The sequence below is a fragment of the Mesorhizobium sp. M1078 genome, from assembly GCF_040318615.1.
Lineage (GTDB): Bacteria > Pseudomonadota > Alphaproteobacteria > Rhizobiales > Rhizobiaceae > Mesorhizobium.
Map to the genome: position 1 here is coordinate 1 of NZ_JAMYMP010000007.1, position 56,132 is coordinate 56,132.

Annotated in this window: 56 protein-coding genes (1 of these 56 running past the window's edge); 32 read left to right on the forward strand and 24 right to left on the reverse strand. The window is 63.2% G+C overall.

Annotated elements, in window-relative coordinates; genetic code table 11:
- Positions 1-189: 189 nt before the first annotated feature.
- Positions 190-1,293, forward strand: coding sequence for a flavin-containing monooxygenase (locus tag NKH38_RS11795; RefSeq protein WP_352760261.1), 1,104 nt, complete (start codon positions 190-192; stop codon positions 1,291-1,293).
- Between the two features lie 57 nt (positions 1,294-1,350).
- Here NKH38_RS11795 and gcvA read toward each other — a convergent pair whose 3' ends face one another.
- Positions 1,351-2,250, reverse strand: a complete 900-nt coding sequence (gene gcvA, locus NKH38_RS11800) for a transcriptional regulator GcvA (protein ID WP_023712525.1) — start codon at positions 2,248-2,250, stop codon at positions 1,351-1,353.
- Positions 2,251-2,381: 131 nt separating this feature from the next.
- Here gcvA and NKH38_RS11805 point away from each other — a divergent pair, with 131 nt between their 5' ends.
- Positions 2,382-3,086, forward strand: a complete 705-nt coding sequence (locus tag NKH38_RS11805; protein ID WP_023712526.1) for an SDR family oxidoreductase — start codon at positions 2,382-2,384, stop codon at positions 3,084-3,086.
- Positions 3,087-3,117: 31 nt separating this feature from the next.
- Here the strand turns inward: NKH38_RS11805 and NKH38_RS11810 are convergent, their stop codons facing one another.
- From NKH38_RS11810 to NKH38_RS11840, 7 genes are all read right to left on the reverse strand, one after another.
- Positions 3,118-4,020, reverse strand: a complete 903-nt coding sequence (locus tag NKH38_RS11810) for a carbohydrate ABC transporter permease (RefSeq protein WP_023673469.1) — start codon at positions 4,018-4,020, stop codon at positions 3,118-3,120.
- A 1-nt stretch (position 4,021) separates the two neighbouring features.
- The gene (locus NKH38_RS11815; protein ID WP_460221873.1) at positions 4,022-4,921 is read right to left on the reverse strand and encodes a carbohydrate ABC transporter permease; all 900 of its coding nucleotides are present in this window, start codon (positions 4,919-4,921) and stop codon (positions 4,022-4,024) included.
- 141 nt (positions 4,922-5,062) lie between these two features.
- Entirely contained in the window at positions 5,063-6,388 is a 1,326-nt protein-coding gene (locus NKH38_RS11820) for an ABC transporter substrate-binding protein (RefSeq protein ID WP_352760267.1), read from the reverse strand.
- A gap of 39 nt (positions 6,389-6,427) precedes the next feature.
- Entirely contained in the window at positions 6,428-7,513 is a 1,086-nt protein-coding gene (locus NKH38_RS11825) for an ABC transporter ATP-binding protein (RefSeq protein ID WP_352760269.1), read from the reverse strand.
- Between the two features lie 194 nt (positions 7,514-7,707).
- Positions 7,708-8,286 carry a DUF922 domain-containing Zn-dependent protease gene (locus tag NKH38_RS11830; RefSeq protein ID WP_352760271.1) on the reverse strand — a complete coding sequence of 193 codons (579 nt, stop codon included), beginning with the start codon at positions 8,284-8,286 and terminating at the stop codon, positions 7,708-7,710.
- A gap of 64 nt (positions 8,287-8,350) precedes the next feature.
- Positions 8,351-9,628 carry a D-tagatose-bisphosphate aldolase, class II, non-catalytic subunit gene (locus NKH38_RS11835; protein WP_352760273.1) on the reverse strand — a complete coding sequence of 426 codons (1,278 nt, stop codon included), beginning with the start codon at positions 9,626-9,628 and terminating at the stop codon, positions 8,351-8,353.
- Positions 9,625-10,611, reverse strand: coding sequence for a tagatose kinase (locus NKH38_RS11840; RefSeq protein ID WP_352760276.1), 987 nt, complete (start codon positions 10,609-10,611; stop codon positions 9,625-9,627). The genes NKH38_RS11835 and NKH38_RS11840 overlap by 4 nt, the downstream gene beginning before the upstream one ends.
- Before the next feature lie 210 nt (positions 10,612-10,821).
- Between NKH38_RS11840 and NKH38_RS11845 the strand changes: the two genes are divergently transcribed.
- Both NKH38_RS11845 and NKH38_RS11850 read left to right on the forward strand, forming a co-directional pair.
- Positions 10,822-11,451 (forward strand): glutathione S-transferase family protein, encoded by a 630-nt coding sequence (locus NKH38_RS11845; protein WP_352760278.1) that lies wholly within the window; start codon positions 10,822-10,824, stop codon positions 11,449-11,451.
- Between the two features lie 145 nt (positions 11,452-11,596).
- Positions 11,597-11,845 (forward strand): hypothetical protein, encoded by a 249-nt coding sequence (locus NKH38_RS11850; protein ID WP_031201948.1) that lies wholly within the window; start codon positions 11,597-11,599, stop codon positions 11,843-11,845.
- A gap of 30 nt (positions 11,846-11,875) precedes the next feature.
- Here the strand turns inward: NKH38_RS11850 and NKH38_RS11855 are convergent, their stop codons facing one another.
- The 9 genes from NKH38_RS11855 to NKH38_RS11895 all read right to left on the reverse strand — a co-directional run bounded on the left by NKH38_RS11855 (position 11,876) and on the right by NKH38_RS11895 (position 18,791).
- Positions 11,876-12,010 carry a GNAT family protein gene (locus NKH38_RS11855; RefSeq protein ID WP_352760281.1) on the reverse strand — a complete coding sequence of 45 codons (135 nt, stop codon included), beginning with the start codon at positions 12,008-12,010 and terminating at the stop codon, positions 11,876-11,878.
- The gene (locus NKH38_RS11860) at positions 12,007-12,372 is read right to left on the reverse strand and encodes a GNAT family N-acetyltransferase (RefSeq protein ID WP_352760283.1); all 366 of its coding nucleotides are present in this window, start codon (positions 12,370-12,372) and stop codon (positions 12,007-12,009) included. The genes NKH38_RS11855 and NKH38_RS11860 overlap by 4 nt, the downstream gene beginning before the upstream one ends.
- Positions 12,373-12,405: 33 nt before the next feature.
- Positions 12,406-12,795, reverse strand: coding sequence for a helix-turn-helix domain-containing protein (locus NKH38_RS11865; RefSeq protein WP_023693789.1), 390 nt, complete (start codon positions 12,793-12,795; stop codon positions 12,406-12,408).
- Positions 12,795-13,016 carry a type II toxin-antitoxin system RelE/ParE family toxin gene (locus tag NKH38_RS11870; protein ID WP_352760286.1) on the reverse strand — a complete coding sequence of 74 codons (222 nt, stop codon included), beginning with the start codon at positions 13,014-13,016 and terminating at the stop codon, positions 12,795-12,797. Before NKH38_RS11870 ends, NKH38_RS11865 begins: the two co-directional genes overlap by 1 nt.
- 244 nt (positions 13,017-13,260) lie before the next feature.
- Entirely contained in the window at positions 13,261-14,277 is a 1,017-nt protein-coding gene (locus NKH38_RS11875) for an ABC transporter permease (protein ID WP_352760289.1), read from the reverse strand.
- Positions 14,274-15,905, reverse strand: a complete 1,632-nt coding sequence (locus NKH38_RS11880; RefSeq protein WP_502896588.1) for a sugar ABC transporter ATP-binding protein — start codon at positions 15,903-15,905, stop codon at positions 14,274-14,276. Before NKH38_RS11880 ends, NKH38_RS11875 begins: the two co-directional genes overlap by 4 nt.
- A gap of 171 nt (positions 15,906-16,076) precedes the next feature.
- On the reverse strand, positions 16,077-17,024 hold the full coding sequence (locus NKH38_RS11885) for a substrate-binding domain-containing protein (RefSeq protein ID WP_352760295.1): 948 nt from the start codon (positions 17,022-17,024) through the stop codon (positions 16,077-16,079).
- Positions 17,025-17,430: 406 nt separating this feature from the next.
- Complete coding sequence (locus NKH38_RS11890) at positions 17,431-18,438, reverse strand: aldo/keto reductase (protein WP_023827246.1); 1,008 nt, start codon at positions 18,436-18,438, stop codon at positions 17,431-17,433.
- A complete protein-coding gene (locus NKH38_RS11895; protein ID WP_352760298.1) occupies positions 18,435-18,791 on the reverse strand; it encodes a hypothetical protein in 357 nt (118 codons plus the stop codon). Before NKH38_RS11895 ends, NKH38_RS11890 begins: the two co-directional genes overlap by 4 nt.
- 45 nt (positions 18,792-18,836) lie before the next feature.
- Between NKH38_RS11895 and NKH38_RS11900 the strand changes: the two genes are divergently transcribed.
- The 17 genes from NKH38_RS11900 to NKH38_RS11980 all read left to right on the forward strand — a co-directional run bounded on the left by NKH38_RS11900 (position 18,837) and on the right by NKH38_RS11980 (position 39,601).
- Positions 18,837-19,061, forward strand: a complete 225-nt coding sequence (locus NKH38_RS11900) for a hypothetical protein (RefSeq protein ID WP_023689819.1) — start codon at positions 18,837-18,839, stop codon at positions 19,059-19,061.
- Between the two features lie 116 nt (positions 19,062-19,177).
- The gene (gene ligD / locus NKH38_RS11905; RefSeq protein WP_352760302.1) at positions 19,178-21,670 is read left to right on the forward strand and encodes a DNA ligase D; all 2,493 of its coding nucleotides are present in this window, start codon (positions 19,178-19,180) and stop codon (positions 21,668-21,670) included.
- A 448-nt stretch (positions 21,671-22,118) separates the two neighbouring features.
- The gene (gene ku / locus NKH38_RS11910; RefSeq protein ID WP_352760305.1) at positions 22,119-23,024 is read left to right on the forward strand and encodes a non-homologous end joining protein Ku; all 906 of its coding nucleotides are present in this window, start codon (positions 22,119-22,121) and stop codon (positions 23,022-23,024) included.
- Positions 23,021-24,148 carry a tetratricopeptide repeat protein gene (locus NKH38_RS11915; protein ID WP_352638960.1) on the forward strand — a complete coding sequence of 376 codons (1,128 nt, stop codon included), beginning with the start codon at positions 23,021-23,023 and terminating at the stop codon, positions 24,146-24,148. The genes ku and NKH38_RS11915 overlap by 4 nt, the downstream gene beginning before the upstream one ends.
- A 212-nt stretch (positions 24,149-24,360) precedes the next feature.
- The gene (locus NKH38_RS11920) at positions 24,361-25,005 is read left to right on the forward strand and encodes an alpha/beta hydrolase family protein (RefSeq protein WP_352710211.1); all 645 of its coding nucleotides are present in this window, start codon (positions 24,361-24,363) and stop codon (positions 25,003-25,005) included.
- Positions 25,006-25,012: 7 nt separating this feature from the next.
- A complete protein-coding gene (locus tag NKH38_RS11925) occupies positions 25,013-25,783 on the forward strand; it encodes an exodeoxyribonuclease III (RefSeq protein ID WP_352760309.1) in 771 nt (256 codons plus the stop codon).
- Positions 25,784-25,888: 105 nt separating this feature from the next.
- A complete protein-coding gene (locus NKH38_RS11930; protein WP_352760313.1) occupies positions 25,889-27,460 on the forward strand; it encodes a WD40 repeat domain-containing protein in 1,572 nt (523 codons plus the stop codon).
- 79 nt (positions 27,461-27,539) lie between these two features.
- Positions 27,540-28,922 carry an SEL1-like repeat protein gene (locus NKH38_RS11935; protein WP_352760316.1) on the forward strand — a complete coding sequence of 461 codons (1,383 nt, stop codon included), beginning with the start codon at positions 27,540-27,542 and terminating at the stop codon, positions 28,920-28,922.
- 232 nt (positions 28,923-29,154) lie between these two features.
- Positions 29,155-31,164 carry an amidase gene (locus NKH38_RS11940; RefSeq protein WP_352760319.1) on the forward strand — a complete coding sequence of 670 codons (2,010 nt, stop codon included), beginning with the start codon at positions 29,155-29,157 and terminating at the stop codon, positions 31,162-31,164.
- Between the two features lie 79 nt (positions 31,165-31,243).
- Complete coding sequence (locus NKH38_RS11945) at positions 31,244-31,780, forward strand: isochorismatase family protein (RefSeq protein WP_023685909.1); 537 nt, start codon at positions 31,244-31,246, stop codon at positions 31,778-31,780.
- Between the two features lie 31 nt (positions 31,781-31,811).
- On the forward strand, positions 31,812-32,276 hold the full coding sequence (locus tag NKH38_RS11950) for a GFA family protein (RefSeq protein ID WP_031204511.1): 465 nt from the start codon (positions 31,812-31,814) through the stop codon (positions 32,274-32,276).
- A gap of 265 nt (positions 32,277-32,541) precedes the next feature.
- Positions 32,542-33,555, forward strand: a complete 1,014-nt coding sequence (locus NKH38_RS11955) for a LacI family DNA-binding transcriptional regulator (RefSeq protein ID WP_023743918.1) — start codon at positions 32,542-32,544, stop codon at positions 33,553-33,555.
- The gene (locus tag NKH38_RS11960; protein ID WP_023730404.1) at positions 33,552-35,069 is read left to right on the forward strand and encodes a sugar ABC transporter ATP-binding protein; all 1,518 of its coding nucleotides are present in this window, start codon (positions 33,552-33,554) and stop codon (positions 35,067-35,069) included. The genes NKH38_RS11955 and NKH38_RS11960 overlap by 4 nt, the downstream gene beginning before the upstream one ends.
- Positions 35,069-36,121 (forward strand): ABC transporter permease, encoded by a 1,053-nt coding sequence (locus NKH38_RS11965; RefSeq protein WP_023705098.1) that lies wholly within the window; start codon positions 35,069-35,071, stop codon positions 36,119-36,121. The genes NKH38_RS11960 and NKH38_RS11965 overlap by 1 nt, the downstream gene beginning before the upstream one ends.
- Before the next feature lie 120 nt (positions 36,122-36,241).
- Positions 36,242-37,225: a substrate-binding domain-containing protein gene (locus NKH38_RS11970; protein WP_023689831.1), complete on the forward strand. Its 984-nt coding sequence runs from the start codon at positions 36,242-36,244 to the stop codon at positions 37,223-37,225.
- A 303-nt stretch (positions 37,226-37,528) separates the two neighbouring features.
- A complete protein-coding gene (locus tag NKH38_RS11975; protein ID WP_352760325.1) occupies positions 37,529-38,110 on the forward strand; it encodes a hypothetical protein in 582 nt (193 codons plus the stop codon).
- 24 nt (positions 38,111-38,134) lie between these two features.
- Positions 38,135-39,601 carry a hypothetical protein gene (locus NKH38_RS11980; protein WP_352760328.1) on the forward strand — a complete coding sequence of 489 codons (1,467 nt, stop codon included), beginning with the start codon at positions 38,135-38,137 and terminating at the stop codon, positions 39,599-39,601.
- A 4-nt stretch (positions 39,602-39,605) separates the two neighbouring features.
- Here the strand turns inward: NKH38_RS11980 and NKH38_RS11985 are convergent, their stop codons facing one another.
- The 4 genes from NKH38_RS11985 to NKH38_RS12000 form a co-directional block, all read right to left on the reverse strand.
- A complete protein-coding gene (locus NKH38_RS11985) occupies positions 39,606-40,292 on the reverse strand; it encodes a DUF7002 family protein (protein ID WP_352760330.1) in 687 nt (228 codons plus the stop codon).
- Positions 40,289-41,887, reverse strand: a complete 1,599-nt coding sequence (locus tag NKH38_RS11990; RefSeq protein ID WP_352760333.1) for an adenylosuccinate synthetase — start codon at positions 41,885-41,887, stop codon at positions 40,289-40,291. The genes NKH38_RS11985 and NKH38_RS11990 overlap by 4 nt, the downstream gene beginning before the upstream one ends.
- A gap of 606 nt (positions 41,888-42,493) precedes the next feature.
- Positions 42,494-43,330: an SLC5/6 family protein gene (locus NKH38_RS11995; RefSeq protein ID WP_352760336.1), complete on the reverse strand. Its 837-nt coding sequence runs from the start codon at positions 43,328-43,330 to the stop codon at positions 42,494-42,496.
- Between the two features lie 256 nt (positions 43,331-43,586).
- Positions 43,587-43,889, reverse strand: coding sequence for a hypothetical protein (locus NKH38_RS12000; protein ID WP_352760338.1), 303 nt, complete (start codon positions 43,887-43,889; stop codon positions 43,587-43,589).
- Between the two features lie 82 nt (positions 43,890-43,971).
- On the opposite strand from NKH38_RS12000, the gene NKH38_RS12005 reads away from it, so the two are divergent.
- The 3 genes from NKH38_RS12005 to NKH38_RS12015 all read left to right on the forward strand — a co-directional run bounded on the left by NKH38_RS12005 (position 43,972) and on the right by NKH38_RS12015 (position 45,788).
- Positions 43,972-44,127, forward strand: a complete 156-nt coding sequence (locus NKH38_RS12005) for a DUF1127 domain-containing protein (protein WP_352760340.1) — start codon at positions 43,972-43,974, stop codon at positions 44,125-44,127.
- Between the two features lie 484 nt (positions 44,128-44,611).
- Positions 44,612-45,316, forward strand: a complete 705-nt coding sequence (locus NKH38_RS12010) for a Crp/Fnr family transcriptional regulator (protein WP_352760341.1) — start codon at positions 44,612-44,614, stop codon at positions 45,314-45,316.
- Between the two features lie 283 nt (positions 45,317-45,599).
- On the forward strand, positions 45,600-45,788 hold the full coding sequence (locus NKH38_RS12015) for a hypothetical protein (RefSeq protein ID WP_023693767.1): 189 nt from the start codon (positions 45,600-45,602) through the stop codon (positions 45,786-45,788).
- Positions 45,789-45,810: 22 nt separating this feature from the next.
- Here the strand turns inward: NKH38_RS12015 and NKH38_RS12020 are convergent, their stop codons facing one another.
- A complete protein-coding gene (locus tag NKH38_RS12020) occupies positions 45,811-46,551 on the reverse strand; it encodes a sulfotransferase family protein (RefSeq protein ID WP_023693766.1) in 741 nt (246 codons plus the stop codon).
- A 267-nt stretch (positions 46,552-46,818) separates the two neighbouring features.
- On the opposite strand from NKH38_RS12020, the gene NKH38_RS12025 reads away from it, so the two are divergent.
- Positions 46,819-48,018, forward strand: coding sequence for an aminotransferase-like domain-containing protein (locus tag NKH38_RS12025; RefSeq protein WP_352546142.1), 1,200 nt, complete (start codon positions 46,819-46,821; stop codon positions 48,016-48,018).
- Positions 48,019-48,138: 120 nt separating this feature from the next.
- Here the strand turns inward: NKH38_RS12025 and yghU are convergent, their stop codons facing one another.
- Positions 48,139-49,008 (reverse strand): glutathione-dependent disulfide-bond oxidoreductase, encoded by an 870-nt coding sequence (gene yghU / locus NKH38_RS12030; protein ID WP_352760346.1) that lies wholly within the window; start codon positions 49,006-49,008, stop codon positions 48,139-48,141.
- A 431-nt stretch (positions 49,009-49,439) separates the two neighbouring features.
- Here yghU and NKH38_RS12035 point away from each other — a divergent pair, with 431 nt between their 5' ends.
- On the forward strand, positions 49,440-50,351 hold the full coding sequence (locus NKH38_RS12035) for a S1C family serine protease (protein ID WP_023671416.1): 912 nt from the start codon (positions 49,440-49,442) through the stop codon (positions 50,349-50,351).
- A 101-nt stretch (positions 50,352-50,452) separates the two neighbouring features.
- Here the strand turns inward: NKH38_RS12035 and NKH38_RS12040 are convergent, their stop codons facing one another.
- Positions 50,453-51,067 (reverse strand): hypothetical protein, encoded by a 615-nt coding sequence (locus NKH38_RS12040; protein WP_023715162.1) that lies wholly within the window; start codon positions 51,065-51,067, stop codon positions 50,453-50,455.
- A 171-nt stretch (positions 51,068-51,238) separates the two neighbouring features.
- On the opposite strand from NKH38_RS12040, the gene NKH38_RS12045 reads away from it, so the two are divergent.
- The 6 genes from NKH38_RS12045 to NKH38_RS12070 form a co-directional block, all read left to right on the forward strand.
- Positions 51,239-51,835, forward strand: coding sequence for a YdeI/OmpD-associated family protein (locus NKH38_RS12045; protein WP_023693762.1), 597 nt, complete (start codon positions 51,239-51,241; stop codon positions 51,833-51,835).
- Positions 51,836-52,076: 241 nt separating this feature from the next.
- Positions 52,077-53,024, forward strand: coding sequence for a GSU2403 family nucleotidyltransferase fold protein (locus NKH38_RS12050; RefSeq protein WP_352760351.1), 948 nt, complete (start codon positions 52,077-52,079; stop codon positions 53,022-53,024).
- A 202-nt stretch (positions 53,025-53,226) separates the two neighbouring features.
- Positions 53,227-54,435: an ABC transporter substrate-binding protein gene (locus tag NKH38_RS12055; RefSeq protein WP_352760354.1), complete on the forward strand. Its 1,209-nt coding sequence runs from the start codon at positions 53,227-53,229 to the stop codon at positions 54,433-54,435.
- 14 nt (positions 54,436-54,449) lie between these two features.
- Positions 54,450-55,241, forward strand: a complete 792-nt coding sequence (locus NKH38_RS12060) for an ABC transporter ATP-binding protein (RefSeq protein ID WP_352760356.1) — start codon at positions 54,450-54,452, stop codon at positions 55,239-55,241.
- The gene (locus NKH38_RS12065; protein ID WP_023697766.1) at positions 55,238-55,942 is read left to right on the forward strand and encodes an ABC transporter ATP-binding protein; all 705 of its coding nucleotides are present in this window, start codon (positions 55,238-55,240) and stop codon (positions 55,940-55,942) included. Before NKH38_RS12060 ends, NKH38_RS12065 begins: the two co-directional genes overlap by 4 nt.
- Positions 55,943-56,120: 178 nt before the next feature.
- On the forward strand, positions 56,121-56,132 hold the beginning of the coding sequence (locus NKH38_RS12070) for a branched-chain amino acid ABC transporter permease (protein ID WP_023671423.1). Its footprint extends 876 nt past the window's final position; the window shows 12 of its 888 coding nt (coding positions 1-12); it begins with the start codon at positions 56,121-56,123; the stop codon falls past the right edge of the window.

Sequence of the window (56,132 nt, forward strand, 5' to 3'; positions counted from 1 at the left end):
GGCCCTGCGCCAAAATCTCCATGCCTTGCGATATCGCTGGCGCGAACCACCACGAAAGCGCAAGTTTCAGTCCATGCCAAAGCTATCTTAGCGCCTATGCCCTTCGGGCCGGGATGCTGCGCAACGGGTGACTTGTCCCGCCTGCGCCTCTGCGCATAACCTCTGCCAACCCGGCGGGAGGAGAATCGCTTGGACACCACTGTCGTTATTGTCGGCGCCGGGCCCGCCGGCCTTGCGGTCGGTGCCTGCCTGAAGCGGGCAGGAGTGGATTTCATCCTGCTCGAAAAATCGCAGGAGATCGCGCCCGCCTGGCGGCGGCACTATCGGCGGCTGCATCTGCATACGGTCAAGTCGTTCTCGTCGCTGCCGTTCCTGCCCTTTCCCAAAAATTATCCGCGCTACGTGCCGCGCGAAATGGTGGTCCGCTATCTCGACGACTACGCGGAAAAATTCGATCTGCGCCCGCGCTTCGGTGTGACGGTGAAAGCCATTCGCCTCGGGGACGGCGGTTTTCTGGTCGAGACAGGATCGGACAGCCTCAAGGCGCGCCATGTCGTTATCGCCAGCGGTAACAATGCCGAGCCGATCATCCCCCGGCTCCCTGCCATCGAGGCTTTCAACGGCGAGGTGCTGCACAGCGCCGACTATACGCAAGCGGCGCCTTTTGCCGGCCGCTCGGTGCTGATCGTCGGCATGGGCAACACCGGCGCCGAGATCGCGCTCGACTTGGCGGAAAGTGGCGCGCGTCCGACCATTTCGGTGCGCAAGGGCGTCCACATCGTGCCGCGCCAGCTGTTTGGCGTGCCGATCCAGATGGTCGGCATCGCCAGCCGGCCAATGCCGCAGGCGCTGAACGACTGGATGTTTCCGATCATCCTCGATTTCGCGCTGGGCAAGCTCGAGAAATACGGCATCGTCAGGCCGAAGCAGGGCATCCTGCAACAGATCGACGAAGTCGGCCGCATCCCGGTCATCGACGTCGGCACGGTCGACGCCATCACCAAAGGCGCCATCAAGATCGCGCCCGACATAGCGGGCTTCACCGAGCGCAGCGCTGCGTTCACCGACGGCAGTCAGGAAAATTTCGACGCCGTCATCCTCGCCACCGGCTATCGCCCGGGCTACGAAAAGTTTCTGCCCGTGGAATTGCAGCCGGAGCGCAGTGGCGTCAACGCCCGCGCCTCGCAACTCGGCCTCTACCTCGTCGGCTTCTACAATCCGGTCACCGGTCTGCTCAGGGAAATTGGACGCGAGGCGAAGGCAGTGGCGGCCGACATTGCTCGGCGAGGCTGAAGGGGCGGCGTCGGCCAAGCTGCGGATCTCCCGCCTTGCGGGGAGATCGGCTATCCATCACAGCCGCGCCGCATCGCCCTCATCCAGCAGCCATTGCCGCACGGCTTGCGTCGGTTCTGGGTGCCGTTGCTTGCGCGGCATCACGACATAGAAATCGTGCGTCCCCCGCATCTCCGCGTTGATCGGCTGCACCAGCCGGCCGGCGGCAATGTCGGCGGATACGAGAAACCGGCTGGCCAGCGCGATGCCCTGGCCGGCAATGGCGGCGTCGATCGCGAGGCCTGTCTGGTTGAAGCGCATGCGTTTGGCCTCGGTGGCCATCCTCAGGCCGAGTACTATCTCCATGAATTCCGGCCACAGATTGTGCGAGTCGTGCAGCAGGACGTGATGCTGGATATCGGCCGCCGCGATCTCGTTCGCGCCGGTCGGCAGCAGGGCAGGGCTGCAGATGGCGATGATCTGCTGTGGAAACAAAAGATCCACCATCAGGCCGGCGCCGGAGGGCAGGCGGCCTTGCCTGACCGCAATGTCGACGCCATCGGCCTGAAAACTCGACAGGCTTTCGCTGGCCAGGATTCGCAAATCGACCAGCGGGTTGTGCGCGACGAACTCCGGCAGTTTGGGGATCAGCCATTTGGTGGCAAAGCTCGGCGTGACGCTGATCGTCAGCCGCGCCGGTTCGGGCCGCAGCAGCAAGGTGGCCTCCGAGATCAGCTCGAAGGCGCGGCGGATGTTGGGCATATAGGCGCGGCCCTCATCGGTCAGCGCCAGGCCGCGCGGCAGCCGGTCGAAGAGTTTTGTGCCGAGATCGGCCTCCAGCCCGCGTATATGCTGCGCCACCGCCCCTTGCGTCACGTTCAGCTCTTCGGCGGCGATGCGGAAGTTGAGATGACGCGCGGCGGCTTCGAAGGCACGCAGCGCATTCAATGGTGGCAGGCTCAGGAAGGCTTCAGGCATGCAGGAGTTTTTCTACAGCTTGATTTCAGGCTTTCTGGTTCGAACCAGATGGCAACACCGTTTATAGCATTGCTCGAAGGTCGGAAACATGGGCTTCAGAGTCCCGCCAACCCGTGCGAAGGAAAATCGAGATGAGTGTAGAAAAAGTAGCAGTCGTCGTCGCCGGTGGCAGCGGTATGGGCGCGGCGGCGGCCAAGCGGCTGGCGGCGGACGGGTTCAAGGTCGCGATCCTGTCGTCCTCCGGTAAGGGCGAGGCTCTGGCCAAGGAGCTTGGCGGCCTCGGCGTCACCGGCTCCAACCAGTCGAATGACGATCTGCAGCGGCTCGCCGACCTGACGCTCGAGCGCTACGGCCGCATCGACGTGCTGGTCAACAGCGGCGGCCACGGGCCACGCGCGCCGATCCTCGAGATCTCGGACGAGCAGTGGCACACCGGTCTCGACGTCTATCTGATGAACGTCATCCGGCCGGTGCGCATCGTGGCGCCGCAGATGGTCAAGCAGAAGGCCGGCGCCATCATCAACATCTCGACCGCCTGGGTGGTCGAGCCGAGCCCGATGTTCCCGACATCCGCCGTGTTCCGCGCCGGTCTTGCCGCCTACACCAAGATCTTCGCCAACACCTACGCCGCCGACAATGTGCGCATGAACAATGTGCTGCCCGGCTGGATCGACAGCCTGCCGGCCACCGAGGAGCGCCGCGACAGCGTGCCGATGCAGCGCTACGGCACCTCGGAGGAAATTGCCGCGACCATCGCCTTCCTCGCTTCCGAAGGTGCGGGCTACATTACCGGCCAGAACATCCGCGTCGACGGCGGCATCATCGGCGCGATCTGACCGCGCCGGTCGCCTTGCGTGAGCCGGCGCGTCACTCCTTCACCGCGCCGGTCATCGACGAGACATAGTGCTCGACGAAGAACGAATAGAGCACCACCACCGGAAGCGAGCCGATCAGCGCTCCCGCCATCAGCGCCCCCCATTCGTAGACGTCGGAGCGCACCAACTCGGTCAGCACACCCACCGGCACGGTCTTGTTTTCCGAGGACTGGATGAATGTCAGCGCGTAGATGAACTCGTTCCATGACAGGGTGAAGGCGAATATGCCGGCGGAGATCAGGCCCGGCACCGAGAGCGGCAGCACGATTTTGGTGAGGATCTGCCACCGGCTCGCTCCGTCTATCAGCGCGCATTCTTCCAGTTCGAACGGGATGGAGCGGAAGTAACCCATCAACAGCCACGTGCAGAACGGCACCAGGAAGGTTGGATAGGTAAGGATGAGCGCGAAGGGCGTGTCGTAGAGCCCGAGGTTGAACACCATTACCGACAGCGGAATGAACAGGATCGAGGGCGGCACCAGATAGGCGAGGAAGATGCCGAGGCCGACCTGCCGCGCCCCGGAAAACCGCAGCCGCTCGATCGCATAGGCGGCGAACACCGACGCCAGCAGCGACAGGAAAGTAGCGGCGGTCGAGATGATGATCGTGTTGAGCAGCCAGCCCGGATAGGAGGTCTCGAACAGGAGATAGCGGATATGCTCCAATGTCGGATGCACCACCCAGAACGGATTGAACTGCGCATAGTCGGTCATCTCGAGATTGGGCTTAACCGCCGTGATCGTCATCCAGTAAAACGGAAACAACAGCACGAAGACGAACACCAGCAGCGGCAGATAGACCGTCACCACGCGGCGCGGCAGGCTCTGCAGGTAGCCCATGCCGCCTTCGTCGATATCCCCACGTTTCGCCTTCCTTGTCGCGGCCGTCTTGACCATGTCAGTCTCCGCCGCCTTGTTGCCATTTGCGGCGTTGCAGGCCGAAATAGCTGAACAGGATCGCCGCCAGCAGGAACGGGATCATGGCCACCGCGATGGCCGCGCCCTCGCCAAGCTGGCCGCCGGAAATGCCGCGCTGGAAAGACAATGTCGCCATCAGATGCGTGGCATTCACCGGTCCGCCCCGGGTCAGCACGTAGATCAGCTGGAAATCGGTGAAAGTGAACAGCACCGAGAAGGTCATGGTGATGGCGATGATCGGCGTCAGCAGCGGCAGAGTCACATAACGAAACAACTGCCAGCGACTGGCGCCGTCGAGCGTGGCCGCCTCGTAGAGCGACTGCGGAATGGTCTGCAGGCCGGCGAGCAGCGTGATGGCGACGAAAGGAATGCCGCGCCAGACGTTGGCGGCGATAACCGAAGCGCGCGCATTCTCCGGATCGCCGAGGAAGTTGATGCGGTGGTCGATCAGGCCCATTTGCTGCAGCGCCCAGGACAGGATCGAGAACTGCGAATCGTAGATCCACCAGAAGGCGATGGCTGACAGTACGGTGGGCACCACCCACGGCAGCAGGACTATCGCGCGGAAGAACGATTTGAACGGCAGGTTTTCATTGAGGATGAGCGCCAGCCAGAGGCCGAGCACGAACTTCAGGATCGAGGCGCTGACCGTGTAGAGCAGCGTGTTGAAGACGGAGAGCCAGAAGACGGTGTCATTCCAAAGGTACTGATAATTCTCGACGCCGATGAAGATGCCGGGGCGGCCGATCCGGGCATCGGTGAAACCGAGCCAGACGCCCAGCCCGAGCGGATAGGTCAGGAAGACCAGCAGCAGCGCCGCCGCCGGCAGCATGAAGCCGAAGCCCAGCGCGTTGCGGCTTTCGGAGATCCGCGAAAGCATCGACGGACGCGGCTGGGCGGCAACGGACGGCACGGCCATGGAGGGCTCCTCATCGGGGAATCAGGTCACGGCGTCAACGGCCGCCATGGGATTGTGCGACGGGCCGGGCAGCGCACTAGACGCTGCCCGGCGGTGCCGTGATCAAACGCGGTAGTAGCGGTTGGCGCGCTTCTCCGCCTCCTCCATCGCCTCCTGCGGCGTCGCCTGGCCGGTCACCGCCTTGGCAAACATGTCGACCAGGACATAGTCGGCCATGGTCGCCGCCGAGGCATAGCCGAGCGGCCCGGCATAGCCGTTGGGGCGCAGCGTCGCCGAGGCCTTGGCATAGGCGGCATTGTTCGGGTCGGCCGTCCACACTGGATTGTTGTCGAAGGCCTTCAGCGTCTGGCAGCAATAGCCCGCCGAGGAGGTGATCCAGTCGGTCATCTGCGGATCCTCGAACATGAACTGCAGATAGGCCTTGGCCGCATTGGGGTAGGGCGTGTAGTTGAAGATGACGGCGGTGGTCACCTGGAACAGTTCGACCGATTTCCCTACAGGACCGATCGGCAGGTTGGTGGTGCGGATGTCCTTGGCAATCTCAGCCAGTTTCGGATCGTTGTCCTTGTTGATCTTGGCCGTGTTGTAGGCCGAAATTCCGTTTGCGATGACACCGAGTTCGCCGGCCAGGAAGGCGCGGTTATTATTGACGTCCAGCCAGCTTTCGGTCCCGGGAATGAAGGTCTTGTAGAGTTCCTGCGCGTAACCGATCGCCTTTAGCGTCTCGGGGCTGTTGATCGCCACCTTGCCGCTCTCGTCGACCATCTGGCCGCCATGGCTCCACAGCAGCCAATGCGCGTAGTTGTTGCCGTCGCCGACGCCGTGGCCGTGCGTGAAGCCGGCCGGATGTCCCTTCGCCTGCAACGCCTTGCAAAGCTCGAGGAAGCCTGCCGTGTCCTTCGGAAATTCGGAGAAGCCGGCCTCCTTCACCCAGCTTTCGCGATAGACGATGGCATTGCCGATGGTGGCCAGCGGCAGGCCGACGAACTTGCCGTCCCGCGTCGCATATTGCTTTGGTCCGTCGTGCCAGCCGCCATATTTCGAGCCCAGATAGTCGCCGAGCTCGGTCACGTCGTGCAGCTTGTCGGGATATTGATGCGGGTCGTCGAACCAGACGAACATGAGGTCCGGCCCGGAACCGACATTGGCCGCGACCGCTGCCTTGGGGCGAATGTCCTCCCAGCTTTCCTTGTCGACACGAACCTCGACACCTGTCGCCTCGGTGAAGCGCTTGGTGTTGGCCAGCCATTGATCCTCATCGCCCTTGACGAAGGGCGACCAGCGCAGCAGCCGCAGCTTTGCGCCTTCCTCGGGCTTGTATTTCAAGCCCTCCTGGGCAAAAGCCGGCGAGCCGACGAAGCGGCTTCCCAGGGCTCCCGCCGCAACACCTGCGCTCGTGCGGATTACGTCGCGTCTCGTGAACTTCATGGTCGTCTCCTCCGGTTTATCTTCCTTGCTATGCGGTCCTTACCATCCGCTACGCGTTTCAAATCGTGTTCCGGTCTTGCCGTCAAAGAGATGAATCAGGCCAGGCGCGGCAGTGAGCCGTATGTTTTCGCCCGGTGTGAAGGCATGGCGTTCGCGGAAATTGGCGACGATCTCGTCGCCGCCGGCGGTGCGGCCGATGATCTGCACTTCCGATCCGGTCGGCTCGACCACCGCGACGGTGACTGGAATGCCTTGGTCGGACGATAGCCCCAAATGCTCGGGCCGTATTCCCAGCACCACCGGATGGCCGTTGGCGACGGCCGGCGCGGCGGCCAGCGGCACGGAAATTCCCCCCGCGCCGCGAAAGGACGGAGACCCGTCGGTGACGATCTCGCCCTTGATCAGGTTCATGGCGGGCGAGCCGATGAAACTGGCAACGAAGAGATTGTTGGGCCTGTCGTAGAGCTCCAGCGGCGGTCCGATCTGTTCGACGATGCCGTCATGCATGACGACGATCTTGTCGGCCATGGTCATGGCCTCGATCTGGTCGTGGGTGACATAGACTGTCGTCGTCTTGAGCCGCTGGTGCAGTTCCTTGATCTCGGCGCGCATCTGCACCCTGAGCTTGGCGTCGAGATTGGAGAGCGGTTCGTCGAACAGGAAAACCTGTGGATCGCGCACGATCGCCCGGCCCATGGCGACGCGCTGGCGCTGGCCGCCGGAAAGTTGGCGCGGATATCGCGTCAGCAATGGCACCAGCCCGAGGATTTCGGCGGCGCGCTGAATGCTGGTAGCGCAATCGGCCTTCGAAACACCTTTGAGCATGAGCGAGAACGCCATGTTCTCGGCGACCGTCATGTGCGGGTAGAGCGCGTAGTTCTGGAAAACCATGGCAACGTCGCGCTCTTTTGGCGCAACGTTGTTGACGACCCGATCCCCGATCGCGATCTCGCCGCGCGAAATCTTTTCCAGGCCGGCGATCATCCTGAGAAGGGTCGATTTTCCGCAACCCGACGGTCCGACCAGCGTGACGAACTCGCCGTCATCGATATCCACACTGACGCCATGCAGGACCTCGACGGTCCCGAACGATTTGTAAACGTCGCCGATCGCGACAGACGCCATCGATCTCCTCCCGAATGCTTCTTGCGACGCCCCGAAGGAAACCGCTCCTCTCCCGCCTCGCGACCGTCTCCCATTCCCCCAACAGGTCGCGTGACGATCAGACGGTAGCGCTACCAAGCCTGCCTGTAAAGCGGCCATGCGGCCGGTGCTCTTGTCGTTCGGAACACCGGCGCAATGACCGGTTTGCCGGCAAACTACCCCCCATTCACAAAAGTCAGCACCAGCTTCTGCAGGTTTCCGCCGGGGCCGAATTCGACCCGGTCGAAGTCGCGGCTCGCCTGCCGCTGAGCCAGCGAGATCTGGGCGAGTTGCCTCGTCAGCTCGGTTCTGATCTTGCTGCAGGCGGGGTCATCAGTAACGGTCAGGCCGACGCTCACCGCCTCGATCTTGCGCACCATCTCGGCGATGGCTGCGCCATGCACTCTCTCGTGGGCGGCGAGCCCGGCGATGAACACCGTCCAGTTCTTCTGGACGGAGGCCGGCAACGGTTCGGCCGGCTTCGGCAAGGTGTAGGTGATGATCAGTTTCGGGCGCGCCGATTTGAGCACGCAGGCGTCGCCTTGCGGCCTGTAGTCCCTGGTCCATGTCAGCTTGAAATTGGTGTGCGCAATGACCCGACCCTTGCCGAGCAAGGGGCCGGCTTCGCCGATCGCGGCATAGAGTTCCGGGCCGGTCCGCCCTGCGATGGCGTAGGTCTCGACCTTTTCGACCGGCTTCCAGTCGGCGCGTGCCGGCGACGCCAGCAGAGAGGCCGCGAACAGGAGAAAGAACATGGCTGGTCTCATGGAAACGTCAGAGACACTGGGCTGAGGCAAAGATCAACCCGGCGCAATGCACTCAGGTCCCACGGCAGGCCGCGTCATAGTCGGCCAGCACCTGATCGACAGCTTCGAGAAGGATAGCCTCGGGATTGCCCGCCGGCCCGAGTTCGGCCGGCAGCGCCGGCAGGAATTGCCGCATCAGCGTTTCGGGAATGGCAACGTCGTCCAGCGCCTTGCGCAGGCGCTCGACGGCCGCGACAGCGGTGGGGTTGCTCCAATAATAGCGGATGCGGTCGCTGTAGCTGTAATGCCGCTGCACATAGAGCTCTGCTTCATTGCCATGATAGTGGCTGTGCCAATGGCCGGGGGCTGCCAGCATCGCGCTTTCCATGGCCCGGGCGAGCGACCGGTCGCCATAGTCCCTGGCCATTTCGGAGGCGATCAGGTCGAGCCCGTAAAGCGCCTCGCGCAAGGCGAAGGTCAGGCCGGGGCCGACCTTGAGGATAGGAAAGCCGTTTGCGACCAGCGCGGTCAAAGCCGCACGGGTCTGGTAGTCGGTCGAATGCGCCTCGTAGACGAGCGACGGCTGCTCATCGAGCAAGCCGGTCAGGCCCTTGGATTTTTCGGGCGCGTAGGCGACGACATTCTGGCTGCCGAATTCCACGCCCGGCTGCACCACCACGGCCATGACGCGGCTGAACGCCTCGGTCAGGCCTTCGCGGGCAAAGATCTCCCGGTGAACCTCGATCGTGCGCCGCGCCGCCGCCGCCTCGGTCGGCTTCAACTCGCTGATCGCATGGTCGACGCCGCCGGGGGCGGGAACTTCGGTGCCGATGATGTAGACCGGCAAGGTGCTGCCTGCGGCGTGCGCGCCCGTTTCGGCCGCCTTTGCCAGCCGCGCCGCCCGGGTGGCGATGGTCTCGTCGTCAAGCGCCGCCGGCTCGCCGGCGCAGCCCATCGATGCGTCGAGATGGATCTTGGTGAAGCCGGCCGCGATATAGGCGCCGACCATGGCCTCGGCCTTGTCCATCGCCTGCGCCGCCGGCTCTGCGCGCCACGGGTTCGGTCCCAGATGGTCGCCGCCGAAGATGATGCGCGAGGCTTCCAGCCCCTCGCGGCAGGCGATCTCCAGCACGAAGGCGACGAACAGCGCCGGGGTCATTCCGGTATAGCCGCCGAACTGGTTGACCTGATTGCAGGTTGCCTCAATCAGCAGGTTTTTCTCCCTGTCGGCAACGGCGCGCCTGATCGCCGTCTGGATCACCAGCGGATGCGCGGAGCAGATCGAGGTGATGCCGTAGGGCGAGCCGTTTTTGCGCGCGCTGGCGAGGCCTGCAAGCGGGTTGGCGCTCATGTCCGTCTCGCTGTTCCCTTGATGAATTGGTCAAGCGCATCGAAGCCGGCGGTGCCTTCCATCGGGCCGCGCCGGGTGACGTTGCGGGCGCCGGCGGCATTGGCATAAAGCAGCGCCTTGCCGGGCTCCATCCCCTGGCGCCGGCAGGTCAGGTAAGTGGCGCCGAAACAATCGCCGGCGCCCGTCGGGTCGACTTCCTCGACCTGAAAACCGGCGCAGTCGGTCCTGGCGCCCTCGGCGCCGAACCAGGAAGAGCCGTCAGCACCGCGCTTCAGCACGATCTCGCCGACGCCCCTGGCAAACAGCGCCGCCACCGCCTGATGCTCGTCATCGACGCCCGCCGTAGCGAGCAATTCGTCGCCGGACGGCAGCAGCAGGTCGGCATCGTCGATGAGTGCGGAAAACAGTGCGCCGTCGGAGCCGTCGATCAGCTCCTTGCGCACATTCGGGTCGAATGAGGTCGAGCCGCCGCGGGCACGAACCGCCCTCACTGCGTAGCTGACGATCTCCTTCAGCCCTGCCACCGACAGCGTCGATCCCATGATATGCAGATGGCCGGCCCTGTCCGCCAGCAGGCGCGCAGCAGTGGTCAGGTGGATCTGCCCGGCGGCGGATTCGGCGATGTTGTAGACGAAGTCCCTGATACCATCGGGCCGGTAGCGCACGAAGGCGCATCCCGTTGGGAAGCGGTCGCTGATATCGACGGCTGAGACGTCGACGCCGTCGAGCTCCAGCCTGTCCAGGTTGAGCGTGCCGAAATCGTCGCGGCCGACGCAGCCGATAATGCCGGCGCCGCCCCCCAGCCGCGCAACCTGATCGATGAAGATCGCCGGCGCACCGCTGGGGAATGGCCCGACGAGCGTTTGCGGCTCGAGGAAGCCGAAACCCCGTTCCGTCGCCATGATCTCGACCAGGATTTCGCCGGCGACGATCGTTGGCCCCACGGCCTCGGCGGCGATCTCGCTGCGGCGCGAAAGGCTCATGCTTGCGATTCCTCTCACACGCAGACTGATTGCTTGCCCGCGCAGTTATCCGACGCAAGTGTTTATCGGGTAAATCGCACATACAGCGAAGTCAATAAAACTTTACATGCGTATAGTTTATCTGTTTTCGCGCGTACACATTGCAGGATTCGGGTGGCTGGTATCGTGGCACCGTGCAAATCAGGCGTCGACCCCAGCGAAAGGACAGCCATGCTCACGCTTCATGATTATTTGCCGTCGCAAAACGGTTGGAAGGCGAGGGTCGTGCTCGGCCTGCTCAACATCCCCTATGAAAGCCGCCTGGTGTCGATTTTCGAGGGCGAGAGCCACACCGACGCCTTCCTGAAGCTCAACCCGGCCGGCGCCGTTCCTGTGCTCGAACTCGAGGATGGCCGTGCAATCGCCGAATCGAATGCGATCCTCATTTATCTTGCCGAAGGCACGCCCTTGCTGCCGGCGGATCGCTATGTCAGCGCGAAAATTATGCAATGGCTGTTCTTCGAACAGTACCATGTCGAGCCGGTCATCGGCTCCCTGCGCTTCTGGACGCTGGCCGGAAGGCTGGAGCGCAACCAGGCGATGCTTCCGGCCAAGCGCGAAGCCGGCGCCCGCACGCTGGCAGCGCTGGAGCGCAGCCTGAACGACACGCCGTTCCTTGTCGGCGACATGCTCACCATCGCCGACATTGCTGTCTATGCCTACGGCCACCGTACCGAAGATTGCGGCTTTGCGCTGGCGGCTTATCCGGCGGTTCGTGCCTGGACGGGCCGGGTACGCGACGCCATCGGTCCCGGCTATCCCGTGCATCTCTACAGCATCGATCGGCATTCGGCTGCTTGAAGGCAAAAGGCGCGTTCACCTTGCTTAGTCGAAAAGAAGACCCAGATTCTGCTTTGTCGGCGGCTTTCGCTCGCAATCCGTTGACTGGATGGCCGGATCCCGGCGTCAACTCGACGACCTGCCGGCACTTAGCATGGAGGTGACCATGACACGCGACGACATCATTTCGGTGTTGGGACCGGTAGACGAGGCGGTCATAGCCGACATCGCGCTGACCGGCGCCACCCTTCAAGAACTGCGCGAGGCGTTCGCCTGGCTCGGTGCCGACGAGGCGCTGGTCAACGAGGGCCGCCCCTTGCCGGGAACGAAGGTGGCGCGGCTGATCGAACTCCTCGATATGCCGGACGACGAGGACGGTCCACAGGCTGTGGCGGCGCAGGGGTTAGGGCAGTAGGGCCCTGACTACCGCGGTTTCCCATTCACTTCATGCTCTCGACAGCAGCCGGCGCATGATCAGCGAGGCGTGGCCGCCAACGCCGTGCGCGGCCGGGCGGTGTTCGACCACCTCGAAACCGTGCTTGCGATAGAAGGCGATCGCCTGGTCGTTGCCCTCGATCACTTCCAGCGCAATGCTGGGGATGCCGGATGCGCGACAAGCACCGCGTGCAGCAGGTCGGTGGCGAGCCCGCTGCCGAACTCTGACTTGTCGATGTGCAGCCGGCCGAGCAGGACATCGCCACGATCGTCCATCGCCGCCATCGCGTAGCCGGCGATCGAACCGTCCGGCCGTTCGGCCACGAACGACATCTTGTTGTCGTCCAGAAGTTCGGCTGCCAGCCGCTCGGGCGCATGCTTGTCGTCCGAGAGGCGTGCCGTGGTCTCGGGTCCCAGGATCGGCGAATAGGTGCGCCGCCAGGAGTCTCCCAGCAGCCGCGACACCGACGGCACGTCCTTTGCGGTCATGGTTCTGATCTCGGTCATGGCTGTGCCATCATGCCAAGCTCGCGCCGGCAATCAAGCTGCACGACGCGCGATCTGCTTCTTCGTCGTCTTGGTGCGATCTGGGCTGCGCGACGTTTCTGCGAGACGTACATCACCCAATCCTGCCAACACCACCGGAGCATGGTCCTTGAATCTGACGACAAGGTCGAGTTCGCCCCCGAGAGCCTTAACGTAGCCGCGCAAGGTCGACAGAAGAAAATCCGAGCGCTTTTCGAGCTGGGCAACGGAGACCTGTTTCTTGCCCAACTTGCGGCCGACATGCTCCTGTGTAAGTGCCCGAGCCTTGCGAAGCTGCTGAAGGGTTTCAAACTCCTCAAGCAGCTCCCTGGTACGGAGGTCGGACGCCTTGATTAGTTCGGGAGACATCGTTTCGGCAAATACGTCATCGGCGGAAATGGCCATCACTTCTTCTCCTTCTTGTGCCCTTCCTTGGCAGTTTTCTGCCCCTCTTTCACGCGCTTTAAATGGACGTCGAACCTCCTATCGGCGATCTCGATCAGCTTCTTGTAGAAGCGCTTCTCGTTGACGCCCGATTTACCTCCCGCAACAAGGAAAATGGCCTTTCTCTCAGGATCGAACGCGAACGCCACTCTCCACACGCCATCAGCAGCATCGAACCGCATTCCTTCATGTTCGCGTGCCTTGAGTCGTTCAGCGTATCGACCCTCGGCCTGCCATAAGACGGACCCAGTGCTTCAGAACATTTGCCAAAGCACGGATTTCGACCTTTACGTCGTCCTTCAGCTTGGAGAATTCCGTTCTGAAGTCATCATCGAATTCCACAATCCATGTCATTAAAAATAGCTTTCACCTTATATAATGTCAAGTGAATGTCATGGACGACATTATCTCGGTGTGCCGAAATCCTCACCGCCTCACCCGCGACTTCAGCCAACGATCGAAGGCCACGGCCAGGATCAGGATCAGGCCGATGACGATGCTTTGTGTGTAGGAAGAGACATTGTTGAACTGTAGCCCGTTCTGCAGCACGCCGATGAGTGCTGCGCCCACCACCGTGCCGCCGACCGAGCCGATGCCGCCGAATAGCGAGGTGCCGCCGATGACCACGGCCGAAATCACCGTAAGCTCGTAGCCGATGCCGGCCACGGCTTCGGAGGAGTTGAGCCGTGCTGACAAAACGAAGGCGGCCAGCCCGGCGAAGAAGCCGACGATGACATAGACCGAGATCAGAATGCGGTCGACGCGCAGGCCCGAAAGGTGCGCGGCCTCGGCATTGCCGCCGACGGCATAGACGGCGCGGCCATAGCGCGTATAGCGCAGCACGATGTGGCACAGGATGGCCGCCACCGCGAAGATGATCGCCGGCACCGGCACCGGTCCGATGAGCCCGGTGCCGAACCAGCGCATCGAGGCGTCGAAGCCGGAGATCGGTCCGCCATTGGAGATGGTCAGCGTCAGGCCGCGAAACACGGTGAGCCCACCCAGCGTGACGACGAAGGGCGGCACTTTCAGCCGGGTGATGGCAAAGCCCTGGACGCCGCCGGCCAGCGCCCCGACGATGACGGCGGCAAGCAAGGCGGCGAACCAGCCATATCCTTGCGTGCCCGTGGTCGACAGCGACAGCGTGTTGGCGGTGCCGCCCTTGGCCACCACCGCCGCCACCATGCCGCAGAAGGCGAGCAGCGAGCCGACCGACAGGTCGATGCCGGCAGTGAGGATGACGAAAGTCATGCCAAGCGCGATCAGCCCGGTGATCGAGATCTGCCTCAAAATGTTGAACAGGTTGATTGGATCGATGAAGCTCGGCTTCAGCACGGTGAAGATGACGATCAACACCGCCAGGAACATCAGCGGCCCAAAACTCATCAGAAGCCGCGCGATGTTGATGCCGCTGCGCTGGGTCTGTTCGGTGGTGCTGGTCATTGCATCGCGTCCTGCTTGCGGTCGAGCGCCATCAGTTCCATCAGTTTTTCCTCGGTCGCTTCGATGCCCGGCATTTCGCCGGTGATACGGCCGCGCCGCATGGTGACGATGCGATCCGACACCGCCAGCACTTCCGGCAGCTCCGACGAGATCATCATGATGGCGATGCCGCGTGCGGCAAGCTGCACCAGGATCTGGTGCACTTCGGCCTTGGCGCCGACATCGACGCCGCGCGTCGGCTCGTCGACGATAAGTACTTTCGGGTCGCGCGCCAGCCAGCGGGCCAGGATCACCTTTTGCTGATTGCCGCCGGACAGGCCCTCGATCGCCTGCTCGGGCGAGGCCATGCGGATCGACAGTGCCTTGCGATAGCCGGCCAGCGCCTCGCGCTCGCGCCGTTCAGCCATGAAGCCGGCCCCATTGCTGTAGCGGCCGAGCGAGGCGATGGAGAAATTGTTGAGAATGCCAAGTGCTGCAAAAATCGCCTGGTGCTTGCGGTCTTCCGGCACCAGCCCGATGCCGAGTTTGATGGCGTCGGCGGGCGAAGCCGGGGCGATCGGCTTGCCGTCGAGCGCAATCGTGCCGGCCGCGATGCGGTCGGCGCCGAAAATGGCGCGGGCAAGCTCGGTGCGGCCGGAACCGACGAGACCGGCAACGCCGAGGATTTCGCCGGCCTTCAGATCGAGGTTGACGCCTTCGAGCACGATGGCATGCGGCGCCAATGGGTCGCGTACCGTCCGCAGCCCGCGCACCGAGAGCCTGACCTCGCCGGCGACATCGCGTTGCGTCGGCCGCGCGTAGAGCTCGGAGGCGGCGCGACCGACCATCTTCTCGATGATTTTTGGAATCTGGATCGGCTGGCCGTCACGGTCGAGATGACCGGCCAGCCTGCCATCCCGCAGCACGGTCATGCGGTCGCAAATGGCGGACGCTTCCTCCAGCCGGTGGGTGACGAACATGATGGCGACACCGTCCTTGCGCAGCCTGTCCATGATCGACATAAGCTTCTGCACTTCGGTCTCGGTCAGCGCCGAGGTCGGCTCGTCCATGATGATCAGGCGGCTTTCCAGCGACAGAGCGCGGGCGATTTCGACCAGCTGCTGTTCGGCCACCGAGAGCGACGACACCGGCGTCGCCGGATCGATGTCGAGACCGACGCGGGCGATGATCGCGCGCGAGGCGTCCTCCATCCTGCGCCAGCTGACCAGCCCGAGCGGCCCGAGCGGCGCGCGGCCGATGAAAATGTTTTCCGCAACCGTCAGCGTCGGGATCAGGCTCAGTTCCTGATAGATGGTGACGATGCCATGCCGCTTCGCATCCTGCGGACTGGACGGCGCGTAGTCGGCGCCGTCGAAGACGATGCGGCCGCTTGACGGCGGCATCACGCCGGACAGGATTTTCAACAGCGTCGACTTGCCGGCGCCGTTCTCGCCGAGCAGGCCAAGGATCTCACTGGGCCGCACCTCGAGCGAAACGTCGATGAGCGCGGTGACGCCGGAAAAATGCTTGGTCACGCCTTCGACGGAAAGGAGCGGGGGCGATGATGCGGTGGGTTCAACGGCGGACAAGCATTGCTCCCGGATTGCGATAGGCAGCGGGACAGCGCCCCCCTCTGTCCTGCCGGACATCTCCCCCACACGGGGGGAGATCAGCAGTTTTGCCGGCAGCACTATTTCTATAACGTTGGCGATTGGCGAAAGCAGACGTGACGGCCAATCTCCCCCCAAGTGAGGGCGATGTCCGGCAGGACAGAGGGGGGCGCGACAGAGCGCGACCTCCACCCGTCATGGGCCCTACTTTCACTTCGTCTCGTTCAACCTCTCCGCCTTGTCGAGATTGTCCTTGCCGATGACGATCGGCGTCAACAGCACCAGCTTCTCCTTCGGCTCGGTCTTGTCCCTGGCGAAGGCGACCGCGATCTGCACCGCCTTGCGCGACTGTTCGCCGGGGAACTGCTCGACCGTGCCGGCGAGCTTGCCGTCGCGCACGGCGACCAGCGCTTCCGGCAGCGCGTCGAAGCCGTAGATCTTGACGTCGGTGAAGTTGCGCGCGGCACAGGCTTCGAGCGCGCCGAGCGCCATGTCGTCATTGGCGCAGATGATGGCGTCCGGCTTGCCGTTGGCGGCAAGCCCGGCCTCGGTCACCGCCAGCGCTTCGGCGCGGGCGAAATTAGCGGTCTGCTCGAAGATGATCTGGTACTTGTCCTTGAGCGGATCGAGCACATTGTGGACGCCTTTGTTGCGGTCGATCGCGGGCCCGGCACCCGGCTGGCCCTGCAAATGGAACAGCTTGGCGCCGTTCGGGAACGCCGCCACCATGGCCTGCGCCTCGGCTTCGCCACCCTTGACGTTGTCGGCGCCGACATGGGCGAGAATGCCCTCGACGCCGTCGACGCGGCGGTCGATCGTCACCACCGGAACGCCGGCCTTGACCGCTTCCTCGATCGCCGGCGCCAGCGCGTTGACGTCAAGCGGCGAAATCACGATGGCGTTGACCTTCTGCACGAGTGCGGCCTCGATGTCGGCGGTCTGCTTCGGCGCCGAGTTCTGGCCGTCGCTCTCGGTCAGGTTGACGCCTTGCGCCTGCGCCTCCGCCTTGATCTCGTTCAGCATGTGCACAAAGAACGGAAAGCCGAGATTGGGCACCGAGCCCAATATGGTCAGTTTGTCGGCGGCAAAGGCCATGGGCGCGGCCAGCGCCATGGCGCCGGTCGCCACGGTCGACAACAGGAATTCGCGTCTGTTCATCAGATATCCTCCACATGAACGCAGGAGCCCGAAACCGGGAGCGGCTCGGGACGGTCCTTGCGTCAATTCAAAAATGGAGTGTCCTGTGAACGCCCCGAGGGGACGCGAGGCGCTCCAGCCGGTCCGCCGCAACGTTCTCCTCCGCACGGCGCCGACCCGAGGATGCTAGCCAAGGAAAATCGATTACGCAAGGTGAGGCGAGGGGCTGAAACTGCTAATCTCCCCCCTTGTGGGGGAGATGTCCGGCAGGACAGAGGGGGGCGCTGTCCCGCCGACATTGGCCAATTTCACTTACATCTTTGAGCTAACCTCTACGCAGAATACTTGATGCGGGCGATCCTTCGCGCCCCCTCTGCCTTGCCAGGCATCTCCCCCACGAGGGGGGAGATTGGCAGCTTAGACGCCTCTACCTGTCGATCGTCGTCATCACCCGCTCATTGTAGCGCGGCCCTGAGACCTTGCCCGGCGCAAGGGCTGCATCGAGCGCAGCTATCTCGGCCGCGTCGAGCGTGATCGCGGCCGCAGCAACATTTTCTTCGAGATACTTGCGCCGCTTTGTCCCCGGGATCGGCACGATGTCAATGCCGAAACCGTCGCCCTTGCCGAGCACCCAGGCCAGCGCGATCTGTGCGGGCTTTGCCCCTTTGGCCGCGGCCACCTCCTGCACCGCAGCCGCAGCCGCGATATTAGCGTCGTAGTTGGCGCCCTGGTAGCGGGGGTCGCCGCGGCGGAAATCGCCTTCCGGATAATCCTCGGCGCGCTTGACGTCGCCGGCGAGGAAACCGCGGCCGAGCGGCGCGAACGGCACCAGGCCGATGCCGAGCTTTTTGAGCAGCGGGATGATCTCCGGCTCCAGATTGCGCTCCCAAAGCGAATACTCGCTCTGCAGCGCCGAGACAGGGTGCACGGCATGCGCACGGCCGATATTCGCCGCGCCCGCTTCCGACAGGCCGAAGAAGCGCACCTTGCCATCGGCAACCAGCCGGCCGACCGTGCCGGCGACGTCTTCCATCGGCACCGCCGGATCGACGCGATGCTGGTAGTAAAGGTCGATATGGTCGGTGCCGAGCCGCTTCAGCGAGCCCTCCAGCGCCTCGCGGATATGGTCGGGCCGGCTGTCACGCTCCGTGCCGACCTGTCTGCCGTTTTCGATGCGGAAGCCGAATTTGGTGGCAAGGGTCACCTCATCGCGCCGGCCCTTCAGCGCCCGCCCGAGCAGTTCTTCATTGGCATAGGCGCCGTAGACTTCCGCCGTGTCGAGGAAGGTACAGCCGAGTTCGATGGCTCGGTGCAGGGTGGCGATCGATTCCGCCTCGTCGGCAGGGCCGTAGGACTGGCTCATGCCCATGCAGCCGAGGCCGATCACCGAGACCTGCAGCCCCTGGCTGCCGAGTTTGCGGGTGCTGAGGGTCATTGCCGTTCTCCTTGGGGCTGAGGAAAACTATAGCGGCCGCTCCTCCAGTTTCCATAGCTGTTCGGCGGAAGAACAGCGCTTCCCATGACAAAACCCAGCCGCAAGCGCCTTTGCCGGCGGCCATTGGGGGCCATGGGATACCAATGAAGAAGATCTACGAGGAGCCGACGCTGAACCGGCGTCAGCAGCTCTCGCGCGTCACCGCGCTCATAATTCCTTCGGACCACTAACCGAATATTGTCGTCGCCATTGCAAAGTCCGCTGCCGAGGCGCAGCGGTTTTTTGCTGCCGTCGGATCGTAGCGCTGCCAGAAGCAGGCGGTCAAAATTGACAGAGCGGCCGATCTCCAGCATCCTTATGCCGCCGCCATGTCTTGCGGTCTTGTGTATGAGTGAGCCATGGCCAGTTCCGTCACCAGCCAGAATTCCAAGCGCGCCGCGGTGCGCAAGGCGCTCGACCGCCACAAGGTCTACGTCACCGCGCAAAGCTTTTCCGGCGGCGTCTACTCGGCCCGCGTGCTGGTCGACGGCGAGGCCTACTGGGTCGACGAATTCCGGCTGAGCCAGCTGCAGCAGGGGCTGTCGCCGGCCGAGCTTGAGTTGATGCCGGCTGCTGACGATTGAGCGTGATCTTCGTTCCTTCGCACCGTGCTGGGAAATCTGAAATGTTGGCGGGACAGCACTGTGCAGGAACGCTGCGCAGGGAAGGTTCGTCCGCCGCCGCCGCTCCCGCCTGACCCATGCCAACCCCGCCAACACTCAAGGCCTATCGCGCCAAGCGCGAATTTTCGAAGACGCCGGAACCGGCGGGCGGGCTCATTTCAGGCGACGGCAACCGTTTCGTCGTCCACAAGCATCACGCCACCGCCGACCATTACGATTTGCGCCTGCAGGTCGGCGGCGTGCTGAAAAGCTGGGCGGTGCCGCGCGGGCCCTCGCTCAACCCGGCCGACAAGCGGCTTGCAGTCGAGACCGAGGACCATCCGCTCGAATATATCGACTTCGAGGGCGTCATTCCCGAAGGCGAATATGGCGGCGGGCCGATGATCGTCTGGGACACCGGCACCTGGGCGCCGATGGACGATGTCGACAAGAGCCTGCGCACCGGCGCCTTCAAGTTCCGGCTGGCCGGCGACAAGTTGAATGGCGGCTGGATGCTGACCCGTCTGAGGCCCAAGCCCGGCGAAGACAGCGAGAAGAAAAACTGGCTGCTGTTCAAGGAGCGCGACCTCGCTTCCGTTGCCAGCCTCGATATCCTGGAAGCGCGGCCTGAAAGCGTGAAGTCCGGCAAGAGGATCGAGGAGCTGGTGGCGCCGCCGAAGAAGCCGGCCCGCCTGGCGCCCAAACCAGGCGCGCTGAAACCCGGCGCGCTGCCCGGCGCTGTCAGGGGCGATCCGCCCTCGCGCATCGAGCCGCAACTCGCCACGCAGGTGCCGAAGCCACCGGGTGGGCCAGTGGAAGACACAGGTGAACTCTGGTTGCACGAAATAAAATTCGACGGCTACCGTACCATGGCGCATATCGCCGATGGCGAGGTCAGGCTGATCACCCGCGGCGGCATCGACTGGACGAGGCGTTACGGCGACCTGCCGCAGGCATTCGCCCGGCTGCCCCTCAGCCAGGCGATCATCGACGGCGAGATCATGGTGCTGGACGAGAAGGGCATCTCGCGTTTCGCGCTGCTGCAGGATGCGCTGTCGGCGGGTGCGGGAAGCAAGCTCCATTTCTATGCCTTCGACCTGCTGCATCTCGACGGCTGGGACCTCCGCAAGGCGCCGCTCGCAAAGCGCAAGGCCCTGCTCGCCGAACTGCTAGCCGGGCAGGGCGCCAACTCCGCCATCCAGCTGAGCGACCATGTCGAAGGCGACGGGCAGGGGCTTTATGATCAGGCCTCGATCCTTGGACTGGAAGGCGTCGTCTCCAAGCGCGCCAACGCCATCTACCAGAGCGGCCGCACGAAGAGCTGGACCAAGGTCAAGGCGCTGGAGACCGGCGATTTCGTCATCGCCGGCTACACCGTCTCCGACGCCGCCGAAGGACTGGCCGCACTCGGCATGGCGGAATTCGCGGATGGCGAACTGCACTATCGCGGCAAGGTTGGCACCGGCTTCGATGCCGCGACGGCCGGCGACTTGCTGGCCCGACTGCAGCCGCTGCGCGACGGCGCGACAGCACCCGAGGGTGTGCCGCGCGAGATCATGCGCGAGATGAAATGGGTGCGGCCGATGCTGTCGGCCCGCATCCATTACGCCAACCGCACGGCGGACAATTCGCTGCGCCACGGTGTATTTCGCGGCCTCAGGGATGTCGGCCTGTCGACGCCGGTGTCGCCGAAGCGCAAGCGGCTGATCGCCGAAGCCGATCTCGCCACCATCTGGGTGACCAATCCGGAGCGGCGGCTGTTCGGCAAGACCGGACCGACCAAACTCGACATCGCCGTCTATTACGCGCTGGTCGGCGATTTCATGCTGCGGCATATCATGGGCCGCCCGGTGTCGCTGGTGCGCTGCCCGACGGGCCTGCCGAAGGACTGTTTCTTCCAGCGCCACGCCTTCACCGGCATGCCGCCGTCGGTGGTCACTTTTGATGCCACCAACTCCGAAGGTGAAACCAAATCCTATCTGTCGGTCGAGGGAGCAAAAGGCTATCTGGCACTCGCGCAGTTCGGCGTCGTTGAGTTCCACACCTGGGGCACGCATCGCTTGAGCCTCGACAAGCCCGACCAGATCGTTTTCGATCTCGATCCGGGTGAGGGCATCGCCTGGCGCGAGGTGGTCGAGGCCGCCGTCCACATCAAGGGCGAATTGGAGCGGTTCGGCCTGGTGCCGTTCGCCAAGACATCCGGCGGCAGCGGCATCCACATAACCGTGCCGGTGACGCAAAAGCAGAACTGGAAGAAGCTGCACCAGGCTACCAGCGCCATCTCCACGCATCTGGCGGCCACGGCGCCTGACACTTTCACCACCACAATGGGCAAGGAAAACCGGAAGCGCCGCATCTTCATCGACTATCACCGCAACGCCCGCGGCCACACCTCCGCGGCGCCTTATTCGCTGCGCGCCCGCACCAACCTGCCGGCGTCGACGCCGGTGAGCTGGAGCGACCTTGAGACGATCGATGTGCCGCAGGATCTGAACTATTCCTCGCTGCCGGGGTTGTTGGCGACCTCGGGCGACCCCTGGGCGGACATGGAGGATTTCGCGAGGGATTTGCCGGTGTTTTCGGGGAAGTAGAGCGGGAGGTGTTGGCGATCCGGCACACCCCCCTCTGTCCTGCCGGACATCTCCCCCGCAAGGGGGGAGATCGGATGTCGCCTCTGCTTTCGCCAATCGCAAACCTTGCAAGAGGAGCGATAAGGTTGAAGCTGCCAATCTCCCCACTTGCGGGGGAGATGTCCGGCAGGACAGAGGGAGGTGCTGTCCCTTCGGCATGACTTACTTCCCCAAGTCCATCGACCATGCGGACAATTTGAATTATCCTCCGTCGGTGCCCTCCAGCTCACCTGGAAGGTTTCGTCAGGAATTTGCCGGTATGTTTGGGGCCGGTGTAGGATTTGCGCAGTGCCAATCGTCCTCGGAACGAAGCGCTGCAGTAAGCATGATCCCGAAACGTGGGAACCGGTTTTCGGTTAAGATCATGCTCAGTCTGAAATGTCAGTGCGTGGCCGCGTAGGAGAGTATCATGGCGCCCAGGGCAAGTTGGAAAGGTTACCTCAAGCTCAGCCTCGTCAGCTGTCCGGTCCGGCTCTATCCGGCAACGACGACCAGCGAGCGCATATCGTTCAACCAATTGCACAAGAAGACCCACAACCGCATCAACATGAAGCCGGTCGACCCTGAACTCGGCCTCGTCGAGCGCGCGGACTTGGTCAAGGGTTACGAATACGAGGACAAGCAGTACATCATCATCGATGAGGCCGACCTCGAAGCAGTGCGCATCGAATCCAATCACACGATGAACATCGAGGCCTTCGTCGACGAAGACGAGGTCGACGTCATTTATCAGGATGCGCCGTACTACATGGCGCCGGATGGCGCCATGGCGGAGGAAACCTTCGCCGTGCTGCGCGAGGCAATGCGCAAATCCGGCAAGCTGGCCATTGCCCGCCTTGTCCTGTCCAGCCGCGAGCGCGTGGTGACGATCGGCGCGCGCGAGAACGGCATGTTCGTGTGTACGTTGAGGAACCCGAACGAAGTGCGCGGCACGGCTGAATATTTCGGCAACATCCCGGTTGGCAAGCCGGATCCCGAAATGCTGCAATTGGCCGAAGCGCTGATCAAGCAGAAGGAAACCACCTTCGATCCGAAGAATTATGAGGACCGCTACGAGATCGCGCTGATGACGATGATCCGCGAGAAACTGAAGGGCCATAAGCCGATCATTGCGGCGGCGCCCGAGCGTGGCAATGTCATCAACCTCATGGACGCGTTGAAGGCGAGCCTGTCGCAATCTGCCAAGCCGCCGGCCAAGTCGAAGAGCAAGGCCGACGACGCTGAAAAACCTGCCGCCAAGGCTAAGGCGGGTGCGGCCAAGGAAAACCCGTTGAAGGCCAATCTGCTCAAGGCCGTCGGCAAGAGCAAGGGGTGACGGCGCCGACCGGTATAATCCCGGGCGCCGTCTTCGGCGCCATCGGCGCGCTGGCGGCATTTCCGCTGCGGCTCGCGGCCCGTGAGGTGGAGCGTCAGCACGGCCAGTTGCGGCGCGGCGTCACCAGGCGCACCAGCCATGTTGTGTTCGGCCGAACGCTGATCGCCAAGGCCGGCACGGCGAAGGGCGGCGATGCCGAGATCGAGCGCCGGGTTGCAGCCGAGGGCTCCGCTGGCCGAACACTCCTTAGCGAAAATGGCTTCCTGCGCCTGCTTGGTCTGATGAAGGCGCCGGAGGCGTCTTCGCTGTCCAGGCAGTCTCTCGTCGACCAGTCCAGACTGTCCGGTGCCGACCTCGACCTGCTCAGCCTGTTCGACGCCTTCGAGCACGATTGTGAACCCTACTCGTTCCGCGATCTGATCCTTGCCCGCAAATATGCCGGGCTGGTCGCCGGCGGTGCATCCTGGGGCGCGATCGCGCGCTCCGTGCATCGCTCCGGTCCGGTCGCTTCGCTCACCGCCAAATCGCTCAATGTCGGCTCGCAGCATGGCCGGCCCGATCAGATCTATCTCGAGGATGGCCAGAGCGAACTCGACGGTCAGCTGCTGTTCGATCTCGGCAGCGCAAGCGCAGCCGGCGACGACACGCTGGAAGAATTGTTCGCCGAGGCTGAAAGCGCGGAAGAGGAGGGCCGGCACGACGATGCCGCGGCGCTCTACCAACGCTGCCTCAGCATCGATCCGAGCGACGCCATCGCCGCGTTCAACCGCGCCAATTGCTTGCGTGGCGCCGGTCGCGTGGCCGACGCGGCGCACGACTATGCAAGAGCGATCAAGCTCGATCCGGCGTTCGTCGAGGCCTGGTTCAACCTCGCCGGGCTGATGAGCGACGAAGGCAAGATCGCCTCGGCGCGCCGGCATCTGCAAAAAGCGATCACGCTCGACAGGACTTATGCCGATCCAGTGTTCAACCTCGCCCGACTGGAATTCGACGCCGGCAATCTGGCTGAAGCCCGCCGCCACTGGGTGCGCTATCTCGAACTCGACGCGGATAGCGAATGGGCCCGCATGGCGCAAAAGGGGATACAGTTCGTCGATTTGCAATTGGCACGGACGGCGGGGTAGGGCGCAATGGCAGCGCTTGAGCGCCCCCCTCTGGCCTGCCGGCCATCTCCCCCTCAAGGGGGGAGATTGGATGTCGCCATCGCTTTCGCCAATCACTATCGTCGCGAGGTCCGTGAGGCGCTGAAACTGCCAATCTCCCCCCTTGAGGGGGAGATGTCCGGCAGGACAGAGGGGGGCGCGAAGGAACTCGGCCTTTACTGGCAGCGCACCCCATGACCGCCTTCCTCTTCGACGGTAACGAAACCGCCGCGGTCACCATCTTGCTAGCCCACGGCGCCGGCGCGTCGATGGATTCGCCTTCGATGACCGCCACCGCCAAGGCGCTGGCCACCGCCGGCTTCCAGGTCGCGCGCTTCGAATTTCACTATATGGCGGCCCGCCGCTATGGCCAGCGCAAGCCGCCACCGCGCGCCGAAACGGTCAACCCGGAATACATCAAGGCCATCGCCGATCTGAGGGCGAGGGGCGTCGCTGGTCCGCTCATCATCGGCGGCAAGTCGATGGGCGGGCGCGTCGCCTCGATGGTCGCCGACGAGATGTTCGCCAAGGGCGAGATTTCGGGCCTCATCTGCCTCGGCTATCCCTTTCATCCGCCGGCCAAGCCCGAGCAACTCAGGACAAAACATCTCGCCGACCTCAAGACGCCGACGCTGATCTTCCAGGGCACCCGCGACGAGTTCGGCACGAAAGAAGAGGTCGCGACCTACGGCCTTTCCAAAGCCATCGAGGTGATCTGGCTGGAGGATGGCGACCACGACCTGAAGCCGCGCAAGAGCGTGTCGGGTTTTTCGACCGCCGATCATTTGAAGACGCTGGCCGGGACGGTGAAGGCGTGGACAGGGCGGATCGTTTCCTGATCGCCAAATGAAAATCGCCACCTTCAATATCAACAACATCAACAGCCGGCTGCAAAACCTGCTGGCGTGGCTGGCGGCAGCCAAGCCCGATGTCGTCTGCCTGCAGGAGCTAAAGGCGCGCGACCTGCAGTTTCCGCGCACGGCACTGGCCGACGCCGGCTATGGCGCGGCGTGGAAGGGCGAGCCGACCTGGAACGGCGTTGCCATACTGGCGCGCGGGTCCGAGCCGGTGCTGACCCGTGACGAACTGCCCGGCGATACCGCCGACAAGCAGAGCCGCTACATCGAGGCGGCGGTGTCGGGCGTCGTCATCGCCTGTCTCTACGCGCCCAACGGTAACCCGCAGCCGGGGCCGAAATTCCAGTACAAGCTGGCCTGGCATGAAAGGCTGGAGGCGCATGCCGCAGAACTGTTCGACTCCGGCCTGCCGGTGGCGCTGGTCGGCGACTACAACATCGTGCCCGAGCCGCGCGACATCTACGCCACCCGCTCCTATGACGACAACGCGCTGGTGCAGCCGGAAAGCCGGGCGTCATTCCAGCGTCTGCTCGAGCAGGGCTGGACCGATGCGCTGCGCAAGAAGCATCCGAAGGAAACGCTCTACACATTCTGGGACTACCGCCGCAACCGCTGGCCGCGCGATGCCGGGCTACGGCTCGACCACATCTTGCTGTCGAAGAAACTGGCGCGCCGCCTCACTGCTGCCGGCATCGACCGTGATGTCAGAGGTGAGGACGGCGCCAGCGACCACGCGCCGGTATGGGTCGAATTGAAGTGAATTTGGCTGCGTGATCGCGCCCACTTTCGTGGGCGCAGTTTTGCGCTATTTGTTTCGCTGCGGCGGCCGCATGATGAGCAAGGTGCGGCACCGGAGGGGAGTCCGATGGACAGGTTGGCCGAAAGGCTGTTTGCGCTTCCGCTGCTGGCGGCCGCTTTGGCTTGTCTGGTGCGGGCGTATCTGCTGCTCGGCGACAGAGATTTCAGCTGGAGCGGGATCGACCACATGCTGCACGGCCCAGCCACGCTGCGACCGGTGGTGTTCCTGACCGTCGGCGGGCTTTGCCTGCTTGGCGCCCTGTTGTTCTGGGCCGGACTGCTGCCGGGTCGGCGAAGCCAGCCTGCTGGAACGCCGCTTTTTGGCCGCGACGCCGAGATGGAATCCAAGGGTCGCCCGGGCTGGCGGCGCGCCTTCCTCATGTTGCCGGTGCTCGCCGTGTTGGCGCTGCTGGCCGACCACTTCCCTTGGGCGCGTGACGCCGGCCCGGGCGCTGAGGTCGTCGCCCCGAGGGAGCCCAAAGCCGAGCCGAAGGGCCAGGATATCGCCGGCGTCCCACCGGACCTGGCGACGCCGGCGGTTCCACCGAGTTCGCCGCCGCTCGCCACGCCTCCCGAGCCAACCCCGCCTGAGCAGGCTGCCAAACCGCCGGAACCGGCGCAGCCTACGCCTCCGGCTGCTCCCCCTCGGCCGCCACAAGTCGCACTCGCTCCGGCGACACCGCCACCGCAAACCGTCGCGCCGTTGCCGCCGCCTCCGCCGGCGCTGCCGACCGAGCCCGACGGCCATCGCGACGCCGTCGTCTGGCTCGCCGTCTCGGCCGATGGCCGCGACATCATGAGCGCCAGCACCGACCATATGATCAAGCTCTGGGACATCGCCGGCAAGCGGCTGATCCGCAACCTTGGTGAACACAAGGACATGGCGCGCACGGCGCTGTTCATGCCCGACGGCGCAACCGCGCTGACCGCCGGCGACGATGGCGAGATCGTGCTGCGAAAGCTTGCCGACAGCGCGGTGCTGCATGTCTTCTCGTCGGGCGCGAATGGCGGCGTGCGCAAGCTGGCGATCAGCCCGGACGGCAAGCGCGCCGTCAGTGGCCACGACACCGGCAACGTCATCGTCTGGGATCTCGTCAACAAATCGGTGCTGCATGTGATGACCGGACATGACTGGCCGATCAGCACGGTCGCAATCTCGCCCGACGGCACGCGCGCGCTCAGCGGCTCCATCGACGGCACGCTGAAATTCTGGGACGTCGAAAGCGGCAAGCAATTGCGAAGCTGGCACGGCCACGAGCAGGGCACTTACGGCGCTGTCTTCACCGCCGACGGCCATCATGTCGTCACCGGCAGCGGCGACTACACGATCAAGCTCTGGGACCTCGACACGTTTAGGGAATTGCGCCGCTTCGAGGGCCACGAAGGCACAGTCTATACGCTGGCGCTGTCGGCCGACGGCAAGCGCCTGGCCTCCGGCTCGCTCGACGGCACGGCGCGGCTGTGGGATCTCGGCACTGGAGACCAGATCGCCATGTTCGACAGCCGCACCGGCCCGATCTACGCCGTTGCCTTCGCCACCGACGGCACACTGGTCACCGGCGGCGACGATCGCACCATCAGGAATTGGCCGGCGGCTGGCGGCGATGGCGAAATCCTGTTCGCCGGCGCACCGCAGTAGCGACATCAAATGCTTGGGTATTCCAGAACAGCCTGGCTTGCGCTATGGATTACTGGTGGCTGCAAATGGATTGGGGCCGGTGAGCAACAACGACTGGGCGCCCAAAGTGGATACACCTGTCTACAGCCCGCCCAAGTCGCGTCGCCGAGGGGTCCTTACCGTCGTTCTGGTGTTGCTGGCGGCTTTTGTGCTGCTCGGTCCTGGCCGAAATTACTATGTGCAGTGGTCAGCCATTAAGAAGATTCAAGCGGCTGTCCTGGCAAAGGATTATCGCGAGCAATTCCATCAGATCTCCGTGCTGGCCGACATGGGGAATGCTGACGCACAGTACAATCTGGGATTATTGTACTGGCGTGGCCAGGGTATTGCCCAAAATGACAGGCAGGCGACCTACTGGTGGGGCAAAGCAGCCGAGCAAGGAAATTCAGATGCGGCATCCTTGCTCGCCCAGGCCTATTCCCATGGCCGAGGTGTCGAAAGAAACGACCAACTGGCGTTAAAATTTGCCACACAGTCGGCCGACAAGAGCAACGCGAATGGTTACTATGCCATCGGCACCCTGTACGCGCAGGGCCAAGGTGTTCCGCAAAGCTATGAGCAAGCTCTCTCCTGGTGGCGCAAGGCAGCCGATGGCGGCAGTACCGAAGCTGCCTACTGCATCGGTCGGTCCTATTATCTCGGTGAAGGCGTTGAGAAGGACGATCAGCTCGCCGTGACGTGGGTGCGAAAGGCGGTCGACAAGGGTGAGCCGAATGCCCAGTCTCTGTTGGGCACGCTGTATTCGCTTGGCCACGGCGTCGGTCAGGATGACCGCCTGGCCTTCGAATGGTGGATGAAGGCCGCGGTCGCCGGTGTGCCGGAAGCGCAATACTCCTTAGCAAACGCGTATGAATTGGGAAAAGGCATCGGCAAGGACGACGCCCAGTCGTTCGCCTGGTTGGTCAAGGCGGCGGAACAGGACAATGTCCGGGCGCAGTCTGCGCTGGCCTATGCCTATGCTACGGGCAAGGGCACTGCCAAAAGTGATGCCGAAGCATCATCCTGGTGGCTGAAGGCGGCGAGCCGGGGAGACGCTTATGCGCAGGCGAACCTCGGCCTGGCATATTGGACGGGCGCCGGACTGACTCAGAGCGACGCTGATGCCGTTTCGTGGTGGCTCAAGGCCGCAAAGCAGGGGGACGTTTCGTCTGAACTGTACCTGGCTGTTGCCTATGCCCGCGGCAGAGGGATAGCCAAGGATGAAAAATCCGCCGAATTCTGGTTGCTGGAGGCAGCCAAGGCGGGAAATGTCGAAGCAGAACTCAACCTTGGCAAGCTTTATTACACCGGGATCGGCGGCAAGCCGAACTATCCGGAATCTGCCAAGTGGTTTTCCACATCGGCAAGCCACGGAAATGCCGAGGCCAGGACCTTCCTCGAAATGATGAAGGAAAAAGGCCAGTTCGACAGCAAGACGCTGTGAGCTCAGGGTCAGGCAACGCCGATGACGTCGGTGAGGTCGTGTCATATAATGGACATCGGCAGCGGATACCAAAACTGTCTTTCATCAGTCAATTTCGGAGGCCACTTATGCCTGCCGGCCATCTCCCCACTTGGGGGAGATCAGCAGCGTCGCCGTCACGCCTTTCGTTTGCGGCGTGACACTCGCATCGCACGATGCGAAGACTCATTTGCCGCTGCATCTCGAGAATCCCATGCCCAACCTCCAGCTCGTCGAAGCCACGATCGCCGACCTGCGCCGGGCGCTGGAGGCCGGCACCGTCACCAGCGTCGAGCTGGTGGGCGCTTATCTCAGGCGCATCGCGCATTACGACCGCCATGGCATCGCGCTCAATGCCGTGCCGGTGCTTAACCCGGCAATGTTCGAGGAGGCGGCGGCGTCCGACCTGCGGCGGCGCAATGGTGCCACCCTCGGGCCGCTCGACGGCATCCCCTACACCGCCAAGGACAGCTATAAGGTGAAAGGCCTGACGGTGGCCGCCGGCTCGCCCGCCTTCGAGCATCTCGTCGCCAACGAGGACGCTTTCACCATTGCCAGGCTGAGGGCCGGTGGTGCTGTGCTGATCGGGCTGACCAACATGCCGCCTATGGCCAATGGCGGCATGCAGCGTGGCGTCTATGGCCGCGCCGAGAGCCCCTACAATGCCGACTATTTGACCGCCGCCTTCGCTTCCGGCTCGTCCAACGGCTCGGGCACGGCCACCGCCGCCAGCTTCGCCGCCTTCGGGCTGGGCGAGGAGACATGGTCTTCCGGCCGCGCGCCGGCGTCCAACAATGCACTTGTCGCCTACACGCCGTCGCGCGGCGTCATTTCGGTCAGGGGCAACTGGCCGCTGGTGCCGACCATGGATGTGGTGGTGCCGCACACGCGCGGCATTGCCGACATGCTGGAGTTGCTGGATGTGATCGTCGCCGACGATGCGGAGACGCGCGGCGATTTCTGGCGTGTGCAGCCTTGGGTGTCGATCGCGAAAAGCGCTGCTCTCAGGCCGCCAAGCTACACTGCGCTCCAACTGCAAGGCTCATTACAAGGCAAACGCCTCGGCGTGCCGAAAATGTATATTGGCCGCGACGGCGGCGCGCCCAAACCCATCGAGACCCGCGCCTCGGTGCTCGACCTCTGGCGGCAGGCGGCGCGTGACCTGGAAAAGCTCGGCGCGGAGGTGGTCGAGGTCGATTTCCCCGTCGTCTCGAACTATGAGCGCGACCGTCCGGGCACAAAAACCATGGTCGAACGCGGGCTGGTGCCGGAAGCCTTTGCAGAGCGCGAAATCTGGGATCTCTGCATCTGGGGCTGGGACGATTTCCTGCGCGCAAATGCCGATCCGGTGGTCCCCGACCTGGCTGCGGTCGACGGCCCAAAGATTTTCCCGCAGCCGCCGGGCGCGCTGCCGGACCGCTATGGCGATGACGGTTTCGATCTGGCGGACTATGTCACACGCGCCAAACAGGGCGTGACGCCATTGCTGGATATTCCAACGCTGGCGGAAGGTCTGAAGGGATTGGAGGCGACGCGGCGCATCGACTTCGAGGACTGGCTGGACGCGAACCGGCTCGACGCCGTCGTGCTGCCGGCGGTCGCCGATGTCGGCCCGGCCGATGCCGACGTCAACGAGACCTCTGCAGCAATCGCCTGGCGCAACGGCACCTGGGTTGCCAACGGCAATCTGGTGTGGCGTCATCTCGGCATTCCGACCGTCACCGTGCCTATGGGAACGATGGCCGATATCGGCATGCCGGTCGGGCTGACCTTTGCGGGCAAGGCCTATGATGATGCGGAGTTGCTGCGGCTCGCCGGCGATTACGAGCGCGCCACCCAACGCCGCACCAGCCCGCCGCGCACGCCGGAATTGCCGGACGATGTGTTTGCGGGGCGGCCTGGTGGATTGCGGGCCAGCGATGCGCCGGCGCCGAGGCTTACGCTTGTTGCCGAGACGACGCGGCGAGGAGACCAGGCCGAGATCGCCGTGACGGTTGAACTCGATGCGGAGACCGCTGGCGTCAAGGTTCACGTCAATGGCGAACCGGTCGCTCTGCGGCGCAGCGGCACAAGCTTTCACGGTCGCATCCTGGTGCCCGCCGGCGAGCACGAAAGAATGCACAGTGTGTGGCGAGGCGCTTACGGCTCGATCGTTACGGCCGTCATACGGCTGGAGGATGGACGCACGGCTGGTGCTTACGTGGTCGCGGGTGGAATCGGGTGAGGTACATGTAATCTCCCCAAGGGGGAGATCAGCAGCTTCGCCGTCTTGACCCTCCCATCGCCCGCGTTATCTTCTCGCCATGCCAAACCTCGCTCCCCTCATCGTCATCGATCTCCAGACCAACATGTTCGACGGGCGCGTCGAGCCGCCGATCCATGATGCGCCGGGCATAGCCGAGCGTACCCGCTCATTGATCGACTGGGCACGGCGCAGCGGGCGAAAAATCGCGTTCGTGCGGCATGACGGGCCGGCCGGCGATCCGCTGGCGCCGGGCGAGCCGGGTTGGCCGGTATGGCCGGAACTCGGCCAGGCCAAGGACGAGCCGACATTCTCCAAGACCGTCCGCAACGCATTCTCGAATGCCGAGCTTGGCGCCTGGGTGGCCGGGCAGGGGGCCGGCGAAGTCGTGCTCGCCGGAGCGCAAACCGATTTCTGCATCGCCGGCACCGTCAAGGGCGCCCTGGCCGAGGGCCTCGGCGTCACTGTCGTTTCCGATGCGCACTCGACTCTGGACACTGAAGGCGAAACCGCGACCGAGATCATCGCCCGGTACAATGCTGATTTCACCGATGCCGGCGTCACGCTGGTGACGACGAAGGCGCTGACCGGCGACTGAAGCACCGCGCTTCGAAGAGTGGGAGACTGCCGTGCCAACCCTGAAATTGCCGGCCGAAGGCGGATGCCGCTGCGGACGCGTGCGGCTCAAGATTTCCGCAAAGCCGCTTTTGACCATGGCTTGTCATTGCACCGGCTGCCAGACCATGTCGGCCAGCGCCTATTCGCTAAGCGCCGCCATTCGCTCCGACGGCTTCGAGATCACGCTAGGCGAGCCGGTGATCGGCGGGCTGCACGGCGCCTCGAAACATTTCTTCTGCCCACATTGCATGAGCTGGATGTTCACGCGCCCCGAAGGGCTCGACTGGTTCGTCAATCTGCGTCCGACCATGCTCGACGAGCCCGGCTGGTTCACGCCGTTCATCGAGACATGGACCAGAGAGAAGCTGCCCTGGGCGACGACGCCTGCGGTGCACAGTTATGAGGCGCTGCCGGCCTTTGAGGAATATGAGGGGCTGGTGGCGGAGTTTGCTGAAACCGCGAGTCTCCCCACTTGAGGGGGAGATGGCGGCAGGCCAGAGGGGGTCGGTGCGACTGGGCTCGACGTCCTTGCTGCAGATGGAAGGTTGGCGCTTCACGCGCGGCGACCCCCTCTGTCGCCTTCGGCGACATCTCCCCCTCGAGGGGGGAGATAAGCCCCGCTAAAAATTTGCATCGAATCGATTGCGCAAACGTTTCGATCACCCTAAGCTCCCCTGAAATCCGCCATCAGAGCGGACGGGAAACGCATAAGGGAGGAGCGCTTGCAGGCGCTGATATGTCTTGCCGACAATGGCTGAAGTGGCGCGGCGCGCCGGCGTGTCGGTGTCGACCGTCTCGCATGTCGTCAACAACACGCGCTTCGTTTCGCTGGAAAAGGCGAGGCTGATCAACGACGCCATTGCCGCCATGGGCTACCAGCCCAACGAGCTGGCGCGCTCGCTGAAGGCCTCGACCACCAACAGCGTCGGCCTGGCGATCTCGGCGATCTCCAACCCTTATTTCACCGACATCATCTGCGCGGTCGAGGCCGAATGCGCACGGCTTGGGCTGATGGTGTTTCTGTCGGATACCCAGGAGGATCCCGACCGCGAACTGCAGGTGGTGCGCGCTTTTCATCAGCGCCGCGTCGACGGCGTCATCCTGGCCCCGTCGGGCTCGCCGCAGCGCGCCATCGATTACCTCGCCGACAAGAAGATGCCATGCGTTCTGATCGACCGTTTCGCCGACGAGCGCTTCGATCAGATCGGCGTCGAGAACGAAACGTCGATGCGCGCGCTGATCGACCATGTCGCCTCCTTCGGCCACAAGCGCATCGGCTATATCGCCGGACAGCCGGGCCTGACGACGACGCGCGAGCGCATCGAGGCGTTCCAGGCTTCGCTCGCCGCCAATGGACTTGAAAGCGTGCCACACTATCTCTCGGCCGAGAATGTCGACACGGCGGCGGCGACCGCATCCACCCACGCCATCCTGTCGCTGCCGTCGCCACCAACCGCATTGGTCACCGGCAACAACATGACGACGATCGGAGCCGTCCGCGCCATCCGCGAAAAAGGCCTCACCATTCCGGGCGATCTGTCGCTGGCCGGCTTCGACGATTTCGAATGGGCCGATTGTTTCGAACCGCGCCTGACGCTGGTCGCGCAGCCCTGCACCGAGATAGGCAGGCAGGCCGCGGCCCTGCTCAGCGCCCGCATCGCGGCGACCGGTTCCGCGCCGCGTTCGGTGCGGCTGCAGGCGACGCTGCGGGCGCGCGCCTCCTGCGGGAGGCCGACCCACACGAGGCTAACATGAGCGCGCCGCTGCTGGTGATGACCGGCGCCGTCAAACGCTTCGGCGGCGTGCAGGCGCTGCGCGGTGTCGACTTCGACCTCAAGGCGGGCGAGATCCACGCGCTGCTCGGCGAGAACGGCGCCGGCAAGTCGACGCTGATGAACCTGTTGTCGGGCGTCTACACGCCGGACGAAGGCACGATCGAGATCGACGGCAAACCCGTGCGTTTCAACAACCCGCGTGAGGCGCAAGCGGCCGGCATCGCCACCATCTTCCAGGAGCTCGACCTGGTGCCGTCGCTGGATGTCGCCGCCAATCTGTTCCTCGGCCGCGAACTGATGCGTCCGGGCGGCTTCCTCGACGTGCCGGCAATGCGCCGCGAGGCCAAGAAGCGGCTGGAAGCCATCGAGATCGCCATCGATCCGGCCGCCATGGTGGCGGATCTGTCGATCGGCCAGCGCCAGGTGGTGGCGATCGTCAAGGCGCTGTCTTACGCCTCCCGCGTGCTGATCATGGACGAGCCGACGGCCGCACTCACCGTCGGCGAAGTCGAGCGGCTGTTCGATATCATGCGCAAGCTCGCCGCCACCGGCGTCGGCATCGTCTACATCTCGCACCGGCTGGAGGAAGTGCCCGGCATTGCCGACCGGGTGACGGTAATGCGCGACGGCCGTGTCGCCGGCATCACCGAGCCGCACGCGCCGCAGGCCGAGCTGGTCAGGCTGCTGGTCGGACGTCCGCTGGACGAACTCTATCCGCAACGCGCCAAGGCCGCGGGCAAGCCGCTGCTCAGCCTGAGGAACGCCAGCTTCAAACTCGCCCGCGACAGCGCCGGCTGGCAGGCGCCGCAAGGCGTTTCGCTCGATGTCCATGAAGGCGAGATCGTCGGTCTTGCCGGCATCATGGGGGCAGGGCGCACCGAACTCTTGTCCGCGCTCTACGGCACCGGCCTGTCCGGCCGCTGGGAGGGCGAGGTCGCCATATCGGGCAAGCCGGTAAAACTGGATTCGATCAGCGCTGCCCGCCACGCCGGCATCGCCTTCGTCACCGACGACCGCAGGGGCTCGGGCCTGATGCTGCGCATGGCCGTCGGCCTCAACCTGGTGATGTCGGTCATATCCAGGATCTCGCCGAACTGGCTGGTCTCGCCGCGCCGCCAGGCCGAGGCGGTGAAGGAATCCTTCGGTCAGTTCGATATCCGGCCGAAGAACCCCGATATCGCCGTCGGCGCGCTGTCGGGGGGCAACCAGCAGAAGGTGGTGCTGGCCAAGGAGATCCTCGGCAATCCGCGCCTGTTGCTGCTCGACGAGCCGACGCGCGGCGTCGATGTCGGCGCCAAGGGCGAGATCTACCAGCGGCTCAGGGCACTCGCCGCGCAGGGGCTGGGCATTCTGGTGGCGTCCAGCGAGATGCCGGAGCTGATCGGTCTGTGCGACCGCATCGTGGTGCTGCGCCAGGGGCGCAATGTGGCGGAATTCATGGGCGGCGTCGACGAGCACACGGTGCTGGCCGCGGCTAACGGCAGGGAGGCCTGATGTCTCAGGACAACAATCCAGTGGCAGCGAGCCCGGTGATGGCGGCGCCTCAAAAGCATCGCGACCCGCTGGCGCTCATCGTGCGCTTCCAGAGCCTGATCGGCCTGGTGCTGGTGGCGATCGGCGGCATCATCTTCTCGCCGCGCCGCCATGGCGAAATCCTGTTCCTCAACCCCGACAACATCGCCAACATCGTGCGCGCCGTGTCGGAGACCGGCATCATCGCCATCGGCATGACCTTCGTCATCATCACCGCCGGCATCGACCTGTCGGTCGGCGCGGTGCTTGGCCTGTCCAGCGTCGTCACCGCATCGATGATGATCTCCGGCGGCTTCGGCCTGATCCCCACCATCCTCGCCGTGCTCGCTTTGGGCATCGTTTTCGGCGCCATCCAGGGCACCATCTCGACGCGCTTCCGACTGGAGCCCTTCATCGTTACGCTGGCCGGCCTGCAGGCCGCGCGCGGGCTGGCGCTGGTCGTCTCCGGCAACCAGTACATCAACATTTCCTATGGCGAAGGGCCGGGCCTGGCGCCGCCGGTGTTCGCCGTGTTGGGCGAGCGGCTGTTCAACAACACCGTGCCGGTGGCGACGCTTGTGTTCGTCGTCTTTGCCGCGATCGCCACCATCGTCCTCAACACCACGCGCTTTGGCCGCTATGTCTTTGCCGTCGGCGGCAATGAGCGCGCCGCGCGCATATCCGGCGTGCCGGTGTCGATGGTGAAGATCTCGGTCTATGCCATCACCGGCTTTGCCGCCGCCCTTGCCGGCATCGTCCATGCCGGCCAGTTCAATTTCGGCAGCGCCAATGACGGCATGGGCTATGAGCTGACGGCCATCGCCGCCGTGGTCATCGGCGGCACCAGCCTGTTCGGCGGCGCCGGCTCGATGGTCGGCACCGTTGCCGGCACCATCATGCTGGGCGCGCTAGCCAACATCCTGCAGCTCAACAACATCACGCCCGCCATGCAGCTGCTCGCGACCGCCGCGATCATCGTCCTGGCGGCAGTGCTTCAGTCCCTCGTTCGCCGCCGCGAGGGGTTGGGTCGTTAGTGCATGTCGCGCAAAAGGTTTTGCGATGACGACATGCACAAACAAACAAGGAGGAGACGGCAACACGTGAACGTCAAACCAAGGTCTGGCCCCCCGGCCGGACGAGGAGGAGAGTGAGTTATGAAAACGACACTAAGAGGATCGACCCTCAAGGCCGTGCTGCTGGCCGGCGCTGGCCTGTGCATTGCCGGCTCCGCTTACGCCGCCGAGCCGCTGGTGAAAGCCTGCGCCAAGGACGGCCAGTTCGTCATCGGCTTTTCGCAGGCCAACAATGCCGAGCCCTACCGCCAGCACGTCAATGACGAGCTGGAGGCGGCCGCCAAGGAAGTGCCTGGTTTCACGCTGCAGATCGCCGACGGCGCCGGCAACGTCAACACGCAGACCTCGCAGGTCGACAATTTCATCACCCAGAAGGTCGACATCCTGCTGATCTCGCCCTTCGAGGCGGCGCCGCTGACTCCGGCGGTGAAGCGCGCCATGGATGCCGGCATCCCGGTCATCGAGCTTGACCGCAAGACGGTGGGCGACCCCGGCAAGGACTACACCGCCTTCATCGGCGGCGACAATTTCAAGATCGCCGAGGAAGCCGGCAAATACACCGCCAAGACGCTGCTGCCCGATGGCGGCGAGGCGGCGGTGCTGCAAGGCCTGCCGAGCTCGACGCCGGCCGTCGAGCGCCTCAACGGCTTCAAGGAAGGCGTGAAAGGCAACCCGAAGGTCCAGATCGTCGCCGAGCAGGCCGCCGACTGGGTGCCGGACAAAGCGCAGGTCGCCTTCGCCGCCATGCTGCAGGCGCACCCCGACATCAAGGTGCTCTACGCCTCCAACGACATGATGGCCGCCGGCGCGCTGCTCGCCGCCAAGGGCGCGGGCAAGGACGTCAAGATCATCGGCACCGACGGCCTGCCGGGCCCGGCAGGCGGCATCGAGGCGGTGGCCAAGGGCGACTGGGTTGCAACCTTCACCTACCCGACGGGCGCCAAGGAAGCGATCGAGATGTCGAAGAAGATCCTGCTGGATTGCGCGACCGAGGTGGACAAGACGGTGACGGTGGAGACCACCGCGATCACGGCCGAGAATGCCAAGCAGCTGATGGGGAAGTGAGGGGGCGGAGGCCGCTACTGAGTTGATGCGCAAGGCCCCGGGAGGGGCCTTGTTTTGCCCTTAAGGTCGATTGTCCTGTGGGAGGTTGCCTTCGATACCGAGCTGCCGAAGGCGCTGGGTGCGGATTTTAACAGCATTGATCCCCAACCAGAAGCGTGCGAAGCAACTCCAGGTTGATTACTTCGCTTGAGGACTCCTTCAGCGCAGGCAATCTGTGTACGACGGGTGGAGAACCAATTTCACGCCTTGCGCAAAGGCCGCTGTTCGATGTTTGGATATCAGCAGCTATCCGGAGGTAATACGATGATCGCTGTAAATTTTGCCGTTGGCCCGAGGATGATGCTTCAAAGTGGTGCATGGTTTGATTTTCTGGATCCGGCCAACAGCGCTTTTTCTATCGAAGACATCGCTTATGGGCTTTCACACATTTGCCGTTACGCGGGTCAGTGCTCAGCATTTTATTCGGTTGCCGAGCACAGCTTGTTGGTAAGCGAAGTGGCTCGCGGCCACGAGTATAGCGCGCTCATGCACGACGCTGCAGAAGCTTTTATCGGGGATGTGACAAGGCCTCTCAAACAGCTTCTGCCGGATTTCAAGCGAATTGAGGCGCTGGTAGAGGCAGCGATATTTGAGCGTTTTGACGTGACGACGCCTTTGCCAAAAGAGATCAAGCGAGCCGATCTTTGCGTGCTGGCAGCCGAGCAAGCGCAGATCATGCCGCCTGAGACATCATTGTGGGCTCGTGAAGAAGGGATCGTTCCCGCTTCCGTAACGGTTAGACATTTGTCACCTCGAACGGCGCGAGTAGCATTTCTAAAGCGCTTTGAGGAACTGCGCCCCCGATCCGGAAATGGTGCTGGCACACGATCATCGCGGGTTGCTTAAGTGCCGGTTCTTCGATCGATTGACGTGGTGGAACTTGACGGCACCGCTGTTGAGCCGAAAGCTAATGAGATGCAACCTGCCCCCCCAGTCACCCTCGGGTCAACCGCAATATTAAGCGCAGGTCGAAACAATAACCCGATCCGAAAAGATCGTTCGTTAGACCGGTTAGCGGAGACGGGCAACGTAGCTCAATTTGTCAGCTTCTCGCCCGAAAACGGAAGAGCACGGCAGGAATTCAGCAGGGTAGCAGGACACGCCCCGAACGATCCGTTTCTCTCTGCGAGGATGGCGCTTGAGACCTTACTTCGGCTAAGCCCCGATGGGTCGATTAATCTCCGCAGTTTTAGCCCCGACGATCCGCGTAGTCGCGAATTCATCTATGGCATTAAGAATGTCGAAGACGCCGTCTCTGCGCTCGATCGGCTGCTCGGCAGCGAGCTGTTCGTCATCGCCAATGAGACGGTAGATGTACGCGACGGCGGCGTTTCTGGCGTCTCCCAAGGAGGTGTCATTGAGTTCGCGCCTGATGATACGCCGCGCTGCGTTGAAAAGGACGGTGTCGCTTCGTTGCCGATTACGTGGGGCATGTCGATTCTTGAGACTGTATATGGCTTCAGGCCCGACCTTGGCCCAACTGAAGGAGTCCGGCTCGAGTTTAGCGTTCACCCCAAGCCTCGCGGATGGCGTCAGACACATACGCTACTTTGGGAGCACGAAGCTACCGGACCCGAAAGCCACCGTCCGGGATTGACCTGGCCTAATAATTTCAGTCGGCATATCGGCGATAAGGCATTTGGCTTGCTTATGTCGCAAGCTGTTGGCCTGCCCACGCCCAAAACCACTGTTATCCCGAGACGCGTTTCGCCTTTCACATTTGGCTCTTCGACTGGCAGCAAAGAAGTCTGGACACGAACTTGCCCTCGCGAACCAGAGCCAGGGCTCTATACGACAGTTAAGGGATGGACTGATCCGTTCTCACTCCTTGCGCGTGAGGACCCCAGCGGGGGGGCGATTTCATCGGTGCTTTGTCAGGCTGCTGTGCCTGCCAAATTTTCAGGGGCAGCGATCGTGGCAATAGACGGCGCTCTTATTATCGAGGGACGGCAAGGCGAGGGCGATCTCCTTATGCTCGGCGTAAGCCCCCCGGAACTGCTGCCCGGCACAATCATCGCGGACGTTCGCGCTGCGCATCATAGTCTTGATTCCGTTCTTGGGCCGGTGCGTTTCGAGTGGGTCCACGACGGCGACAGGGTTTGGATTGTCCAACTCCATCTAGGGGCGACCCACAGTACGCCGAAAATCTTGGTGCCGGGTGACGCGGACAGCTGGGTGCGCTTTGAAGTTACCGAAGGGCTCGAAAAGCTGCGGGCTAAGCTTCGCGCTCTGCCCGACACGGCCGGCCTGCACCTGGTAGGCAATGTTGGCCTCACTAGCCACATCGCGGATGTCGTCCGCAAGGCAGGGCGCCCAGCGCGTGTTATCGTGAGCTGATTATCTAGGGTCCTACGTCTCCAATGTCGCCCGGCCGACGCCATATTTCAGCAACGGCTCCGTCCACGATCCGATGAACAGCAAGTACATGGTCTTTGACATCCGGAACGCCTCCGGTCACGACGAGCTCGACGACGGCTTTCCGTTTGTTGCCGCGTTTCAGCCTCCAGTTTTCATAAGGGAAATCCTCGATTGCCAGAAATGACTCCGCTCCCCGCGGAGCCGGGTTCATGATCGTGGATCCGCTGTTAATCGGACAAAGCAAAATGTTCTCTGCGTGCGCTGCGACTACGGTGGCGGTATCAAGGGTCAGGACAATTTGCGGAGAATGCGCGTAAGCCGCGAGCAATGTCTGAAGCCGAGCGCGCGTCAGCCAGAAAAATACCTTCTCGTTCAACGACTGGTACCATTCGATTGGCGTAAGTCCGTCCTGAAGGCACTTTTTAAGGGCCTTGTCCGACATCGGCTTTTGGTCGCGAACGGTCGCCCCTGGTAGCCCGGGCGCGATGATTTTAACCGATTCCGCACGCTTGATACTCTCTAACGCGAGTCGCTTGTCCCCATCGTAGCCGTATAGATCGAGCAACGAAGATGTACTAAGGAGCCCATATTTCTGGATTGCTGGCCAACTTGCGTCCGCCGCCATGTGCCAAAGACGAGGGTGGAGAGCAATGAGCTCGTCGGCGGTCATTTCCAATTCCTCCGATCAATGATTCCTCGCGCTTCGAATCGAGTCGAGATCAGAGATACGGGCGCGTTAGCAACCCGTTCAACGCCCTCTATGAAATCTCGGGTCTCGGTCGTGAGTTGCTGGTAGCTCCTCGCCCGTTGGTTCAGCTCGCTTATGTAGTCAGAAAAAGACAGCGCGATATCCGTTGCGCCATTGATAACTGCGGTGCGACGAACTTGCTCCCAGTCGAACTCGGCGATCCGACGCTTCTTTCCTGACACCGTCCCGACCTCAGTTTTTTGAATTTTTTCGACCGGCAAATCTGAGCGATCTGCGATTATCTGTGCTTCGATTGGTCGAGCCATTTCGCCCGAGGTGCCGCCCACTCTTATCGGATAAGTTCTAGTCACCATGACGATCTTTCGAACGCGGCCGGGCGCGATGCCGGCGTCGGCCAAACATCCTGATGCCGTCGTCTCTCTTGACGTAACGTAAGGGTAATCGGCATGATGCAGGCTGAGATCTGTGCCTTGCGTCCCCTCCAGGCAGATGCGTTTCCCTTTTGCGTAGGCGCGCTCTAGCACCTCGCCGCCATCAACGATAAACGGCTGGAGATCAGAAATGTCTCTTGCCAGGCGCACTTTTGCACCGAGATGAATTTCCTTGTCGCGTCCAAGAATCTTGCGCGCCGTAGCAACGCCGACACCCTTTTTAGTGGAGCCGATTGCATCCATCGAGCGCTCTTCGTACTCGATATCACTTGGCTCTATGATCACCGCTCGTCCGTCGATAGATAGCCGATCTGGGTTAAGCTTGAGATCCTTGATTTCCTTGAAGATCACTGGAAGGGAAATTGTGGCGCCCGCGCCGATTAAGATACCGGCGTTCGGGTTAGATTGGGTGCCTGAAGGCAGCTGAACGTATGTGTATTCAGGGTGCCTCACCTTGTGTCCGGCGTTCGGACCGCCGACACGAATGAGCAAATCGTAGTCGCGCGCGAGATAGGCACACATATGCCCCTTGCCTTCACTGCCGTATTGGCCGCCGACAACCACGTCCACGAGCCGCTCCGGCTGGAGGGGATAGAGACCTAATCCGGCCACGGCCTGCGCAACAGCTGAAGCTGGTTCGCAGCGGGATGTATCTACTGCGCGATCTACCACGCCTTTGAGAAGGCGAATGCGCGCTTCGGTCGGGCTCGCTTTGAGCTCTCCGTATGTAGCAAATTCCGCGATCTTTTTTTTGCGGTTGGCATAGCGATCTTCCAAAATCTCGTCGCTCGCGTCGAGAAAAACGTGCCAAACGCGGAATCGATCGCCGAAGGCCTGCCTAATGTGATCAATCTGTTTCTTGATGCGAATCGCATCGATGATGACAACACTTGGCCCATCATCCGAAAGATGAGCCGCGAGCGCATCGGAGACCCACTTGCCATCCGTTTCTTGATCCAAGCGCTCGCCGGCCGCTTGGAGGTCTTCCCGCTCGCTCTTAGCTCCGGAGGCGATAAGAAGATCGCGTGTCGAGAGACAATCGGCCGCGAAGCGCTTCTTGAGGATTTCGCAAAATTTTGACTTCCCGACGCCAACAGGGCCGGACAGTGCCAGCAGCACACGCATATGTTTCCCCCCAGTCCGTGCCGGTTAAACTATTATCGCGCGCCTGAAGGCACGATAATTAACGCAGAAAGTTGGCTACGGATTATCGTTGTTTCCCAATTGAGGAGTTTAAATCCTCGGCCCGGAGAGAACCTGTCACGATGATATTCTACTGTCTAGATACTTTTCACCTTACCTGCTAGCATTTGTCAGTATCGCCGTCCCACCTTCCGTGCGCAGCTCTATTCCTATTGGGGTGGGGTCACCGCAGTGACACTCTTCCACAAGTCGGGCAGGGTAGCTGGGCCAGGAACCCAGCGTCTCGGAAGCACGCTCTTCATCGCGAGTTCGGCGCCGATGGCGATGCGTGGTTCCGGACGTCGCGCTGCATCTGCCCAACGAGCACCTGCACCACTTCGCCGCGACTCGCTGATGGCGCTCCTTGCGCACCAAGGTTTTCAATGCGCGAGGCCGAACGGCTTCGAGAACGGGATCAGACTGCGGCCAGGCAAGGCGGGCCCGAACATTCCCGAGCTCTTCAAAAAGCTATAGCCGTACAAAGACCAAGCCGCCATTGCCGCCATGCCGCAGGCGCACCCGACTAGGCTCGCCAGCCCGCAGCCTCATTCACGGTGCCGCCGTGAACCCGCACTGCTTCTGTTCCATCTCGATCTGCTTCGTGATGCGGATGGCGTTCTGGGCGTAGGCTTCCGTTACCGAGCCGCTGTTGACGGTCTTGTCCTTCAGCGGGCTGACCGCTGCGCAGAGGTGGAAGACATGCTCGGTGTCGGACTTGGCGGCGCCGTTTTCCGGCGCGATCCAGTAGACGATATCCTGACCGTTGGGGTGTGCCGCGTCCTTCGTCGCCGCGGCCACCGTGGTGGAGTCGGTGGCGATCGCCTGCGCCTGCGCGGCGACCTCGGGCGAACAGGCCGTGGTCGGCTGCCCCGCCTTGATCTGTTCCGCGCAGGTGTTCATGTCCTGCGTGTACTGCTCGACCGACGGCGGCTGGTAGCTGACCCCGATCAGGGTCGCCAGCACGGCCAGCACCGCGCCGACGCCGCCGGCAATCTTCTTGCTCTTCGGATCCATGTTCTTGTCGTTGAGGATCAGGATAACCAGCGGCAGGAAGGCAATCAGCGTGATGATCGCGCCGAGCTGGTTCTGGACGAAGAACCTGAACGTGTCGGATTCGCGGGCCGGGTCCTTCCGGTTGGCCGCCTTCCAGAGCAGGCTGCCGACGATGGCGAAGATCGCGATGCCGACCAGGATGCCGATCAGCAGCGGCAGGTTGCCCTGGTCGAACTTGTGCTTGTAGAGCAAGACGATCCCGGCGATCTCGCCGCCAATGGCGATGACCCACGACAGCACGGCGAACAGGCGCAGCCGCGTGGCCCCGGACTTCTGGCCCTGCGTTGCCTGCCAGTCCTTGGTAACATCTACGGTCGGCTTGTTGTCGGTCATGACCAGATCCCCCGGTATCGACACTTTTGCGGGGCGGCGTCAAAGGCGCCCGGCGCAGCGTCATTGAACGAACGTCGCCTGCCCCGGCGCGAAAGCGCCACGGCAGACCCCATCCTTATTGCGCATGATGGGATTCGTCCATAGCCGAGGGGGCGGACGACGATGCCGGCGATGGCGCGGAGGAGGGCAGGGCAATCGCATAAGGGGCTGGCGCAATCCCATGCGATTGCCCGGGAAGAGGGAGTCACCCCTTGGCCTACACGAACCGGCCCAGCGCAGCCACGATCAGATCGCAAAACTTCGCATGGTCGAGCTTCACCGCCACGGTGTGACGGAAGTCGGTCTGCTCGCTCGCCGTGCCGCCGAAATGGTGCATGCCGCCCATTTTCTCGAAATTGCAGACCGTCATGCCCTTGGTCCAGCGTCCCGCAAGCTCGACGCGGATATCGGCCTTTTGGACGCGGGCAGTCTGGCGCGGCCTCCTTAGCGACTCTCCCGTTTCCTGAATTGATTTGTATACAAATGTTTCTGGGCGGCATCGGTTTGTGAAGCGCTTCACCGTTGCCGCGCAATCGATCGGTTACAGAGGCCGTGCAAGAGCGGGCCTAAGGCAGCGCTCTGCTGCTGCATGGAGGTAACCGATGTTTGAAAGTCTCAGCAGAATTCGCGCTGCCCTGGCGCGCGCCAGCAAGCACAGGAAGACCGTGCGCGCACTGAATGCGCTGCCGACGGAGATCCAGAAGGACATTGGCTGGACGGAGACGAGGTCGATCGATGAGATAAGGCTGCCGTTCTAGGGCCGCATCCAGCGTCGCTAATATATCGCTCGCCATCGATTGTTCGGAAGCGTACAGTGCAGCATCGTCGGCCACATCAATGGGCGCTGACGCTTGGGAGCGACCATCGCACTCCTGCCCCGACAGGAGGCATTGGAGCCATGGCGGAGCAACCGAGACAGTCCGGTCTGAGCGCCGAGGCGCTCGCGGCCTTGGCGCGGTAAACCGGGGCCTCCGAGCAGCAGATACAAGAGATCGCATCGCTGATCGGCAACGATCGCTCGTCCATCGTGCGCGAAGCGCGCATGGTTGCGGCTGACCGCCCGAAGCGCTGATCCAGGAAAAGCTGCTGGATTGATCCATGGGGCGTCGCCCCTGATTTGTCGGTTTTGTACGAAGTACAATGGCTGAATCCGAGTCAGCTATCGTCCAATGACCGTTTGCATTTGGGCAGGGCGCCGACGGCTGGGAGATGACATGTGCTCTTGCCCTTGGGGAGAGAGCGATGGACCAGTCGGTCAGCAAGGAGAAAAGCGGCCTCTTGCGCCGCATGAACCCGGCCGACTTCGCACTGCTTGCGCCGCATTTGCACCATCGTGTGCTCGATCTCAAAGCCCCGCTCGAAATGGCGGGCGAGCCGGTCGCCTCGGTCTGCTTCCTGGAAAGCGGCCTGGCCTCGGTGGTGGCGAGGAACCGGCCGGGCCTGGACACCGAGGTCGGCATCATCGGCCACGAAGGCATGTCGGGCTCCGCCTTGGTGATGGGCGCCGACTGGGCGCCCCATGACTGCTACATGCAGATGCCGGGCGAGGCGGTGTGCATCGGTTCCGAGCCGTTCAAGGCAGCGCTGCAGAAAAGCCCGACGCTTCGCGCCTTCCTGCTGCGCTATGCCCATTATCTGCACGGCCAGACCAAATCCACGGCGCTGAGCAATGCCCGCGCCAAGCTCGAGGATCGGCTGGCCCGATGGCTCCTGATGTGTGACGACAGGGTGGTCGGCCACCAGATCCAGATCACGCATGAGTTCCTGTCCGTCATGCTCGGCGTCAGGCGTCCGGGCGTCACCATCGGCCTACAGATCCTGGAAGGGCGCGGCCTGATCCGGTCGAGGCGCGGCGAGATCGTCATTCGCGACCGCGATGGCCTGATCGCCGTCGCCGACGGTTTCTACGGCCAGGCCGAGGCCGATTACGAACGCCTGCTGGGCTGAGCCTGGCACCGCTGGAAATGGCCGACGCGAATGCCGGTGAAAGCATGTTGCCAGAGCCGCGCCGGCCATTTGCGGCCATCTGGGGAGAGGCCGCCCGGCAAATCTAGCATCGGCGCAAAAGCGGGCAACGAACCGCAATCGCTTGGTAAAAACCGTACAATCGAATTGTGTTGAACCTTGGTTCGGCAAGAGTATGAATCCGCTGTCGTGACCATGTATATGGGACGCTGGCGCCTGAGGCTTCGACAGGCCCGCCCGCCCGATGTGAGCGGGGAAAACCGAAATGGCAGAACTGCTTTTCGATGTATCCGCCTTCGATTGCGCCATCCTGCGCGCCGCCTTCATCAAATCGGTGATGGAAGACAATGTCCCGGAAAAGTGCTGGCGCGCGCTCGCCGCCTCCCTGGTTCGCGACCTGACCGACCACGAAGACGTCGAGCCGGATCTGCTCGGCTGGATCACGCGCAAGTAGCAATATTCTGACGGTCCGGCGGCTACCCCAGCCACCACCACAGCGCCGCGATCGCCGCAAGCACCGCCGCCACCGACAGCCCCAGCATGATGTAGCTGCCCTTGATGATGTCGCGGATGATCTTCTTCACGCTTTCGCGGTCGTTGAGGTTGGGGAAGGGCTCGTTGGGCAGCGCCACGCCGAGGAAGCCGCAGAGCGGCGCCCAGCCATCGCTGACTTTGAACACCAGAAGCTTCTCCGGCGGCACGGCCGCTATCACCTCCTCGGTATAGGCGTTGTAGCGCGCCACCGCCTTGGCGCGGTCGTCCATCACGCCGGCAAGCGTGCGGCCCCAGATCAGTCTGTGCGACATGTCGCCGAATTTGCGGCCGAACGGCGTCAGCCATTCCAGCACCTTGAACTGCCACAATGTCTCGGTGAAGTGGATGGTGTCGATGGTGCTGTCGTACCAGGCCTCGGCGCCGCGCGGATGCAGGGTGAGCAGCACCTTGGCGTCGGGATAGGCGGCCATCAATTCGCGCCACACGCAGCATCCCGGATTGTCGACCGTCGCCTTGTAATTGGCAAAGACTCTGGTCCAGTCGTGCTGGCTGCCGGGCGGGCTGTTGGCCACCTTGCGCCAGAAGTCGAGATGGCCCTTGTTGGCCTTGTTGAGGATGACTTCCTGCATGTGATAGCTGGGAAGGCCCAGCCTGTTCAGCGCGGCAAAGGTCGACCATGTGCCGGTGCGGCCGAATCCGGCCCCGATGAGCTCAAGCGTCATTTTAACCCCCCTTGTTGAGACCGCTTTCTTTTTATGCCGGTCCGCTCGGAATGAGGTTGCATCCGCGCCCCTCGGCGCGCAACAATTTTCCCTGTGCAGCGGCCAAAATGTGTTTGCTTTTTCGTCTGGGCCACGCGGAATGAGGGTCTGGCTATTCCAGCGGGTGAGGGAGCCTGATAATAGGTCAGTCAGATTGACCTAAATCGCATGGCCGGAACGGTCATGCTGGACCAGATGCCGTATCCCGGGAGTGGGCTCGTGAGTTTGATGGACCTGTTGGCGTCGCGCGCCTCGCGCATGAAGGCGTCGGAAATCCGCGAGCTGCTCAAACTGCTCGACCAGCCCGACATCATCTCCTTTGCCGGCGGCATCCCCGATCCGGCTTTGTTTCCGGCGCAGGCGATCGCCGATGCTTACGCCTCGGTGCTGGGCGGCGCGGAGGCGAGCGCAGCACTTCAGTATCAGGTCTCCGAAGGCTATCTGCCGCTCAGAAAATGGCTGGCCGGCCAGATGGGCAAGCTTGGCATCGCCTGCGACGAGCACAACATCTTCATCACCTCCGGCTCGCAGCAGGCGCTGGATTATCTCGGCAAGCTGTTCCTGTCGCCGGGCGACACAGCGCTCGTGACGTGGCCGACCTATCTCGGCGCGCTCCAGGCCTTCAACGCCTATGAGCCGCGCTACGACCGGCTGACGCCGGATGGCGGCAACATGACGCCCGCCGCCTACCAGGCCGCGGCTGCCGCTGCAGGCGGCAAGGTGAAATTCGCCTATCTGGTGCCCGATTTCGCCAACCCGACCGGCGAGACGCTGAACCGCCAGCAACGCGAGGCGGTGCTTGACCTCGCCGGCGAGCTCGACATTGCCGTCATCGAGGACGCCGCGTATCGCGCGCTGCGCTATGACGGCGAGGGCCAGCCACCGATCCTGGCGCTCGACTGCGAACGCTCAGGCGGCATCGAAAATGCCCGCACGCTCTATTGCGGCTCGTTCTCAAAGATTCTGTCGCCGGGCATGCGCGTCGGCTGGGTCTGCGCGCCGCGCCGCGTCGTCGAGCGACTGGTGCTGATGAAGCAGGCGTCGGACCTGCACAGCCCGTCGATCAACCAGCTGGTGATGCACCGGGTCTCCGAGGCCGTGTATGACGGCCAGGTGGAAAAGCTGATCGGCGCCTATCGCCAGCGCCGCGACGGCTTGCTTGCAGCGCTTGAGGCGGAAATGCCGGATGGCGTCAGCTGGAGCCGACCGGAAGGCGGCATGTTCGTCTGGCTGACGTTGCCCGAAGGTGCGGACGCCACGGCACTGCTCGCCCGCTCGGTCAAGGAAGCCCGCGTGGCGTTCGTGCCGGGCAACGCATTCTACGCCGACGGTTCGGGCCGCAACACGATGCGGATGAGCTTTACGCTGGCTGATGAACGCGCGGTGGGTGAAGGCGTGCCGAGACTGGCGAAATTGATGAAGGGCTAGGCGCCCTACCTCCCCCTTGTGGGGAGGTCGACCGAAGGTCGGGTGGGGGTGCTTGGCGCCGACCCCCACCCCGATCCGCTTTGCGGATCGACCCTCCCCACAAGGGGGAGGGTAAAAAAGTCACTCCGCCACCACCAATTTATCCTGCGTCTTCGTCTCGAAATCGCTGGCGTCGTGGCGCTCGTGCAGTTGCATGGCGGGGTCGCCGAAGGCGCGGTTGACCATGCGGCCGCGTTGCACGGTCGGGCGGACGTCGATCGCCTTGGCCCAGCGTTGTACGTGCTCGTAGTCCTGCACCGACAGGAATTCGGCGGAATCATTGTACATGCGGCCGAGCGCCAGGCCGCCATACCAGGGCCATACCGCCATGTCGGCGATCGAATAGAAGGCGCCGCCGAGATATTCGGTCTCTGCCAGCCGCCGGTCGAGCACGTCGAGCTGGCGCTTGGTCTCCATGGCGAAGCGGTCGATGGCGTATTCGAACTTTTCCGGCGCATAGGCGTAGAAATGGCCGAAGCCGCCGCCGAGATAGGGCGCCGAACCCATCTGCCAGAACAGCCACGACAAGGTTTCCGCGCGCGCCGGCTGTTCGGTCGGCAGGAACTCGCCGAACTCTTCCGCGAGATAAAGCAGGATCGAACCGGACTCGAAGACGCGGACAGGCGTCTTGCCGCTGCGGTCGAGCAGCGCCGGGATCTTGGAGTTGGGGTTGACCTCGACAAACCCCGAGCCGAACTGGTCGCCATCGTTGATGCGGATCAGCCAGGCGTCGTATTCGGCGCCCTTGTGGCCGAGCGCCAGAAGCTCCTCCAGCATGACAGTCACTTTGACCCCATTCGGCGTCGCCAGCGAATAGAGCTGCAGCGGATGCTTGCCGACCGGCAGCACCTTGTCATGCGTCGGACCGGCAATAGGCCGGTTGATGCTGGCGAACGTGCCGCCATTGGCTTTCTTCCAGCTCCAGACTTTCGGCGGGGTGTATTCGGTCATGCGGGAAATTCCTTGGGTTTGGCGGGGCGAAAACGACTTGCGCGAGGGCGCGAGACTGATGGCGGAAAAGTCGGCCGAACCTAGATACGGGAACACATAGGTGCAATTCAGAAAGGTTCAACTTGTGTTGAACTATTATCGATGTCGGCGCCGCCCCTCATCGCCCTGCCGGGCACTTCTCCCCGTATAGTGACGGCGAGAAGGACGCTGTCGCCTACTGATTTCGCCAATTGCCAGCGTTGCCAAGAGCGCCGATGTTGCGGCCATCTCCCTTCTCCCCGTCGCTATACGGGGGAGAAGGTGCCGGCAGGCGGACGAGGAGCAGCGCCAGCCTCTGAAATGATTGCCTTGTTGCCTAAGCCCTTGCGCCCTGTGCAGCGCGGCATACCTATAGAGGATACTGCCCACGCATAATCTGCCAGGATGAAAGCATGCCCATCGATCCCGTTTCCCCGCTCTTGCGCTCCGTCGTTGGCGTGCGCGCCATGGTTCCCGACGATGCCTTCACGGCCAATGCCCTGGGCACGCGCCGGGAAGGCAGCGGCGTCGTTATCCGCGGCGACGGGCTGGTGCTCACCATAGGCTATCTCATCACCGAGGCCGAGGAGGTCTGGCTGACCGACCAGGACGGCCGCGTCGTGCCGGCACATGCGCTGGCCTATGACCAGGAGACAGGCTTCGGCCTGGTGCAGGCGCTGGCGCCGCTCGGCCTGCCGGCGGTGGCGCTGGGCGACGCCTCGAAGGCCAAGATCGGCGACCCCGTGGTCTTTGCCGACGGCACCGGCCGCTCGGTCAAGGCGCACATCGTCACCAAGCAGGAATTCGCCGGCTATTGGGAATATCTGCTTGACGAGGCGATCTTCATTGCCCCGGCGCATCCGTCCTGGGGCGGCGCGGCGCTCATCGGCCAGGATGGCAGCCTGCTCGGCATCGGTTCGCTGCTTTTGCAGATGAGCCGCAACGGCGAGGTCGCCGACATCAACATGGTCGTGCCGATCAACCTTCTGACCCCGATCCTCGACGATCTGCTGACGCGCGGCCAGGTGGCGAAGCCGCCGCGCCCATGGCTCGGCGCCTTCTCGGCCGAGTCGAACGGTGCGGTCGTGGTGATGAGCGTCGCCGAAGGCGGCCCCGCCGCCAAGGCCGGCCTGCGCCAGGGCGACATCATCTCCGACGTGCGCGATGGCGAGGTCGACGGTCTCGCCGATTTCTACCGCAAGCTATGGCAGAATCCGGCGGGTTCGGAGATTCCTCTCAGGGTCGTGCGTGACGGTCGTGAGACTTGGCTGCGAGTGAAATCCGCCGACCGAAACAGCTTTTTGAAGAAACCGCATCTGCAGTGAAGATCGCGGGATAAACGTGGCTGACACTGGCCGGTGCGTTGGCGGGACAGCGGCCCCCTTGCCGGCCATCTCCCCCACGAGGGGGGAGATTGGCTGCCCCCTCAATCCCCGCATACCCTAAAAGGCGTCCCCGTGTCCCACTCCGCGAAGGGCACGACCTGGCCTTCGACAGACACGATACTGTTCACCTTGCTGTCATCATCCTGCGTCTGCATACTTTTGCCCTTGCCGGTCAGCACGTCGTAGTCGCAGCTGCTGTAGACGACAACGGACTGGTATTTGTAATGGTCATAGGCAACGCCGGCGACGACGAAGGCCTCGTTGCGCCAGGCGATGGTCAGCGTCATGTCGGTCCGCTCGCCGGGGCCGATCAGCCCCGGCAGATAGATCTTGATCGAGCCGTTGGGCAGCAAGGTCAACTCCGGTTCGATGCCGGAGCCCTCATAATGCGGCTGGTCGTAGTCGTTCCATTCGCCGTAGACCTGCTCATGCACGACGCCGGCGGGTTTCAGAAAATTGTACTTTTTGTCCCTCAGGAAGAAATGCATGTCCATGGTATCGTCTTCGGGCTCGGTCTCGACGATCATCGCCAGATCGGCGGCGCCGTCCCCATTGAAGTCGCCGGTCAGCGCGGTGATGATCTTCTGGGTTTCGATGGGTTCGGCGAGCGCCGAGGCCGGCAGCAAAAGGATGAGGCCGAGTAACATCGATCGCATGGCATTTCCCCCGAATTGCAGTCTGCCTTGCCCGGCTCGACCAGCCGGGAAACTGCCATGAGCGCCGGCTTGGGCGCAAGCCGGCTCGCAATAGGCTAGGGGGTATCGACGCCGCGGACGGAAACTGGCATCGACAGCCGATACAGCCGGCCCGGCAACAACGAGGTGATGATGGCGCCGTTCAAGGTCGATCCCGACAAGGTTCATGAATTCCCCGATCCCGACAGTTTTTACGCCTGGCTGCGCGAAAATCATGCCGGCGAGAGCGAGGTCTGGATCAAGGTCCACAAGGTCGGCTCGGGCCTCGCCTCGATCACGCCGAAGCAGGCCATCGACGTGGCGCTGTGCTTCGGCTGGATCGACGCCATACGCAAGCCGCTCGACGACAAGAGCTTTCTGCAGCGCTACACGCCGCGCGGCAAGAAGAGCATCTGGAGCAAGATCAACATCGACAATGTCGCCCGCCTGGTCGAGGAGGGCCGCATGACCGAACACGGGCTGAAACAGGTCGAGGCGGCCAAGGCCGACGGCCGCTGGGACCGCGCCTATGCCTCAGGCAAGGACATGAAGATCCCTGACGATCTGCAGGCCGCCATCGACGCCGAGCCGAAGGCGAAGGAGATGCTGGCAAAGCTTTCCGCCCAGAACCGGTTCGCGCTGGCGTTTCGAACGCACAACATGAAGACGGAGGCGGGGCGCAGGAAGAAGATCGAGGCTTTTGTCGAGATGCTGAAGCGCGGCGAGACGATCTATCCGCAGAAGCGGTGAGGCGACGGCAAGCGGCTGCCATGGCGCGCGCAGCTAAAAACCGGCGTGTGAGGCTCTGGCCTCCCTTTCTCGGACATAACGTGTTGTTTTTTTTCCACTCGGCGTGTGGGTGATAGCTGCGATAGTGGAAAAAGCATAGCAACATATTGTTAATTAGCGGCGCCAACTCATAGATACGCAACAGGTCTACGAGGCCTGGCAGCGTGCTGATGACCAGCGCCAAAGGCGCTTTGCAGGCAGCATGCGCTGGGTTGAGCGCAACGGTGCTGAATACCTGCTGCGGAAGGTCCGGCAGGTCGAGAATTCACTCGGGCCGAAAAGCAGCCAGACGGAGAAGGCGTTCGCTGCGTTTTCCGAGGGCAGGGTGCAGAACAAGGATCTGCTGGCAGGTCTGGCCGATCGCCTGAACGGCCTGGCGAAAGTCAATGTGGCAATGGGGTTGGGCAGGGTACCGGCCATCGCCGCACGGATATTGCGGCGGTGCGCCGAAACAGACCTGCTGGGCAAGCAGTTGATGGTCGTCGGCACGAATGCGCTGTTCGCTTACGAGGCTCTGGCGGGCGTCCAGATCACCAGCGGTCTCACGGCAACCGGCGACATCGACCTGCTCTTCGATTCCCGACGCCGCATCAGCTTCGTGACCGGCGAGAGGGTAAGCCAGTCCGGCCTGATAGGCGTGTTGCGTAAAGTGGACAGGTCCTTCAAGCCGCTCCAGCCCCGGGCCTTCAGGGCAGCGAACCGTGATGGCTATCTGGTCGACCTGATCCGTCCGCAGGCAAGACATGTCCTCAAGGACAACGCCACTACCTCGATTACACAGCTTGCCGACGATCTCGACAGCGCACCCATGGAGGGGCTGCAATGGCTCATCAACGCCCCGAAGGTGGAGGCTGTGGCGATCGATGAGCGTGGCTATCCCGTAAGCATGCCGACGGTCGACCCTCGAATGTTCGCTCTGCACAAGGCTTGGCTGGCCACGCTGCCTGATCGGTCTGCGGTCAAGGCAATGAGAGATCGTGAACAGGCGGAAGCGGCAGCACGCATTGCCACGGGCTATCTTGCGCTTCCGCTGGACAGCGAGCATCTCAAAGGGCTTCCGGGGGCACTGCTGGACGCTGCGGCCGCAACGCTGTCCCTTCCTGGCCCGAGCGGCTTTTCCGAAGACCTTCCAATTGAGCCGGACTGGTAGCGCCCACACGCCATGCTACGAAAATAGCATTCTCCCCTTGCGAAATGTGATGCTACGGTTCCCGGCGCACCCAGGGCGGAGGGGTTGCCAAGAGGAGAAGTGGCGGGCGCTGGCCCGGATTTCAGCGAGAACCGGACGGAGCTGTTGAACCATTGCAAGGCCGCCGCGTTTTCCAGCGTCGGCCACAAGGGAGGAACCATCTGTGAAAGCATCCTATCTCGTCTCAGCCGCGCTGCTTGCGGCGACTGCGATGCCGGCGGCGGCCGGCGAAATTTCCGACGGCAAGGTCAAGATCGGCATCCTCAACGACCAGTCGGGCGTCTATGCCGATTTCGGCGGCAAATGGTCGGTCGAGGCCGCCAGGTTGGCGGTCGAGGATTTTGGCGGCAAGGTGCAGGGCGCGCCAATCGAGATCGTCAACGCCGATCACCAGAACAAGCCCGACATTGCCTCCAACATTGCGCGCCAGTGGTACGACACCGAGCAGGTCGACGCGATCATGGAACTGACGACATCCTCGGTGGCGCTCGCCGTCCAGGGGTTGTCCAAGGAAAAGAAGAAGATCGACATCGTTACCGGAGCGGCATCGGCCGACCTGACCGGCAAGCAATGCTCGCCCTACGGTTTCCACTGGGCTTACGATACCCACTCGCAGGCGGTCGGCACCGGCGGCGCGCTTGTGCAGCAGGGCGGCGACAGCTGGTATTTCATCACCGTCGACTATGCCTTCGGCTATTCGCTGAAGGAGCAGACCTCAAAGGTTGTTGGGGCAAGCGGCGGCAAAGTGCTGGGCGAGGTGCGTTACCCCTTGGGATCGACGGATTATTCCTCCTTCCTGCTGCAGGCGCAGTCCTCCGGCGCCAAGGTTATCGGCCTTGCCAATGCCGGCCTCGACACCTCCAATACCATCAAGCAGGCGGCCGAGTTCGGCATCGTCGCCGGCGGCCAGCGGCTGGCAGCACTTCTGTTCACGCTTGCCGAGGTGCACGGCCTCGGCCTGCAGGCGGCGCAGGGCGTGGTGCTCACCGAAGGGTTTTACTGGGACCGCGACGACAAGAGCCGCGACTTCGCCGGGCGCTTCTTCAAGCGCACCAACCGCATGCCCAACATGATCCAGGCCGGCACCTATTCGGCGGTGCTGCAATATCTCAAGGCCATCGACAAGGCCGGCACCGACGAAACCGAGGCGGTCGCCAAGCAACTCCATGAAATGCCCGTCGACGACATCATCAACGCCAACGGCAAGGTACAGGCCGACGGCTCGATGGTGCACGACATGTATCTCTATCAGGTCAAGAAGCCCGAGGAGTCGAAGAAGGACTGGGACTACTACACCTACCTTGCGACCATTCCGGGCGACAAGGCCTTCATCAAGGCTGAAGACAGCGGCTGCCCGCTCGTCACCAAGTGACGCTGGCGCAAGCCGTGGCCGTCCAGCCGGACGGTGCCGAAATCAAGCCGCGGGTGGTGCTCTCCGCCCGCGGCCTGCGGCGCGACTTTGCCGGTTTCGTCGCCGTCAACGATGTCGACCTCGACGTCCATCACGGCCAGATCCATGCACTGATCGGGCCGAACGGCGCCGGCAAGACGACGATCTTCAACCTCTTGACCAAGTTCCTGCAGCCGAGCAGCGGCAGGATCGAACTGTTGGGCAACGACATCACCCGCACCGCGCCGGCCAGGGTGGCGCGCATGGGTCTCGTCCGCTCGTTCCAGATATCGGCGATCTTTCCGCATCTGAGCGTGCTCGACAATGTCCGCGTCGCCTTGCAGCGGCCGAGCGGGCTCGGCTTCCAGTTCTGGCGCTCGCTGGCCGCGCTTGACCAACTGACGCCACGGGCGCGCGAACTGCTTGCCGTCGTCGGTCTCGAAGATGTCGCGCATCGTCCGGCCGGCGATCTCTCCTATGGCCGAAAGCGCGTGCTCGAGATCGCCACCACGCTGGCGCTCGACCCGAAAGTGCTGCTGCTCGACGAGCCGATGGCCGGCATGGGGCACGAGGATGTCGGCGCCATTTCCGGCATCATCCGCTCGCTGGCAACGGACCGCGCCGTGCTGATGGTCGAGCACAATCTCACCGTCGTCGCCGACCTTTGCGACTGGATCACCGTCATGCAGCGCGGCCAGGTGCTCGCCGCCGGCGACTACGCAACGGTGAGCAACGATGAGCGCGTCAGGGTCGCCTACATGGGGACCGAGCAGGGGGACCGAGCATGAGTGAGCCGCTGCTTGCCGTGCGCGATCTCCATGCCTGGTATGGCGAGGGCCATGCGCTGCATGGCGTCAACCTCGACGTTTTTCGCGGTGAGACGGTAACGCTGCTCGGCCGCAACGGCGTCGGCAAGACCACAACGCTGCGCGCCATCATGGGGCTGGTCCGCAAGCGCAGCGGCAGCGTCGCGTTCGACGGCAGCGACCTGATGCGCCTGCCGCTGCATCGTGTTGCCCATCGCGGCATCGGCTTCGTGCCGGAGGAACGCGGTATCTTCGCCACGCTCACCGTCGACGAAAACCTGATCCTGCCGCCGGTGGTGGCCAAGGGCGGTATGAGCGTCGAGGAAATCTTCGATCTCTTTCCCAACCTCAAGGAGCGCCGCAACAGCCCCGGCACCAAACTCTCCGGCGGCGAACAACAGATGCTGGCCATCGCCCGCATCCTGCGGACGGGCGTGCAGATGCTGCTGCTCGACGAGCCGACCGAGGGCCTGGCGCCGGTCATCGTCCAGCGCATCGGCGAACTGCTGGCGACCTTGAAAAAGCGCGGCATGACCATCCTGCTCGTCGAGCAGAATTTCCGCTTCGCCGCCCGCATCGCCGACCGCTTCTACCTGATGGAGCACGGCAAGGTGGTGGAGGGTTTTGCCGTAAGCGAGCTTGCCGCTCACACGCAACAGCTGCACGAGGTGTTGGGGGTATGATGACGACAGCCCACGGCAGTACCCCCACCCCGCTGCTGCGCAGCGACCCTCCCCACAAGGGGGAGGGTGGAGGGCCACCGCCCTACCTCCCCCTTGTGGGGAGGTCGGACCGAAGGTCCGGGTGGGGGTACGTGCCGCACAGACGCATCCCGCTTGCAACACCCTCGGTGACGGCGCCATGACCATGATC

What these genes read in the sequence shown, in the direction of transcription:
- gcvA (WP_023712525.1), bottom strand. Translation starts at nt 2,250, where the DNA reads ATGCCTGAAGCCTTCCTGAGCCTGCCACCATTGAATGCGCTGCGTGCC.
- NKH38_RS11805 (WP_023712526.1), top strand. Translation starts at nt 2,382, where the DNA reads ATGAGTGTAGAAAAAGTAGCAGTCGTCGTCGCCGGTGGCAGCGGTATG.
- NKH38_RS11810 (WP_023673469.1), bottom strand. Translation starts at nt 4,020, where the DNA reads ATGGTCAAGACGGCCGCGACAAGGAAGGCGAAACGTGGGGATATCGAC.
- NKH38_RS11815 (WP_460221873.1), bottom strand. Translation starts at nt 4,921, where the DNA reads ATGCTTTCGCGGATCTCCGAAAGCCGCAACGCGCTGGGCTTCGGCTTC.
- NKH38_RS11820 (WP_352760267.1), bottom strand. Translation starts at nt 6,388, where the DNA reads ATGAAGTTCACGAGACGCGACGTAATCCGCACGAGCGCAGGTGTTGCG.
- NKH38_RS11825 (WP_352760269.1), bottom strand. Translation starts at nt 7,513, where the DNA reads ATGGCGTCTGTCGCGATCGGCGACGTTTACAAATCGTTCGGGACCGTC.
- NKH38_RS11830 (WP_352760271.1), bottom strand. Translation starts at nt 8,286, where the DNA reads ATGTTCTTTCTCCTGTTCGCGGCCTCTCTGCTGGCGTCGCCGGCACGC.
- NKH38_RS11835 (WP_352760273.1), bottom strand. Translation starts at nt 9,628, where the DNA reads ATGAGCGCCAACCCGCTTGCAGGCCTCGCCAGCGCGCGCAAAAACGGC.
- NKH38_RS11840 (WP_352760276.1), bottom strand. Translation starts at nt 10,611, where the DNA reads ATGAGCCTTTCGCGCCGCAGCGAGATCGCCGCCGAGGCCGTGGGGCCA.
- NKH38_RS11845 (WP_352760278.1), top strand. Translation starts at nt 10,822, where the DNA reads ATGCTCACGCTTCATGATTATTTGCCGTCGCAAAACGGTTGGAAGGCG.
- NKH38_RS11850 (WP_031201948.1), top strand. Translation starts at nt 11,597, where the DNA reads ATGACACGCGACGACATCATTTCGGTGTTGGGACCGGTAGACGAGGCG.
- NKH38_RS11860 (WP_352760283.1), bottom strand. Translation starts at nt 12,372, where the DNA reads ATGACCGAGATCAGAACCATGACCGCAAAGGACGTGCCGTCGGTGTCG.
- NKH38_RS11865 (WP_023693789.1), bottom strand. Translation starts at nt 12,795, where the DNA reads ATGGCCATTTCCGCCGATGACGTATTTGCCGAAACGATGTCTCCCGAA.
- NKH38_RS11870 (WP_352760286.1), bottom strand. Translation starts at nt 13,016, where the DNA reads ATGCGGTTCGATGCTGCTGATGGCGTGTGGAGAGTGGCGTTCGCGTTC.
- NKH38_RS11875 (WP_352760289.1), bottom strand. Translation starts at nt 14,277, where the DNA reads ATGACCAGCACCACCGAACAGACCCAGCGCAGCGGCATCAACATCGCG.
- NKH38_RS11880 (WP_502896588.1), bottom strand. Translation starts at nt 15,905, where the DNA reads ATGTCCGGCAGGACAGAGGGGGGCGCTGTCCCGCTGCCTATCGCAATC.
- NKH38_RS11885 (WP_352760295.1), bottom strand. Translation starts at nt 17,024, where the DNA reads ATGAACAGACGCGAATTCCTGTTGTCGACCGTGGCGACCGGCGCCATG.
- NKH38_RS11890 (WP_023827246.1), bottom strand. Translation starts at nt 18,438, where the DNA reads ATGACCCTCAGCACCCGCAAACTCGGCAGCCAGGGGCTGCAGGTCTCG.
- NKH38_RS11895 (WP_352760298.1), bottom strand. Translation starts at nt 18,791, where the DNA reads ATGCTGGAGATCGGCCGCTCTGTCAATTTTGACCGCCTGCTTCTGGCA.
- NKH38_RS11900 (WP_023689819.1), top strand. Translation starts at nt 18,837, where the DNA reads ATGGCCAGTTCCGTCACCAGCCAGAATTCCAAGCGCGCCGCGGTGCGC.
- ligD (WP_352760302.1), top strand. Translation starts at nt 19,178, where the DNA reads ATGCCAACCCCGCCAACACTCAAGGCCTATCGCGCCAAGCGCGAATTT.
- ku (WP_352760305.1), top strand. Translation starts at nt 22,119, where the DNA reads ATGGCGCCCAGGGCAAGTTGGAAAGGTTACCTCAAGCTCAGCCTCGTC.
- NKH38_RS11920 (WP_352710211.1), top strand. Translation starts at nt 24,361, where the DNA reads ATGACCGCCTTCCTCTTCGACGGTAACGAAACCGCCGCGGTCACCATC.
- NKH38_RS11925 (WP_352760309.1), top strand. Translation starts at nt 25,013, where the DNA reads ATGAAAATCGCCACCTTCAATATCAACAACATCAACAGCCGGCTGCAA.
- NKH38_RS11930 (WP_352760313.1), top strand. Translation starts at nt 25,889, where the DNA reads ATGGACAGGTTGGCCGAAAGGCTGTTTGCGCTTCCGCTGCTGGCGGCC.
- NKH38_RS11940 (WP_352760319.1), top strand. Translation starts at nt 29,155, where the DNA reads ATGCCCAACCTCCAGCTCGTCGAAGCCACGATCGCCGACCTGCGCCGG.
- NKH38_RS11945 (WP_023685909.1), top strand. Translation starts at nt 31,244, where the DNA reads ATGCCAAACCTCGCTCCCCTCATCGTCATCGATCTCCAGACCAACATG.
- NKH38_RS11960 (WP_023730404.1), top strand. Translation starts at nt 33,552, where the DNA reads ATGAGCGCGCCGCTGCTGGTGATGACCGGCGCCGTCAAACGCTTCGGC.
- NKH38_RS11965 (WP_023705098.1), top strand. Translation starts at nt 35,069, where the DNA reads ATGTCTCAGGACAACAATCCAGTGGCAGCGAGCCCGGTGATGGCGGCG.
- NKH38_RS11970 (WP_023689831.1), top strand. Translation starts at nt 36,242, where the DNA reads ATGAAAACGACACTAAGAGGATCGACCCTCAAGGCCGTGCTGCTGGCC.
- NKH38_RS11975 (WP_352760325.1), top strand. Translation starts at nt 37,529, where the DNA reads ATGATCGCTGTAAATTTTGCCGTTGGCCCGAGGATGATGCTTCAAAGT.
- NKH38_RS11985 (WP_352760330.1), bottom strand. Translation starts at nt 40,292, where the DNA reads ATGACCGCCGACGAGCTCATTGCTCTCCACCCTCGTCTTTGGCACATG.
- NKH38_RS11990 (WP_352760333.1), bottom strand. Translation starts at nt 41,887, where the DNA reads ATGCGTGTGCTGCTGGCACTGTCCGGCCCTGTTGGCGTCGGGAAGTCA.
- NKH38_RS11995 (WP_352760336.1), bottom strand. Translation starts at nt 43,330, where the DNA reads ATGACCGACAACAAGCCGACCGTAGATGTTACCAAGGACTGGCAGGCA.
- NKH38_RS12005 (WP_352760340.1), top strand. Translation starts at nt 43,972, where the DNA reads ATGTTTGAAAGTCTCAGCAGAATTCGCGCTGCCCTGGCGCGCGCCAGC.
- NKH38_RS12010 (WP_352760341.1), top strand. Translation starts at nt 44,612, where the DNA reads ATGGACCAGTCGGTCAGCAAGGAGAAAAGCGGCCTCTTGCGCCGCATG.
- NKH38_RS12015 (WP_023693767.1), top strand. Translation starts at nt 45,600, where the DNA reads ATGGCAGAACTGCTTTTCGATGTATCCGCCTTCGATTGCGCCATCCTG.
- NKH38_RS12020 (WP_023693766.1), bottom strand. Translation starts at nt 46,551, where the DNA reads ATGACGCTTGAGCTCATCGGGGCCGGATTCGGCCGCACCGGCACATGG.
- NKH38_RS12025 (WP_352546142.1), top strand. Translation starts at nt 46,819, where the DNA reads ATGGACCTGTTGGCGTCGCGCGCCTCGCGCATGAAGGCGTCGGAAATC.
- yghU (WP_352760346.1), bottom strand. Translation starts at nt 49,008, where the DNA reads ATGACCGAATACACCCCGCCGAAAGTCTGGAGCTGGAAGAAAGCCAAT.
- NKH38_RS12035 (WP_023671416.1), top strand. Translation starts at nt 49,440, where the DNA reads ATGCCCATCGATCCCGTTTCCCCGCTCTTGCGCTCCGTCGTTGGCGTG.
- NKH38_RS12040 (WP_023715162.1), bottom strand. Translation starts at nt 51,067, where the DNA reads ATGCGATCGATGTTACTCGGCCTCATCCTTTTGCTGCCGGCCTCGGCG.
- NKH38_RS12045 (WP_023693762.1), top strand. Translation starts at nt 51,239, where the DNA reads ATGGCGCCGTTCAAGGTCGATCCCGACAAGGTTCATGAATTCCCCGAT.
- NKH38_RS12050 (WP_352760351.1), top strand. Translation starts at nt 52,077, where the DNA reads ATGCGCTGGGTTGAGCGCAACGGTGCTGAATACCTGCTGCGGAAGGTC.
- NKH38_RS12065 (WP_023697766.1), top strand. Translation starts at nt 55,238, where the DNA reads ATGAGTGAGCCGCTGCTTGCCGTGCGCGATCTCCATGCCTGGTATGGC.